General features: G+C 48.2%; 31 protein-coding genes (1 of these 31 only partly in view). 10 read left to right on the forward strand and 21 right to left on the reverse strand.

The window, feature by feature from the left end:
- Positions 1-1,427 precede the first annotated feature (1,427 nt).
- Positions 1,428-2,054, reverse strand: a complete 627-nt coding sequence (locus ACG1BZ_RS15155) for a tRNA-(ms[2]io[6]A)-hydroxylase (protein WP_413662545.1) — start codon at positions 2,052-2,054, stop codon at positions 1,428-1,430.
- 220 nt (positions 2,055-2,274) lie between these two features.
- Between ACG1BZ_RS15155 and ACG1BZ_RS15160 the strand changes: the two genes are divergently transcribed.
- Positions 2,275-3,210, forward strand: coding sequence for a hypothetical protein (locus ACG1BZ_RS15160; RefSeq protein ID WP_413662546.1), 936 nt, complete (start codon positions 2,275-2,277; stop codon positions 3,208-3,210).
- A 46-nt stretch (positions 3,211-3,256) separates the two neighbouring features.
- On the opposite strand, the gene ACG1BZ_RS15165 is transcribed toward ACG1BZ_RS15160, so the two are convergent.
- Positions 3,257-3,706, reverse strand: coding sequence for a DUF1289 domain-containing protein (locus ACG1BZ_RS15165; protein ID WP_413662547.1), 450 nt, complete (start codon positions 3,704-3,706; stop codon positions 3,257-3,259).
- Between the two features lie 304 nt (positions 3,707-4,010).
- Between ACG1BZ_RS15165 and acnB the strand changes: the two genes are divergently transcribed.
- From acnB to ACG1BZ_RS15180, 3 genes are all read left to right on the forward strand, one after another.
- On the forward strand, positions 4,011-6,626 hold the full coding sequence (gene acnB, locus ACG1BZ_RS15170; protein WP_413662548.1) for a bifunctional aconitate hydratase 2/2-methylisocitrate dehydratase: 2,616 nt from the start codon (positions 4,011-4,013) through the stop codon (positions 6,624-6,626).
- A gap of 123 nt (positions 6,627-6,749) precedes the next feature.
- Complete coding sequence (locus tag ACG1BZ_RS15175; RefSeq protein WP_413662549.1) at positions 6,750-7,556, forward strand: sulfotransferase family 2 domain-containing protein; 807 nt, start codon at positions 6,750-6,752, stop codon at positions 7,554-7,556.
- Positions 7,557-8,859: 1,303 nt separating this feature from the next.
- Complete coding sequence (locus ACG1BZ_RS15180) at positions 8,860-10,380, forward strand: alginate lyase family protein (RefSeq protein ID WP_413662550.1); 1,521 nt, start codon at positions 8,860-8,862, stop codon at positions 10,378-10,380.
- Between the two features lie 28 nt (positions 10,381-10,408).
- Here the strand turns inward: ACG1BZ_RS15180 and ACG1BZ_RS15185 are convergent, their stop codons facing one another.
- The 3 genes from ACG1BZ_RS15185 to ACG1BZ_RS15195 are packed head-to-tail and all read right to left on the reverse strand — an operon-like array spanning position 10,409 to position 14,640.
- Positions 10,409-11,782 carry an MFS transporter gene (locus ACG1BZ_RS15185; protein WP_413662551.1) on the reverse strand — a complete coding sequence of 458 codons (1,374 nt, stop codon included), beginning with the start codon at positions 11,780-11,782 and terminating at the stop codon, positions 10,409-10,411.
- A 52-nt stretch (positions 11,783-11,834) separates the two neighbouring features.
- Positions 11,835-13,214: an MFS transporter gene (locus ACG1BZ_RS15190; protein ID WP_413662552.1), complete on the reverse strand. Its 1,380-nt coding sequence runs from the start codon at positions 13,212-13,214 to the stop codon at positions 11,835-11,837.
- A 40-nt stretch (positions 13,215-13,254) separates the two neighbouring features.
- On the reverse strand, positions 13,255-14,640 hold the full coding sequence (locus ACG1BZ_RS15195) for an MFS transporter (RefSeq protein ID WP_413662553.1): 1,386 nt from the start codon (positions 14,638-14,640) through the stop codon (positions 13,255-13,257).
- Between the two features lie 199 nt (positions 14,641-14,839).
- On the opposite strand from ACG1BZ_RS15195, the gene ACG1BZ_RS15200 reads away from it, so the two are divergent.
- The 3 genes from ACG1BZ_RS15200 to ACG1BZ_RS15210 all read left to right on the forward strand — a co-directional run bounded on the left by ACG1BZ_RS15200 (position 14,840) and on the right by ACG1BZ_RS15210 (position 18,308).
- A complete protein-coding gene (locus ACG1BZ_RS15200) occupies positions 14,840-15,310 on the forward strand; it encodes a hypothetical protein (RefSeq protein ID WP_413662554.1) in 471 nt (156 codons plus the stop codon).
- Positions 15,311-15,507: 197 nt separating this feature from the next.
- Positions 15,508-16,731, forward strand: a complete 1,224-nt coding sequence (locus ACG1BZ_RS15205; RefSeq protein ID WP_413662555.1) for a hypothetical protein — start codon at positions 15,508-15,510, stop codon at positions 16,729-16,731.
- A 350-nt stretch (positions 16,732-17,081) separates the two neighbouring features.
- The gene (locus tag ACG1BZ_RS15210) at positions 17,082-18,308 is read left to right on the forward strand and encodes a hypothetical protein (RefSeq protein WP_413662556.1); all 1,227 of its coding nucleotides are present in this window, start codon (positions 17,082-17,084) and stop codon (positions 18,306-18,308) included.
- A gap of 180 nt (positions 18,309-18,488) precedes the next feature.
- Here ACG1BZ_RS15210 and ACG1BZ_RS15215 read toward each other — a convergent pair whose 3' ends face one another.
- The 3 genes from ACG1BZ_RS15215 to ACG1BZ_RS15225 all read right to left on the reverse strand — a co-directional run bounded on the left by ACG1BZ_RS15215 (position 18,489) and on the right by ACG1BZ_RS15225 (position 23,057).
- Positions 18,489-20,279, reverse strand: coding sequence for a sulfatase-like hydrolase/transferase (locus tag ACG1BZ_RS15215; RefSeq protein ID WP_413662557.1), 1,791 nt, complete (start codon positions 20,277-20,279; stop codon positions 18,489-18,491).
- 246 nt (positions 20,280-20,525) lie between these two features.
- Positions 20,526-21,899 carry an MFS transporter gene (locus ACG1BZ_RS15220; protein WP_413662558.1) on the reverse strand — a complete coding sequence of 458 codons (1,374 nt, stop codon included), beginning with the start codon at positions 21,897-21,899 and terminating at the stop codon, positions 20,526-20,528.
- Between the two features lie 666 nt (positions 21,900-22,565).
- The gene (locus ACG1BZ_RS15225; protein ID WP_413662559.1) at positions 22,566-23,057 is read right to left on the reverse strand and encodes an SMI1/KNR4 family protein; all 492 of its coding nucleotides are present in this window, start codon (positions 23,055-23,057) and stop codon (positions 22,566-22,568) included.
- An 887-nt stretch (positions 23,058-23,944) separates the two neighbouring features.
- Between ACG1BZ_RS15225 and ACG1BZ_RS15230 the strand changes: the two genes are divergently transcribed.
- Positions 23,945-25,306 carry a hypothetical protein gene (locus ACG1BZ_RS15230; protein WP_413662560.1) on the forward strand — a complete coding sequence of 454 codons (1,362 nt, stop codon included), beginning with the start codon at positions 23,945-23,947 and terminating at the stop codon, positions 25,304-25,306.
- 485 nt (positions 25,307-25,791) lie between these two features.
- Here ACG1BZ_RS15230 and ACG1BZ_RS15235 read toward each other — a convergent pair whose 3' ends face one another.
- The 13 genes from ACG1BZ_RS15235 to ACG1BZ_RS15295 all read right to left on the reverse strand — a co-directional run bounded on the left by ACG1BZ_RS15235 (position 25,792) and on the right by ACG1BZ_RS15295 (position 56,715).
- Positions 25,792-26,061, reverse strand: coding sequence for a hypothetical protein (locus ACG1BZ_RS15235; protein ID WP_413662561.1), 270 nt, complete (start codon positions 26,059-26,061; stop codon positions 25,792-25,794).
- A gap of 545 nt (positions 26,062-26,606) precedes the next feature.
- Positions 26,607-31,799, reverse strand: coding sequence for a flagellar motor protein MotB (locus ACG1BZ_RS15240; RefSeq protein WP_413662562.1), 5,193 nt, complete (start codon positions 31,797-31,799; stop codon positions 26,607-26,609).
- Complete coding sequence (locus ACG1BZ_RS15245) at positions 31,799-44,848, reverse strand: isopeptide-forming domain-containing fimbrial protein (protein WP_413662563.1); 13,050 nt, start codon at positions 44,846-44,848, stop codon at positions 31,799-31,801. Before ACG1BZ_RS15245 ends, ACG1BZ_RS15240 begins: the two co-directional genes overlap by 1 nt.
- A gap of 304 nt (positions 44,849-45,152) precedes the next feature.
- Positions 45,153-46,532 (reverse strand): AgmX/PglI C-terminal domain-containing protein, encoded by a 1,380-nt coding sequence (locus ACG1BZ_RS15250; RefSeq protein WP_413662564.1) that lies wholly within the window; start codon positions 46,530-46,532, stop codon positions 45,153-45,155.
- Between the two features lie 9 nt (positions 46,533-46,541).
- The gene (locus tag ACG1BZ_RS15255) at positions 46,542-47,081 is read right to left on the reverse strand and encodes an ExbD/TolR family protein (RefSeq protein WP_413662565.1); all 540 of its coding nucleotides are present in this window, start codon (positions 47,079-47,081) and stop codon (positions 46,542-46,544) included.
- Positions 47,078-47,668: an ExbD/TolR family protein gene (locus ACG1BZ_RS15260; protein ID WP_282932156.1), complete on the reverse strand. Its 591-nt coding sequence runs from the start codon at positions 47,666-47,668 to the stop codon at positions 47,078-47,080. The genes ACG1BZ_RS15255 and ACG1BZ_RS15260 overlap by 4 nt, the downstream gene beginning before the upstream one ends.
- Positions 47,668-48,399: a MotA/TolQ/ExbB proton channel family protein gene (locus tag ACG1BZ_RS15265; protein WP_413662566.1), complete on the reverse strand. Its 732-nt coding sequence runs from the start codon at positions 48,397-48,399 to the stop codon at positions 47,668-47,670. The genes ACG1BZ_RS15260 and ACG1BZ_RS15265 overlap by 1 nt, the downstream gene beginning before the upstream one ends.
- 69 nt (positions 48,400-48,468) lie before the next feature.
- Positions 48,469-48,789 carry a hypothetical protein gene (locus ACG1BZ_RS15270; RefSeq protein ID WP_238152012.1) on the reverse strand — a complete coding sequence of 107 codons (321 nt, stop codon included), beginning with the start codon at positions 48,787-48,789 and terminating at the stop codon, positions 48,469-48,471.
- Positions 48,786-49,370 (reverse strand): tetratricopeptide repeat protein, encoded by a 585-nt coding sequence (locus tag ACG1BZ_RS15275; protein WP_413662567.1) that lies wholly within the window; start codon positions 49,368-49,370, stop codon positions 48,786-48,788. The genes ACG1BZ_RS15270 and ACG1BZ_RS15275 overlap by 4 nt, the downstream gene beginning before the upstream one ends.
- 32 nt (positions 49,371-49,402) lie before the next feature.
- Complete coding sequence (locus ACG1BZ_RS15280) at positions 49,403-52,537, reverse strand: tetratricopeptide repeat protein (protein ID WP_413662568.1); 3,135 nt, start codon at positions 52,535-52,537, stop codon at positions 49,403-49,405.
- Positions 52,534-54,564 (reverse strand): tetratricopeptide repeat protein, encoded by a 2,031-nt coding sequence (locus ACG1BZ_RS15285; RefSeq protein WP_413662569.1) that lies wholly within the window; start codon positions 54,562-54,564, stop codon positions 52,534-52,536. Before ACG1BZ_RS15285 ends, ACG1BZ_RS15280 begins: the two co-directional genes overlap by 4 nt.
- Positions 54,565-54,566: 2 nt before the next feature.
- Positions 54,567-55,076, reverse strand: coding sequence for a hypothetical protein (locus tag ACG1BZ_RS15290; protein WP_282932151.1), 510 nt, complete (start codon positions 55,074-55,076; stop codon positions 54,567-54,569).
- Between the two features lie 244 nt (positions 55,077-55,320).
- Positions 55,321-56,715, reverse strand: coding sequence for an MFS transporter (locus ACG1BZ_RS15295; RefSeq protein ID WP_413662570.1), 1,395 nt, complete (start codon positions 56,713-56,715; stop codon positions 55,321-55,323).
- A gap of 279 nt (positions 56,716-56,994) precedes the next feature.
- Here ACG1BZ_RS15295 and ACG1BZ_RS15300 point away from each other — a divergent pair, with 279 nt between their 5' ends.
- Positions 56,995-57,423: a DUF4174 domain-containing protein gene (locus ACG1BZ_RS15300; RefSeq protein WP_413662571.1), complete on the forward strand. Its 429-nt coding sequence runs from the start codon at positions 56,995-56,997 to the stop codon at positions 57,421-57,423.
- Positions 57,424-57,640: 217 nt separating this feature from the next.
- On the forward strand, positions 57,641-57,671 hold the 5' end (the start) of the coding sequence (locus ACG1BZ_RS15305; protein WP_413662572.1) for an NAD(P)H-binding protein. The gene runs 617 nt beyond the window's last position; 31 of the gene's 648 nt are visible here — the first part of the coding sequence; its start codon is at positions 57,641-57,643; the stop codon falls past the right edge of the window.

The raw sequence follows: 57,671 nt of genomic DNA on the forward strand, positions 1-57,671 counted from the left end.
TTAACCTCCACAGGGGCCAATAAACAATTACAGCTTTGAAATAGCTTGCTCCTAGCAACATCATTGGTCACACAAAAGATCATCTTGAGCATCAATACTGATTCAGAGTTAGCTATGTTGATGTTCAAACGGCAAAATATAACCTTTTTCGCCAGAGTAAAGTTGGAAGCTTGCCATTTCTTTTTTCAGTCCTTCTCGAGGAAGGCCAAATAGCCTCACACCCTAACAGGACTCTTTAATGGCTTTATTGATACAACCTTCTCGCCAAGGATAAATGTAAATCATGGTCATATCTACTGGAGAGCGTCCCAAGATCTTTATATTTTCTGCAAACTAAAATACTACGGCGTCTAAGTGATCAACCCCACCGTGAATACCGTTTTGCTTTATAAGATTTTGTGCAAAATTATTGAGTAAAGCATGGGACAACCTTGCCTTTGTGCTTCTCTCAGCATCTGTATATTTCTTGGAAATGAAAGATAGTTTTTCCATTACTTACTTTTTTTGGGGGAGGAGGGGAGAAATACCAGGCTACCTGGTACAAACTCACCATAACAATCATCCTGACTGATCATTACGCTCCTCAATCTTCAGTGCTCCAAGATCGTCGAATGCGGTCCCTGCAGTAACACCAATAGGTTTACCGTCCTAGGCTTTCCCGTTTTGGTGCATTTCTCAGGTAGCCTAAAAACTTCCTGAAATTAGCCCGTTGCCTAGTATCCCTCTCTTAATATGTCGTTAAGCAGTTTCATTAGCCCTTAATGCACTACAAAAAAGCATCCAACGAGCCAGTTTCGTCTTCCTTTAATCACTCAGACAAAGATGCCCATAAACCGCTTATGCTTTCTGATTACAGAATAACTGATTGAAAATAAAAGCTAATTAAGAAACGGCACTTAAACCTTCAAAAGGCGGTACTCAAAAACTGCACTTCCACACATTGGCTCTAAATTATAATTTTTACGGAAGGATGGTCAGTAGAAATCACTGTGCAGTACATATCTTTTTCAAGATTGTGGCCAACAGGGTATTGATGAACAGCCCCTAGTGTACGAGTTTGATCTTCTAGCGAGCTTACGATAGTACAGTTTACAAATACCCTTTAGTATTAGTTTACTACCGCTCACCCAGCTTACTTATAGCGTTTGATCAGTCAATATCGACTTGTACCGGCGAGATCCCAAAGAGACCTGTGCTGATTTTTAGAGCACAAACGTAGAATCGGGTAAAGACAGCAGAACTACCAAGCAGTCCTACGATAATGCCACAACCAACGATTAGAGCTACTGCCGGTATGACCCAATTCAGTGGGCTTAGGCAGCGAGTATTCTGGTGTTTTCACTAAAGAATCAGGAAGCTTGTAGCCAATAAACATCAATTCGAAAGCTTCCTGAAAATCTGAGCCAACTTAGCAGGCCGGGCTAGAATTACTGCCCGGCATTCTCCGGCACACCACTGTGAAAACGGAACTGTCCATCACTGCCTTCCACTAATTCCTTTTCTTTCTGCAGCAGCACCTGAACCCTAGGTTGAATATCTTCACAGGAAGCCTTCTGGGCAAGGTGCAGGTAATCGCGGAAGTGACGCGCCTCAGATTTAAGCAGGGAGAGATAAAACTTCTGCAACTCATCATCTAACTGAGGCGCAATCCGTGCAAAGCGCTCGCAGGAGCGCGCTTCGATAATAGCGCCACAAATCAGCGTGTCGATCAGTCGCCCCGGCTCTGCGCTGCGGACTTCGGCACGAAGGCCCGCCGCGTAGCGGGAGGCACTAACGTGGGGGTAGGCGATACCGCGTTTCTCCATAATCGCCAGCACCTGCTCAAAGTGGCGTAGCTCTTCGCGAGCCAGACGCGACATTTTGTTCAGCAGCTCAAAGTCATTCAGATAGCGAAACATCAGGTTCAGGGCAGTACCCGCCGCTTTTTTCTCGCAGTTGGCATGATCGATCAGCATCATTTCCGGCTCCTTCAATGCCGCCTCCACCCAGGCATCGGGCGTGGGACACAGTAGGAATTCATTGATAGCGGACAGATCTGGGACTTGAGCATTCATAGGGCGAACAAACTTAATCGGAGCAAAATAACTTGGCGCGGGATTATAGCGGCCCCAAGCCACAAACGCCCGCTTTTAAACCACCAGCGGGCACTACTCCCCCGACTGACAAACCAGGTCTGCAATTATCTAGGAAGGTCCCTAGTGATAAATACACTCAACTTGATAACGATTTATTAAGTGCATTAATATAAAAGTCACTTTTTATCCGGCATATCTGATGAATGACTACAGAACCCAGGCAAAAGCTATCCCGCCGCTATTGGAAAATATCCATGGCGCCGCCCAAGCCCTGAGAGAATCCCTGGAATTGCTGCAAAATGCCGAGAAACCCTGGCAGCACTATCTACTTCAGCCCCCTTTCGCACAGGATGCCGCACTCAGTCTCAATCAGAGCTTTGAACGCCCCTATTCACTGTCAGGCGCTCTCTACTCGCAACTCGACTATCTGGAGCCCATTAGCGCCGGAGGAGATGCCCGCGCCACTTTACAAGTGCCGGGTTTATTGGCGGTACCGACCAAAACCCTTGAGTTTGCCCAACAACTCAATAACCACAAAGAGATCTTTGCCAAGGCTATCGCCGAACTTCGCAGCGCCCTAGCGGAGCGGCCAGTAGCTGAGCAGGATCGCACTGTGCGGGAAATCCTTGCGGATGCTGGGTTCCCCCGCGCACATCTACGCCAATGTTACCGCCTGGTCTTGATGTGCCCGAAGCGGCCCGATGCCATCACCCTTTCATGGATCAAGGCGCGTAAATCTATTCGCAAGGTCACGGTGAAATGGTGTGAAAAGAAGTTGGTGCAGCTGGACCCTCAGGGGTCCGATCCCGGTATCCAATATCAGCGCCAGCTACTCGCCGGGCTACACAAAAGCCAGCAGGAGGATTTACGCCAGGTGCAAGTGCAGAGTCGCCCCAATCTCCAGGTAGCGGAAATCTTCTATGGGCACGAGCTAGGTGAGGAAGAGGAATATCATCAGGTCGGCTATTCCTCCATGCCGATTCTGGTAGAAGCCAGTGAGGCTGGGCAACTGCCTGAATTCACCCGAGTTGACCACCAACCGAGCTTGAGTCGGCGGCGCCAGCGGCGGGATCTGGCAATCGCCAGTGAACCCTTTCTACCGGCGCTCAGAGTATTTTTGCGCCAGCAGCGCTAAATCCAAGCCCCCCCCAAATGGGGCTGCCATCAACTTTTGAACCGTCCTAGGTAATACCAGGTGCCACATAGCGCTGGTAATAGGCGACAGACAGTGCGTAAAAATCCTCATCAATAAGGCGGCGAATTTCCACCAGTGGGACGCCGCGCGCCTGTGCAGTGAGTTGCAACCCAAAAGCCTTGAGGTCTGATATCTGGCTGGCCCCTGCCCTCAACAGTTCGAACACCCAACAGTAGGGATTTTGACTTTCATCAAAACGGACCCGCTGGTGATGAAGCTGCTCCAATAGCAGCTCGCGATCCACGATCTCCAACTGGCTGCGCACTGCGTTCACCAAATACCCTTCTCGGCGTTCGGCAATTACCCGGCGCTGCTCTTCACTGTAGGCATTCCAATCAATAACCTCATGTGCAAAGCGCTTGCAGCCACGGCAAACATCATCGCCAATTCCCGTGGAGCAAACACCGATACAGGGCGTGCGAACCTTCTTATACATTAACTATCCGACCAACCTATTTATGCCGCCCGCGCGGCCTTCAAATTGCGCGTAGCCTATTTTGTTTCCGCCGCCAAGAAAAGGGGGGAAGTACCAGCTGCCAAACTACTAAAATTCACCTGGCAAATAGTCATAATTCACTTAAATTATTGATTTTTCGATAAACTTAACAGCAGTAGGGCTTTCCTGTAGTATTCGCCCCCCGCCATCAGCGGCCTCGAAAAAAAAATCCCGGCTGACAGTTAATAGACCGGGAATTCCACCCGCTGTAGGTGCCACCCCACACACCAAGAGGGACTTATCAGTGCTTGAAGCCTATCGCAAACACGTCGCCGAGCGCGCCGAACAAGGCATTCCGCCAAAGCCATTGGACGCCGAGCAAGTCGCCGGCCTGGTTGAATTGCTGAAAAATCCGCCAAAAGGCGAAGAACAGGAACTGGTTGACCTGCTCACCCAACGCGTTCCGCCGGGCGTTGACGAAGCCGCTTATGTTAAAGCAGGTTTCCTGTCCGCCATTATCAAAGGTGAAGCAGAATCCCCGCTGATCGATCGCAAACACGCTGTAGAACTGCTGGGCCAAATGCTGGGCGGTTACAACATCTCCACCCTGGTCGAGCTGCTGGACGACAAAGATCTGGCCGAACTGGCTGCCGAGCAGCTGAAAGGCACTCTGCTGATGTTTGACGCCTTCCACGATGTGGAAGAGAAAGCCAAAGCCGGCAACGAATTCGCCAAAGCGGTAATGCAATCCTGGGCAGACGCCGAGTGGTTCACCAAGCGCAACAAAGTACCCGAGAGCATCAAAGTTGCCGTATTCAAGGTAACTGGCGAAACCAACACTGACGACCTGTCTCCGGCACCGGATGCCTGGTCCCGTCCGGACATTCCCCTGCACGCGCTGGCCATGTACAAAATGAAGCGCGACGGCCTGGAGCCAGAAGAAGCAGGCGTTACCGGTCCGCTAAAGCAGATCGAAGAAGTTAAAGCCAAAGGCCTGCCCGTTGCTTTCGTTGGCGACGTAGTAGGTACCGGTTCCTCCCGTAAGTCCGCCACCAACTCCGTGCTGTGGTACTTCGGTGAAGAAATGCCTGGCGTGCCCAACAAGAAAGGTGGCGGTATTTGTATCGGCGGTAAAGTTGCCCCGATCTTCTACAACACCATGGAAGATGCCGGCGCACTGGTATTCGAAGCCCCCGTTGACGAACTGGGCATGGGCGACGTTATCGAGATCCGCCCTTACGACGGCAAGATCCTGGCCGAAGACGGCAAAGTCCTGTCTGAATTCCAACTGAAGTCCGACGTACTGCTGGACGAAGTTCAGGCTGGCGGTCGTATCAACCTGATCATCGGTCGCGGCCTGACCGGCAAAGCCCGTGAAGCCCTGGGCCTGGCGCCTTCCGAGCTGTTCCGCAAACCTGAGCAACCTGCCGACACAGGCAAAGGTTACACTCTGGCGCAGAAGATGGTTGGTAAAGCTTGTGGCGTTGAAGGTATCCGTCCGGGCACCTACTGCGAGCCGAAAATGACCACTGTGGGCTCCCAGGACACCACTGGCCCCATGACCCGTGACGAACTGAAAGACCTGGCCTGCCTCGGCTTCTCCGCCGACCTGGTAATGCAGTCTTTCTGTCACACTGCGGCCTACCCCAAGCCCGTTGATATCAGCACCCAGCACACCCTGCCGGACTTCATCATGAACCGTGGCGGTGTTTCCCTGCGCCCGGCAGACGGCATCATCCACAGCTGGCTGAACCGCATGCTGCTGCCGGACACCGTAGGTACCGGTGGTGACTCCCACACCCGCTTCCCCATGGGTATCTCCTTCCCGGCAGGTTCTGGTCTGGTAGCTTTCGCCGCCGCTACCGGTGTTATGCCGCTGGATATGCCTGAGTCCGTACTGGTGCGCTTCAAGGGCAAAATGCAGCCCGGCATCACCCTGCGCGACCTGGTGCACTCCATTCCTCTCTACGCCATCAAGCAGGGCCTGCTGACCGTTGAGAAGAAAGGCAAGAAGAACATCTTCTCCGGCCGCATCCTCGAGATCGAAGGCCTGGAAGACCTGACTGTAGAGCAGGCATTCGAGCTGTCCGACGCCTCCGCCGAGCGCTCCGCTGCTGGCTGTACCATCAAGCTGTCCGAAGACACCATGTCTGAGTACCTGCGCTCCAACGTAACCCTGTTGCGCTGGATGATCGCTGAAGGTTACGGCTCCAAGCGTACCCTGGAGCGCCGCGCGCGCGCCATGGAAGAGTGGCTGGCCAACCCGAAACTGATGGAAGCGGACGCCGACGCTGAGTACCTGGAAGTAATCGAGATCGACCTGGCCGAGATCAAAGAGCCGATCGTATGTGCTCCTAACGATCCTGACGACGCTCGCCTGCTGTCCGACGTTGCTGGCGACAAGGTAGATGAAGTGTTTATCGGCTCCTGTATGACCAACATCGGTCACTTCCGCGCTGCCGGTAAACTGCTGCAAGAACACAAAGGTGGTATCTCCACTCGCATGTGGATCTCCCCGCCCACCAAGATGGACGAGCACCAGTTGATGGAAGAGGGTTACTACAACATCTACGGCTCTGCCGGTGCCCGCACCGAGATGCCCGGATGTTCCCTGTGTATGGGTAACCAGGCACGTGTGGCACCGAACGCCACCGTACTGTCCACCTCTACCCGTAACTTCCCCAATCGTCTTGGCGATGGTGCCAACGTGTACCTGACCTCCGCTGAGCTGGCTTCTGTAGGCGCCATCCTGGGTAAACTGCCGACTCCGGCTGAGTACCAGGAATACGCACAGAACCTGGACTCCATGTCCAGCGAGATCTACCGCTACCTGAACTTCGATCAGATTGAAGACTTCCAGAAGTCTGCCGAAGAAGGCAAGCGCATCGCAGCGACGGAGATCCAGGAAGTTACTGTTTAAGTACGGACGAGCCTTTAAAAAACCCGCCTAAAGGCGGGTTTTTTAATTTCCGTACAATATATTAAACTTACCCTTCCATTACTTCAGACCAAGCCTTTCAAAAACTTAGCAGTACTTCATCAAATGAAAAGAATGTTAAAAAAGTTGGTTCGCCCATCACTTGCTAGACTCCCGATAAAATTAACCTCCCCACCTAAAATTTTCTTTTGTCACGTACCAAAATGTGCCGGTTCCTCCCTCAACTCTGCCATTAGCTCTCAATACTATGAGCCCAACAAACTAGACACTTTTGGTATCAAGCGAGCAGTAAGCAAACGTACAGCAGACATATTAGATATCCCAATGATGTCGGTACGAGAAATCGTAATGGTCCACAACTTATCAATAAAATCGAACTATTACGGCCGAGGTCATTCATATTGCCGCCCAAATGTCGTCAAAAGCTTCTCCGGCGAGTGGAACTTTTTGACGGTACTGAGGAATCCTGTTGATAGATGGATATCTCTCTATACCTACAATACTTACAAGAAAAGTCAGTGGGATAAAAATACACTCTCTCTAAATGAATACTTAGACTCCAAAACTGGGATTAACGCTGGACAAGAGTATCTTCAATATTTTTCTAACTTTAATAATCGAAATCCATCAGAACATATTGCAGAGGCCCTGGATAACCTCCAACAGTTTTCCATTGTAGGCACAACTGGCCACCTTGACCTACTAACACAGCAGATCGAAGAGGATTTTGATATACAGTTGAACATCCCTGAAATTAACAAGAACCCCAACAATAAACTGGCCCAAGAAATAAAATCCGACCTCAAAACCATTAAAAAGATCGAAGATATCTGCAAATACGACATAGAAATATTCGAACGATTTACAGAAAAGCATGGGTCAATATTTTCAGCAAAAGAAAATCGTCAGTAGAAAACAAAAGAGCAAGAGCGGGAGTAAAATCGACTTAGTCAAAAAAATACAAATCCCGCCCACCTTGGCCTAACCCCAGCAAACCCAATCAGCTTCTCGCCTCAATTAATAAACATAAACTAACCATCCTATCCACTGCAAAGAGAATTGTACTTCACTAAAGAAGAGAAGGTTTAAGTGGAAGCCTGACTCAGGTTAGAGTTCAATACGTTAACGTCCACACCTTAGTCAATTGGAGATATCTTAATTTACGGTTTAGCCGTTAATTGGCGTATTTTATAGCGCCGAAATCCCAATCAAAAATCAAACCTGCTATATTAAGCCCATAATCACACGGCTAAATTGATATCAAAGGCATTTATCATACCTGCCAATAACCATTAAGAGCCCTCGAACTGAACTAAGGAGCCTCTGAATAACTCCGTGATACCTCTGGCATGCAGAGCGGTTCACAATCAAGGCGCGGCTTCGCAGGAATGTCTAGACCTTTCAAGAAGTCGCAACGCGGAGTGTGAATCGCTCTGCAAGCCCCGAAGGGCGGGCCTTGAAGGCCACAGCTGCTGCGTTGCAGCTCTTGCAAAGGGCTACGGCCATTCGCGGCGAGCTGCGCCTAACATCTGCAGCCTTCAAGACCCGCAGAGGCATTACGGAGTTATTCAGAGGCTCCCTAAAGACATATCTATATATGCAGAAGCCCACCAAGCCTAAACAAAGGATAATAGTCGCCCACAAGGAGGCCTTTTGGTTACAGTGGCAGAATCGCTGGATATTTTTCACTCGCAAACTCAAAAGAAAAACACTAAAATTCTTCAGAACTCTAATCCGTATCATCATTCACAGAAATCGTTTCTTCCCAACCTTTTACTTTCCTTACAGCCGCCCACCCTACCCTAAAACCACACCAATCAATACCTACCTAAACACATCAAATAATATCCAGACCTTTATCCTCTACAGAATCATCGGCAACGACTTAGCTCCCCGGCATAGTGTGGGACAGTCCCGCAAGAATCTGGAATTTATTTTGAAGCATGAGTCGGTACTCGACAACTGCAAAAAAGTATTTGTCCTCAATCGAATAGTCGACCCTAATGAAGAAGCTGCCATCATTAAACTACTCAATGACTATCAACAAACCTTTCTCAGAATCCCCTTTAGCTGGGACGACTACCGAAAAATAGAGTGGAATATTCTCGACCACCCCATCAGCTATGCCCCCTATAAATTAAAAGGGCTACGATTACGCCAGGACTTAGCGGTTCAGGCAGAGCTGAGCCTTTACCGCCATAAAAACAATTATGTAATGAACAATAATGGGGCCAGAAATCTCGCCCTCCAGGACGGTAAATCAAAAGCCGACTGGATTTTACCTTGGGACGGCAATTGCTTCGTAACACCAAAAGCCTGGCAAGCTATAAAACAACAAGTACTCAACAACAACGCTTACCCCTACCATGTTATTCCAATGACAAGACTGCTGGATAACCAATCCATTCTATGTGAGAACTTCAAACCAACTCCCACTGAAGAGCCACAAATAGTATTTCGATCTGATAGTACAGAGGTATTTGATAGCCGCTACTGCTATGGCAGGCGACCCAAGGTAGAACTTTTATGGCGGCTAGGCGTATCGGGGAAATGGGATGAGTGGGCGATTTTCCCATGGGATCTCCCCTGCCCGGATTACTCGGAAGCCGCAGGTCACTATACTCAGGGAGGCTGGGTAGCCAGACTATTTTCCGGAAAGCCGCATCTGGAGCGAACAGATCAGCAGTCCAGCCGGGATCGAGGAACAACTCGCTCTGAAGCTATCCTTGCCATGCTGGATCAACTCGATGATTCCAGCTTTTCCGCCGACACATGCGCCCCTGGCAGCAAGTTGGCCGTAGCAAACAGGTGCGACCTTCCCTATCTAATACTATTAAGAGAGGCCACGCAAAGATCGGTAAAAGCAAAACAGAGGGCGCGGCCCAGTTCGATTAACAGCCTGCTTCAGGATTTGACCATTGTCGCCCTTGCCCAATCCCACTGCTCGAAGCCGGAATTCATTCAATTTATCGACAATAGCCTCATCAAGCTATTCCCCAACAAATATGAAACGAAATACAGCAAACAATTACAATCTGTAAATCCCAACCTACTGGTCCACACCCTCTGCACTTTAAAAGAACTTAAACAAGAACAGCAGATTCGTCTGATAGGAGTTGAGCGATTAGACTACCATCTGGAGCAATACCTTAGCTGGCTGATAGATAGTCATCGCGGGCAATCAATGCGTCCAAAACTTGGGCATATTGGCACACAGTATGATTTACAAGTTGTAGCTTTAGCGCTCTATCTCAATCAAATACAAGCTGCCAGAAAAACTCTCAGGGACTCCCGCTTCCGAATATTAGAGCAGTTTGATCACTCGGATAACCAAGTATCGAAAATCAAGAGTAAAAATAGTGTTCATTATGAATGCCTAAATCTTCAATTATGGATTTATCTTGCCAGTCTCGCAGAAACAATTGATGAAAATTTCTGGAACTTCACAGCAAGAAATGGGGCTGGCATCCAGCAGGGAATAGATAATTTTCTACAAGCATTCGAAAACCACAAGGGCCCCAAGTATTTCGACCGGCAGAGACTGATCCCAATAGCCTATGCCTACAGACAACATTATGGAGAGCTAAAAATAGAACTTAATGCCGTACCAATCAGCCAATGCAAACCTGTTTTCCCAATCGAAACGGGAATTTTCCCATTTTGGAACTTTGGCAAAGAAGCACAAACTTTGCCTTTAAAGGCTGCCGATCAATTAACAACTGAAGCGGAAAGATAGACAACGGATAGGTTATTAAAATCAAACCTCAGGCTTTTTTATCCCCAACAAATAAAATGCAAATAATAAAAGCAAACATGGCGAGATAAGCGTTTACAGTAAATGCATATTCAATACCCGATGGCATGTCAGTGGCCATCGCCACTATCGTTGTATTCAACCCTAATCCTACGGCACCACCCGCTATTTGAAACATAAAAATGATTGCACCCGCCAAACTCGCTCTACTGTTATCAACAACCGTTATAGCCACAGTGGTAATGGTGGAATTGAACAAACCAATACCAGCACCCAATATCACCAGGCCAGGAACCAAAGACATATATTGAGTATCCTTGTGGATATGAGATAGAAGATACATTCCCAGCGTCATCAATAAAGTAGCTGCCGATACTATCTTCTTTGCTCCAATCACATCATATAGCTTCCCTGCCAGAAAGCCGAAAACGCTAAAGGAGAGCATCATAGGGATCAACCCCATCCCCGCCTTCATCGCCGAGGTACCTCGAACATGGGTTAAGAATTGGGGAATAAAAAACAATCCCGCAAAGAAAAGTGCTGAGATCAATAACGTAGCAATAGAGGCGAAAACAAACCGTTTATTCCCAGCCACATCCGGTGGAATCAACGCCTGAGCACCAACTCGCTTCTCAACGAGACTAAACAAGCATATAAGTAAGAAAAAGGCAGCGATAAGGCCGAGGACCAATGGGCTTTTGAAACCGACATCAACCACAAGATCAAACGCCAACAGCAAGGCAAATAGAGCCATCGATAGGGAAGCGATCCCGGCATAGTCAATACGCTCATCACAGGCTTCTGGAGAGTCATCAGGAATCACTCTCCAGCAAACATATAAGGCAACTGCTGATACCGGCAGGTTAATAAAGAAAATCCATCTCCAACTGGCATAATCTGCCAGCGCACCACCCAACAGTGGTCCAACTGAATTGGCAATACCGCAAACAGTAATCACCAGCCCTCCAGCCAAACCCGCTCGCTTTTCAGTCATCAGGCCATAGGTCATACCCAGGATCGACGGCCACATCATAGCCCCTCCAATCCCCATCAGTGCCCGGGATATCAATAACATTCCCATATTAACTGCAATCCCACCGATAAGTGAGAACGCCATAAATAGCAGGGTTCCAATAAAGAATACCCTCCTCCTGCCATACATATCGGCAAGGCGACCACCTGAAATAATCAGTACTCCAAAGACTAAGGCGTAACCATTAATGACCCACTGGGTCGTTGTAAGGTCAGAGTGGAACTCGTGCTCCATTGCCGGCAGCGCGGGAGAAAAGGCCGTAAAATCATTGGCGACAAGGAAAATGGCAAGAGACAGAGCCAACATTCCAAGGTATAAATTCTTATCTAAGAGACCCTCTTGTCTTTCCATTGCGTAAACCTGTACTTACATATACATAAACCAATTGACATACAAAATGACGTTAAGCTTTTTCTTCCTTAGACCCTATAAATAAAACGCAAATAATAAAAGATAACATCGCCAAGTATGCGTTTAATGTAAATGCCTGACTAATCCCATAAGATATATCACCAGCCATTGCGACTATTGTGGTATTCAGGCCCAACCCCACTGCACCACCCGCTATTTGAATCATAAAGATTATTGCTCCGGCCAAACTTGCTCGGCGCGGATCAACAACCGATATTGCAAACGTGATTATAGTAGAATTGAATAAGCCAATACCCGCCCCCAAAATTAACAACCCGGGAACCAAGCGAATATATTGACCGTCCTGATAGATATGAGACAGCATATATAAACCTAAAGCCATTAATAGTGTTGCTATGGAGACAATTAGCTTGGCTCCCAGCACCTTATAGACATTACCAGCAACAAAACCAAATACACTAAATGCCAACATAAGTGGAACCAATCCCAGACCTGCTATTGTTGCAGAAGCTCCATGGACTTTACTTAAATATTGCGGGATAAAAAAGAACCCCGCATAGAAGAACTGGGCAATTAACAAAGCGACACAGGCTGCAGTGACAAAAGACTTGTTTCCTGCTACATCTGGAGGGATTAATGCCCCCTCAGCTGCTCTCCCCTCAACCAATATAAAGAGGCAAAACAAGAGAAAAAAAGCCATAAACAGTCCAAACACCAGATAGTTTTTAAACCCCACATCGACTACAAAGTCGAAAGCAAGCAGAAGAGAGAATAGTGCCGATGACAGTAGAGCAACTCCTCGATAATCTAACTTATCTTTAGGCACATTTAACGAATCTGGTGGAATCACTCTGAAGCAAAGATAAAGAACCACTAGAGAAAGTGGTAAATTAATAAATAGAATCCATCTCCAGCTGATATAGTCAGCCAGGAAACCTCCCACTAATGGCCCTACAGAATTTGCTATACCGCATATCGTAATAATCAGTCCACCGGCCAACCCTGCATTCTTCGGTGTCATCAGACTGTACATCATCCCCAAAACAGACGGCCAAATCAGCGCACTCCCCGCCCCCATAAATGCACGGGAAACCAATAGCATTCCCATACTTCCAGCAATTCCGCCCAAAAACGAGAAAAACATGAAAATTAATAACCCGACAATAAATGTTCGCCTCCTACCATACATATCAGCCAGACGACCTCCTGAAACTATCAACACACCGCAAACCAATGCGTAAGCACTAATTACCCATTGACTCGTAGTAAGATCTGACTGGAACTCTTGTTCAACCACAGGCAATGCCGGCGAAAATGCAGTGAAATCATTGGCCACAAGAAAGATGGCCAGGGACAGCGCGCCTAGACCAAGATATAGATTACTTTTCACCGAGGCCTTTTTATCAACCATACCTAAAAACTCGGCTAGTTCTCAGTGAAAATAGCTGCCATTAACGAATCGTTTTTGTAGAAAGACCAGAAAAGAAAATCATGGAAATCAAGAACCCAAGTAGTGCCAGATAAGCATCAACCACAAAGGCCCGCTCAATCCCAACAGCGATGTTGGGAGCCATAGCCAGTAAAGTCGCATTAACTCCCAACCCAAGGGCCCCGCCCACAAATTTAAACATATAGATAATCGACCCTGCCAAACTGGAATCACTGGGCCCAACTACGCTAATTGCCGCTGTAACAATCGTAGGACTATATATGCCAATACTGCTGCCAACTATCAAAAGCCCGGGAAGGAAGCGAATATAAGATGCCTGGGGCTCAACAGCCGACAGTAGAAACAGCCCTACACACATACCCAAAGCACCAGCACAAATCAAAATCTTGGCGCCCAACCGCTCGTATAAAGCGCCAGAAATATAGGCTACAACACCAGAGCTGACCATTAATGGTAACAACGCCAACCCAGCCCCAAAGGCAGAAAAGCCCTTCACCTTGATAAATAGCTGCGGGATATAAACCAGGGTCGCAAAAAATGCGATAGCAACAAAGAACATACTGAGTCCAGCGGCGATAAAGCCTCTGTTCTTTATCAATTCACCGGGAATTAGCGCGTTATTAGGATCAACAGTTTCAACAACAGCAAAAAATATCATGAGAAATATGGACAGTACCAATAGGCCCCACACATAGAAGTGGGACAAGCCATACTGAACCACCAGATCCATAGCAAGGAGGAAACTAAATAAAGACCCACAGAGGGTAATAACACCCCAATAGTCAATTTTCTTATTGCTTCTCTGCGTACTAGCTGGAGGATATTTGCTCCAACACAGAAGAATAACCAGCAAAGCAATGGGAATATTAATAAATAATATCCAGCGCCAGCTGGCAAAATCAGCCAACAGACCACCAATCACTGGGCCACTGGCATTGGCCAACCCCGTTGTAGTGAGAATCAATCCTCCGGCCAGCCCGGCCTTATCCCTGGGCAAGAGGGAGAAAACCATACCCAGGATGGCAACCCAGGCCAAGGCGCCTCCCAACCCCATCCATGCACGGGCGAATAATAGCGTTCCTATATTTCCCGCAAATCCACCTACAAGGGAAGATGCAGTAAAGATATAGATGCCGGTAATAAACATTCGCCGACGACCATAGATATCAGCCATCCTGCCCGTAGACACAATCAAAACACCATACACCAGGGTATAGGCGTTAACGACCCAATGAATGGTGGTGATATCGACATTGAATGTCTTTTGAATTGCCGGGAGTGCCGGCGAAAATGCCGTATAATCATTGGCAAGAAGAAATGCCGCCAGTAGCAGGGCAAAGAGCCCCCAGTAGTGAGTGGGAGTTAAAGAGCTTCCATTGGATGCCATCGATTAAATCTACAGGTACTTTATATCCAGTATGGTGTATTTGTTCCAACACCCACCCCAGCAAAGCCTCAATTCGCAATCAAAAATCAATATAATTCGAGCCACTATCACATTTACATGACAACAGCTAATGATTACCATTAATTAAGCTACATTCCACTTGAAAAAACAGATTTAAACGAGCTTCATCAATAAGTACATGCCTACAAATTATTACAAAGCGCCTAAGGCCAACCTGGAAAGTAAAACCACTCCTTCGCCCCAAACTATATCCTTCCTTATTGCCCTTAAAGCTACTGCGCTAACCTGTGTCGTATTGCCAACTATTATTGCGGTTTTTTCCTTGCCTGGTGCTTCCGGAATTCAGATTCTTAATGGCACAGTCCCCATGCTGACATTCTATCTGATGACTACTCTGGTATCCTTAATCGCCACCCTAACCTACGGGAAGCTTATTGAGTACTTCCTGTTAAAGATGCAGAGATACAACCGAGTTTCTATGATGTTGGGTGGTGCTCTTCCAAGCATTCTCCTTTGCTGTGCAGGAATAGCAACAACAGAATCAGGTTTCTTCGGTCTCGCATTTATTATCGCTTTATACTCAATTCCCATTGCCTTTTTATGCCATTATTTTGTTGAAAAATCTGGCAAAGATGTAAAGAGCGCTTAAAGGAACCTGCCTCTTCCCCCCTCCCTCAGACGAAGAATTAAGAGCCTCCGATCACCTTTGGGAATTTCTTCTCAGAATATTGATAGTTAATTCCCAAGGAAAACACTCTGCCCATAATCAAAAATCGGAGGGTCATCCTATAACGTCATCCAATATCATTTTAACGATAGTGCTTTGGATGTCAGTGGTAGCTTTGGGTGAAAATAATTCAAGTAATTACCCAGGGATTTGAGAGCCGTCTTTGCCTAACCAGCTATTCAGCAGAGTCCCAAATCGACAAACAGGCAGTAATCCGCTTGATAGAACTTAATATGTTGATTTGTAAGGAAATAGATATGAAAACTTACGCCTCCATTGCTGCGGCAGTCGCTATAGCCATCAGTGGGCACGCTGCCGCCAATACTACCATTGTCAATCAAAATGGCGTCGGGAATTCAGCCCTGTCCAACCAGGTTGACCCATCCACGTCAGGCAACTTTGCGATATTCACACAAATCGGTGACAACAACTCATCAACCACATCTCAGGTTGTCAACACTACGAATAGTGTTATTAACAGCACTCAACTTGGCGACAACAACACTGTTTCATCGATTGATCAAAGCGATGCCACTACGTCAGTAGTTACCGTAGTGCAAAATGGTCAAACCAATTTATTTAACGCACTTCAAAGTAACACCACCTCAAGTACTTCAACAACCACGCAAACAGGCACCTCCAACCAATATACAACGGTACAAACCAATTCATCTCTGGATACCACCGTAATCACCCAGAATGGTGACTCCAACATGGGCTCCATGGTTCAGTCATCCTCCTCTGGGAATGGGCTTTTTATTACCCAGCTTGGAACAACTAATACCGCAGGAGCAGCTCAATCAACTGAGACTTCCGGCACCATCACGGTACTTCAAGATGGCACATCAAATATGTCGGGAAGTACACAATCTCTCGGAACAGGGAATACTCAAAGTACAACCCAGGTGGGAACGAGTAACACCTCATTAGTTCTTCAATTTACCAGTGTCGGAGATTCTGCTGAATTAATACAGGAAGGTGATTCAAACGATGCAGATATTGAACAAGATTTAGGCGCGGGCAATAGTCTCTACGCTGAACAGCTAGGCACCACCAATACGGTCATGACCTTTCAAACTGGTGCGGGTAACGATGGTGAAATTCTCCAGGATGGATTAAGTAACTCAGCAGATCTATCACAGGATGGCGACTTGCTCGTAGCCTATATAGAACAAATCCAGACTTCGAATACTGCAACAATTACCCAAACATCAACCAACAATAATGCCAGTACTATGCAGATGGGTTTCGCCAACACCCATGACACCACCCAGGCAACAAGTGGAAACTCAGCAACTGCTACCCAGCTAGGTACCAGTAATACAGGTACCATCTTGCAGTAATTTATCGGCCGGCTCCTGTGAGACTCAAGCTGGAGCCGGCCATACCTGATGATATGGTGATATTTACTTTGCTATAGTAAATCTTTCAACAATTAAAGCCCCCAGGTTTTTCCCCGCCCCTATTTTAAATGCATAAAAGAAATGACTAACGTAATTAGTCACTTCTTTTTTACACAAGACAAGCTGCAATATAGGCCTGCAACTATCTCTTTAGGGATTTCTTCTCAGTAGATTGATAGTTAAATCCCAAGGAAAATACTGCTCACCTGACCGAAAATCGTTAGGTCATCCTACACCATCACCCAATATCATTTTAACGGTAGTATCTTGGGTGTCAGCAGTAACTTTGGATGGGAACAATTCAAGTAATTACCCAGGGATTTGAGAGCCGTCTTTGCCTAACCAGATATTCCGCAGAGTCCCAAATCGACAAGCAGGCGGTAATCCGCTTGATAAAGATTAATATGTTGATTTGTAAGGAAGTAGATATGAAAACTTACACCTATATTGCTTCGGCACTTGCTTTAGCAATCAGCGCGCATGCTGTCGCCAATACCACGATTGTCAATCAAAATGGCACCGGGAATACAGCAACAGCCAACCAAGCTGACCCCACCACGTCGGGCAACTTCGCGATATTCACTCAAACCGGCGACAACAATTCATCAACCACATCACAGATAACCAACTCTACAAATAGTGTTATCAACAGTACCCAAATTGGCGACAACAATACCGTTTCGACGATTGAGCAAGATAATGCGATCACATCGACAATTACTGTACTGCAAAACGGTCAAACTAATTTATTCGATGCCACTCAAACCAATACCACATCGGTAACTTCGACAACCACACAAATTGGCACTTCCAACCAATTCACCACAACACAACTCAATTCCTCCCTCGATACAGCCACAATCACCCAGAATGGTGATTCAAACACTGGATCTATTATTCAATCAAACTCTTCGGGGAATGGACTTGTTGTCATCCAACTGGGAACGACTAATGACGTAGGCGGTACCCAGTCAAGTGAAACTTCTAGCACCGCCACCATATTTCAGGATGGCACATCAAATATGGCTACCTTTTTTCAGGTCGCCAACGGATCGGGGAATATTCAGAGTACAATCCAGTTAGGGACAGGTAATACCTCTCTCATAACACAATTTACATCTACCGGTGGTACTGCCGAGCTAATACAGGATGGCGATTCAAACGATGCTGATCTTGGACAGCAGGACGGCCTCGGTAATAACCTTTTTGCCGAACAACTGGGTACAACCAATATGGTTTTTGCCATTCAATTTGGTGACAGTAACGATGCTGAGATCGAACAGGATGGCTTAAGTAATTCCTCTACGCTATTCCAGATTGGAGATTTACTGGTTGCCGATGTGGAACAGATTGGAGATTCTAATACGGTTACGATTAACCAATCAATGACGATGAATACCGCCAACATTATGCAAATGGGCACAACAAACACCCATGATACCACCCAGGCAACATCTGGGAACTCTGCAACCGCTACGCAAGTGGGCACTAGCAACACCGGCACAATCTTACAATAATCCACAGGCCGGCCTCCAGAATCACGAGCGAGGCCGGCCATTTTGTTTGATCTATCGAGGCCTGTATCTCAAGAGAATGGCTCCCGCCACCCTGTTTAATAGCCGTCAAAATATTACATACTTAAACGGCTCAAGCATAAATCCACTCGTAGAGTTAAAGCTACATTTCAGGGTTCAACTCTAAGGCCAGGGATACTTACCAGTACCCTCTTTCTCAAACTGCTCTAACTTCTCTTTGGCTTGAGGTAAAAGGTCATAGATTGGCGGATTGTTGGATATAAAACCGATCTTGAATTGTGGGGGATACTTAATGAGTTCTTTCATGTAGTCCCCTGCTGTTGTCATCACCGGTACAAGCATTGGCAAATGACGTACACCGATACTGACATCTTCCTGAGGATTGGAATAAAGGTTAAATAATATTGCCCCACCACTCTCAACAAAAATGGGACCACTGAACCCGCCCCAGTTTCCCCTCTGTACGACACCATTTTCGATTTCTGCCGTCCATACATATTTGAACTCATCAATACGCATGGCAGAAAAATACTGATTCATCGTATAGGGCCGACTACGGCGTGCAGACTGGCCATTATCCGCCAACAGCATTCCCGTTTGATCGATACCATCGATATATCGATCTTCACTAACAAAACTTGCCACCTCCCTACCGGGCTTGCCCGCTATTGAAATTGCTGTGTTAAAGAGATCAGCCAGATCAAACAACCCTTCAGTTCGGCGCGGCTCTATCATCCCCTTCCAATAGGCAAATGTCGGCACTCTTACTCCACCCTCCCAGCTCGTACCTTTACAACCCCGGAAAGGGGTTCGGCCATAAGGAGGAACCTCGCACTCGGGGCCATTATCCGAGGTGAAGAAAATCAGAGTGTTATCCAGCTGGTTTGTTTCCTGCAAAGCACTAAATAGCTGTGCAAGTACATAATCCATATGTACCATACAGTCGCTATATACTGTACGAGCTCGCGATTTCCCTGCCCACTTATCAGATGGATAATTATCAAAGTGGCAACCTCGGGGGGCGTGATACAAAAAGAATGGCTTTTCAGAGCTTTTCATTTGCCTAATGAAATTTACACTGTAATCCATCCACTGGTCATCGAGCACCTTGATAGTGTCCAGGTCAATCAGATGGAGATCTTCACACCGTTCCGTGTCCTGCGGCGTGCAATGAACCTCACTATGACTAAATGGCTCCTTCTGCATCATGGCAAAGCGCTCTGGAGACAGCGCCACTTCTGGATTGAAATAAACGTCCCGCCATTCCGTATACATATCTGATACACCGAGAAACCCTCGGTAATCGTCATAACCAATATTCTGCGGTAGTGAGCCCTTATTCTCTCCCATATGCCATTTACCGACCCCCTGGGTCACGTAGCCTAACTTTTTGAGTACCGCCGGCATAGTTACCGCTCCGTCCAAGCCACCAGCCTCACCGTACATAGGGGGGCGTAGGATTCCATGGTGTAGCGGATTTTGGCCGGTATGAATCGTAGCCCGTGTTGGCGAGCATGAAGGTGTTGAATAGGCAGAGGTTAAGATAAGCCCCTCATTCGCCAACTTATCCATGGTGGGTGTAGCATTGCCGACAGCAATTCCTCCTCCGTTAAAACCAACATCCATCCAGCCCACATCATCAAGTAAGAAAATCAATATGTTAGGCTTTTTTCCAAACTTCTCCTCCAAAAGAGCCAGCTTCTGTCTAGCTTGCTTTTCCTCTTGCGGATGCTGGATTACGGGATACATATTGTCAGCCAGCTTTACAGGCTTTAAATGCAAAAATTGATCCGGATGGCTGTATCCTGGTGCAGAAGTTGGCCCCGTAGTACTTCCCCGTAAATTCTCTGCCAGAGCAATGGGGCCTGACACCATCAAGATTACAACAAGAGATACAACAAGAGATACAACAAAAGAATTATCAGCCAAGAACCGCAACCAAGACAATTTCATATCCGAGATCCATTTCGTATAAATTTACTATTAGCAATCTCTAAGAACTCAGCCCTTCCTGAGCCGCCAATATTAAACGGCTAACAACCCATACGAGTTAACATCGCTAATACTTGTTGAAGGATAGCCCCGACCACTCGCCCTATCCCTTGCAGTCAACATTTAGAGAGAATGAAAATAGGAAACACGCTCCTAAAGACCGATAAGAAACCGTATTGCCTAAGAGGAATCTAAGCAGCGCGTTAATTACCTTCTCTGGGGCTCCTGAAAGAAGAAAATTGCAATCAAGAACCCTATAAGGACAATAAATCCATCTACCAGTAGTGTCCGGTTCACACCGGTGGCAATATCCGGCGCTGACGCCAATATGGCTGAATTGATCCCCAAACCCACAGCACCACCTAAAAAACGGAACATATAGACAACAGCACCAGATAAACTGGATTTACTGGCCTCCACAGAAGTTATTGCGGCAGTCACAGCGGCAGGGCTAAATATACCTAACCCAATGCCAATCAATAACATGCCCGGCACAAAGACTGGGTAGACAATATGATGACCGTGAACCGAAAGCATAAAAAGCCCCAGACTCATCACCAGGGCGCCTGAACAGAGCAGTAATTTGGGGCCAAACCGCTCATGAATTGCTCCAGATACAAATGCAAAAACGCCAGAAGAGACCATAGCTGGCAACAAAGCCAATCCGGCCTGAAATGCAGAATAATGATGCACGCTAATAAAAAGTAAAGGGATATAGACAAGGGTTGCAAAGAAGGCGATAGCGACAAAAAACACACTAACTCCTGATGCCATAAACACACGATTTCTCACCAAGCTCGCTGGAATAAGAGCATCATCTGCCATTCTAGCTTCAACAAAAGCAAAAGTTATCGCAGCCAATAAAGATATTGCCAGAAGACAGAAAACCAAGAGTCGAGAAATACCTGTCTGAGTCATTAAATCAAGAGCCAACAAAAACAGGAAAAGGGATACGGAGAGAGTTAACACGCCCAAGTAATCAATTCGTTCGTCTTTTTTCTCAAAGCGCTCTGACGGGTACTTCAATATGTAAATAACGACCACAAAGATAGCAATAGGGATATTCAAAAATAAAATCCAGCGCCAGCTCAAAAAATCTGACAGCACTCCTCCAATAACAGGCCCGCAAGCAGTAGCCACACCTAATGCAGCCAAAACAAAGCCCCCAACAAATCCTGCGCGATCAGATGGCAACAGTGTGTAAGCCATCCCCAGCATTGCCGACCAGGCTAATGCACCTCCCAACCCCATCAATACCCTGGCGATTAACAGCACCCCTACCTCACTCGCGAACCCTCCCAATAGCGATGAGCAAGAAAATATACCAACACCAATTAAGAAAACAGTTTCACGCCCATAGATATCCGCCAAACGCCCACTGGTCACAATAATGACTCCATAGGCCAAGGCATAGGCATTCACTACCCAGTGCACAAATGAGATGCGGACAGAAAAGTCTTTGGCGATAGCGGGGAGAGCTGGTGAAAAGGCGGTGAAATCGCTGGCGATAAGGAATACTGATAGGAAAAGGACAAATAGACCCCAGCATTGATTCGCAGAGATACTGCTCTTATTCGCCATTTTTTCTATATCAGCCCCCTAATTCCTATCAAATTAAACTCTAGCTTATAGGAAGAAGTAGTCTCAAACCCAGCTTAAGATCCGAATTATCAGTATAACTTTGAATGCTAAATTAAATGACAACTTAAGCACACCAATAAACAAAGCAAAGGCCGACAAATAAGATCGAATCCGATTTAAAGCATGATCTTCTCAATTGGATAACAGGACCTCTAAACATCAGATTAAAATACAAATAACAAAGGTATTAATGAATTCGCATAGTCACTCCAACTAAAATGGAGCACATACTTAAGGAACAGTAGCCATATATACTGTCACTCAAGCTATTATACTTTCATTATTGAGACAACTTTTATAGAGGCAGAAAGACCCACAATCAAATCATTATAAGAAAGGAAAACCTCCAATTTAAAATCAACATTTAAGTAAAATAACGAAGCAGCATTAGACCATCCATGCATACATTTTTTTGTCCAAGCCATCCTATAGGAATAGATGGTAGATAATTATATATGGTATCGAATACTGAGCGCTAATCAACCCTGCATTATTGCAAGCAATTACATTGTCAGCAGGGCCACCCAACCTATAAGCATTTATAACGGTTACCAATTACTCTTAACCCAAAGGCTGGAAAATAAAACTAGCGGGCAGCACCGTCTTTTATAATAAACCACTCATTGTATCAAACTCCCCACGAAATCTTCCGCCCTCCCACTTAGCAGCATCCAGAGCCACAATAAACTTCGAAATAAAGTCAGAGAAATTATCAGCGATAAGAAGCTTAGTATCTTCATCCCTGCCAAAAGCAATTATCTGGCCATACTTGCCTTTACTATCCGGATCAAAATCAACACCAATATGGTTGCCAGCCCAATCAAAAGTTAAAGGAATCCAGTATTTATTAGTATATAGGGGTTTTATATACCCTTCTGGACTGGATTTCATATAATCGGCACAATCTTCATTCATTTCCTCTTCATCCAACTCCCGCCAACCATCCCAACGAAGCTGGATATCAGACGTTGAAAGAAATTGTGATTCGAAGAAAAGTCCTAACCCCCGATAAAACTGGCCATTATGTATCGATAAAAATGCTTTCACATCTACTGGCAACTCGATACCAATATGCTGCTCCAAACTTTCCAATTCCATTTGAGTGCAGCCCGGATTTAGTTGCAATCCATCAGCACAACCCAAAGAAGACAATTTCTGTATGATAGTTTCCCAATAACTTACCATGGCCCACCCACTATTATTCGTGCAAGTTTTTCAAGCTTATCATGGCAACTGAAAAGCCGCCAACTTAAAATGAAAAACATGCTTCAATAGTCTTAACAGGATACAGCGATTCATGTAGATATATTGAGCGCGACACATTAATTACAATCATAGATTTTCCAGCCTCTCAACTCGAATTACTTGTGAATCTGGTTATTTTATTCAGCCTGACATAAAGCACCACCTTACTGATTAAAGAACTACAAGCCAGGGCGCCCCCTAACCGCATCAGAGCAGCCTCCAACACAGAAGCCCGTAAAATGGAACTTTATTACTAGCAATTCCAAACCTCCATCTCATATCTACCCCCAACAAAATCAGCAACAATTATCCTTGCAGTAAGGATACAAAAGGAACTCAGTTCCTGGGAATTTATTATCAACATTAAACGACCTGCCCCTCATGGAAAATATTATTTCTGCATGGCAGAAATATAACCTACCCCCAGACAGAGGAGGATAACCCTGCTGAAAAACTGAATGGCAAAAACACCTTACTCAGGTAAAATCATTTAAGGAGCTCGCATACAACCGGCATCCTGGTAAAGAAAAGCTGTAATACCAACAAAAATGGCTTGGAAAAATCTATTAAGCAGCCCATAGAATTATCCCCATTTAGCGCCACCCCAACAATATCGATATTTTAGCGTCAGATAGAGTACGCCCCGATATGTCATTTATTGGCATGGGAATTCTCTACCTCACAAAACCATCAGCAGCAAAACGAAATTCACTCAATTTTTTTAAATTTATGAGTTGCCCATGAAAATTTCAATATTTATCCCAACAATTCTCTCCCTAGCCATCAGTAATACAGCCCTCGCGGACAATACCTATATTGTTAGTCAAGTGGGCAATGGAAATACTGCTATGGCAGACCAGAGTGACCTTACCATTAGTAACAATTTGGTTGTGCAGACCCAGGTCGGGGATAACAATGACGCTGAAGCGGTACAAATAAATGGAAATACTAACGGCACTGTCATTCACCATCAGCAGGGAAATAATAACTCCACAGATAGCGAACAAGATGGAACTACAAACACTACAGCTATAATAACTATTCTTGGCGACAACAATAATGGACAAACAACTCAGATTTCAACAAGTAACTCGCTAATGCAATACTCCATAACAGGAACTGATAATTCTTCAAGCTCTGATCAAGAATTTACCTCAAACAGTACAATGATCTACACCATGACAGGCACCTCCAATTTCGGCGGTTCACTACAGAGGTCCACTTCTAATACCATAATGACATACACTTTGACCGGCACTAATAACGGTGGTGGTTCTGTACAAGAAGACACATCAAATAGCTCTATGCAATTTACCATGACAGGCAGCGATAATATTGGCTCCTCCGTTCAAAGCAATGTAGATTTTGCTGTTCTGACTGTAGAATCTTACGGCGTTGGCAACGTTGGCACATCGCCGCAGAGTGAGAGTATCAATACCAGTATCACCGTTTTTCAAATGGGTAACGATAATTCTGGAGGTGGTGGAGATCAAAATAGCAGCGCGAATACTAGTGGCGCGGTTGTACAATTCGGGAATGACAATAATGGCTTTGCCGTTCGCGACGCAAGCTCCAACCAGACTAGCACCATAACCCAGTACGGTGACAGTAATAGTTCAATAATAGATGTAACAAGCTCAAACAACAGTGTCGGCCATACATTGCAACAAGGTAGTAATAACGATATTTCAGTTACCACTCAAATAGTTACTGAAAACAACCACTTAATTACTCAAATTGGTGATAACAACTCCGTAGATATTATTCAGTCCGGGTCTACCCATAGTATTGAGGTAATTCAGCTGGGTAATATCAATACCTTGAACAGTGAACAGACCGGTGCCACTTCCAATCTCTTTGCCATTCAGAGTGGTGAAGATAACCTAATTAATTCTCTACAAGATGGCATTGGTGTTTCCTCCACTCTTAGCCAGGCCGGTAATCTCAACGAAATCGATTTAACGCAAAGCGGACAACTAAATACTAGTGGCCTCTCTCAAACTGGAAGCAACAATTTCCTAATGGTAACTCAAACTGGATTCAGCGGCACAGTTAATATTACCCAGCTCGGAGATAATAACAGCGCGACCCATATGCAGTAATTATTCAACACATCAGTACATCTTAATAACCTTGGAAGTGGTGAGCTGCCTCCCCCCTCCAAGGTGCGTTTCTTTTGGGTGAGAAGGAAACTAAACCCAGTGATACAGGAGTCATCCAAGTTTGTTTTCTGTACTTTCAATCATATGCTACTCCCTAATATCGGAAATGCTTTCGAGTAGTAAGTTATATCTATAGCGGACTAAGGCTGAGATGAACCATAGTACTATGAATACAGATATGACCATGGCTTTCCGCTATGAATTCAAGTACTGCTTCTCACCTTTAGTGTCTTACTAGAATGAAACTTCCAGGAGGTGCATCTACTTCAATAGATGAGGCTTCTACACGCAGAGGTAGAACTTCTTTCCTCCTATAAAACAGGAAATACAATTACAAATAAAATCGACTTACACCTTCAATTTGCGACAACTTAATTGCTGATTTTTCAGCATATTTCTTGCTTATCGGCCATCCCTGACAGGCTTTACTCCTGTGTATAATATTCAGTTATTCTTCTACACCAATAAGGAACTACAGGAGGCTTACTCTGCTCATACCTCTTTTGCAACACTTCCGATAATAGCAAAGCTTTGTCTGCTTCGACTGGATTAGCTCGCAGACAACCCAGCAACATCTCACAAGACAAAATCACTTCTTGCCTCCATAAACCATCTCCGCTCTCCTTATCCGGCCTCTCCCTGAACTTCTCAATAATTTTTTCTCCCATTATTATCAAGTCTCCATCCGCACTCATAACCTTCCCTTACTTCCAAGTATTTAGATGTTATTATGGCTCCATAGTGAACTCAAACCCCTCTAACAATAGCTAAATATCCGAGGTTGATAGGTATGAATAACCTCTTATGCTTATCAACAAACACTGAATACACCCATAAATGAGTTTACAACTTGAAAACCTAGTAAATTCACGACCCCATTTACAATGGTATAAATTAGTTTCAAAGAAATAGCATATATTTTTTAACACTTAAATAGTGTTTAGTTCGACTTAAACAATTGGTTAGTGCTAATAAAAACAATGAGCTAGGTCACTCCTTGTTTGATATGGATATCATCAATATACAGGAAGCCTTTATCTTGTCGCTACAGATTGCTCTATCAATTTAAGTAAGTAAAAAGCAATCTTAAGAGTTAAGACTAGTATGAAGCTTGCTATACCAAGAAGAAGTATAGAAACGAATAAAGATTTATCATGTATAGCGGCAAACTATCCGATTACTGAACGCTTCCGTTATTTAAAACTTCTGGAATTAAGCCCGACAATTGCCGGGCCCCAAATCACAGTTTACCAATAATATTAATAAACACCCCATGACTGTCATAGTCCAGCTGGGTGAGGTCATCAGAGAAGTCGGTAAAGTTGTAGCCCACCCCCAACTTAAGGTGGTCGCCAACATGTCGATACAAGCCGATTAAGGCGCCGCTCTTGCTATCCTGGGCATCGGGTAAATCGAGCAGACGTGCTTCCAAGAGGAGGTCCCAGCGCTTGATAAAATGCCAATCGGCACGCAGTACATAGAGACTCGCACGGCTATCGAAAAACTCTGGGTCTTCCGTATCCATGCTCAACTGGCCTAGACGATAGGCGTACTTGCCACCCAAAGTCCACTGTCGATTGAGATCGTAACTGGCATCTATCGAAAAGATATGACTCTTCTGGATAAATTCAGTGGAGGTATTTTCAACAGTAACCTGATCCTGAGTCGGCACATTATAGAAATAGGTGTACTTCATCAGGGTATTCAGCCGGTCATTGTTTACCGGGCGGTAGGCATAACCCATTACCGCTTCGGTGAATTTACCATCGTAGAATTCACCTTCCGAACTTTTGCTGTCTGAATAGTTGAGTTTGCCAACCAAGCGCCAGTCCGGAGTGAACTGGTAGTTGAAGGTATTTTTTAATAGCCAGGTATCGCGCTCGGTTTCCGATACAACATTTTCGCCCGATACCGTTTCCGATATATCCGTACGGTATTCCAGCGCGGATGCGATACGTATAGCATCCAAGCCATAGCCCACATTAAAGCCCATGGCATTGCGCTCGGTCTTGGCTCCTGTATCCGGGTCTTCGAGTGTACCCGCCTCCAGGGTAGTGCCATAGGTCCAACGGTCATTGGGGGCCAGATCCATACCCAGGGCGTGGGTCAGGCCAGTGGAAACATCACCGTGACTATAGCGCTCCTCACCGTAAATATTTAGCGTATCAGAATAGCGACTGCGGAAGCCGGTACTCATATTGCCCTTGCGTGCACGCACACCGGTATCGCTGCGCTCATTATCCAGCGCATAATTCATATATAGGCTGGTTCTGTCAGTCACCAGAAAGTCCGTACCGAGTCGGGCAGCTGTGCCAGTATCACCACCGGAAACTTCACTGTCCATTGTCAAACGGTCACTTACCCGATAAGCGCCACCAAGGCCGATGCGATTGTTCTCTCCGCGGGTACCGGTCACTTCCATCGTATTCTGAACAAAACCAAAGGCGCTCCAACTCTCACCGGAATCATAGCTCGCCTCGACAGCAACATCTGTGCGATCCCCTTCTGTCTGGGTAGCGGCGACAACTTCGGATTCATCTTCACGGCTATCATTGCGAACTGCGGAGGTGAGTCGCCAGTGATCATTGATACGGTAGCCGAACATCAAGTCCATGGCATTGGTTTGCAACCCCTGCTCTTCCTCTTTGGTGTCGGCTTTGATTCTTACATCAAAACTTTCGCCGATCGGCAGGTTAACGCCACCGCCATATTGGATGGTATCGCCATCCACAAATTGGCCTGGACCGGAAAAACCCGCTTCACGCTCTTGATGGTAAAAACTACCAGAGCCACGCAAACTCTCGAAGAAATCTCCCAGCTGTAAAACGCCTTCCACTTTGGTTGCACTCGCAGCAACCGTGGAATCCAGGCTTTCATCATCAAAGGTGTAGCCGCCATCGAGCGAACTGACGCTATCGAGATTGCTGCCCTCGCTATCGGCCATTTCAATTTTCACCCAACTACTGGCGCTTTTACGCAAAGTCAGGTCAATACCCTGCAAGGAACTTTCATTTTCATCTTCGTCTTGCTGAATACTGCTGAAGCCCAATTTGACGTGATCGCCCAACCAGTAGTGGGCACGCCCACCGACAGCCAGGGTGTCCATTTCTTCAAAACCTGGTGTGTATTCGTAGCGTGCTACCAGGTATTGGGGATTGCCGTTGTAAGCGCCATCTTCAATGAGCAGTTCATCATTTGCCAGGGAAGATAAGGGGCTGTTAAGCAGGATACGCCCTTGGATATAGTCGATGTCGTAATCAACTACTGCGGTGAGAGTCTTAACTGCGAGCACCAGCCCGGAATCTTTATCCCGAACTTCTACTCGTAAACTTTCCGAACCGCTGGAAATGTCCTGGTGACGGAGGTAATACAGGGAACCGCCGGTTCCACGATACTCATCGCGCCCGGCAATGGTTCCCGGCTCTGCTCCAAAGGCATCTATTTGAAAGCGCTTCTCACCAAAGCTGGTCATCGCATCGGTTTCAAAGTGACCACTACCGCCGTAGAGCGTTCGGTCAATTTGAGCGAGCTCATTATCGGCGTAGTTGGCTTTGAAATTACCCCAGAGACCGTAGTCATCGTACTTGGACAATTTCACATAAAACTTGCCTGACGTGGGGGCGTCTTCAACTACGGTGGAGTCATCGCCAAACGTCGGGTAATACAAATCACTATCCAGGCGGCGGAACAAGGCATCGGGAGACTTTTCCATAAAGTTGGAAAACAGATCCTCTACCGGGCCCTCTTCAGTATCGGCACTGGCCGACAGGCGCCAGCCTTCCCCGAAACCGCCGTTGGTGTAAAACGCCAGACGGCCATCGTAGCTTACTGAGTTGTCATAGTGAGTTTCATCACCGGTAACCAGGGCTGCTGGGCCATTGGTTTTATCGTAACCCACAGTAAGGTCGGCAATACCTACAGTAAACCAGTCGTTTTTGGCAAAATCCAAATCCCGCAGGAAAAGTTCGCCATTACCCTCATCATCGAGTATCGCCACTTCAACCGTATGCATACCCGGCTCAAAAATTTGCTCGGCGATAAACTGGCCTTGACTATCGACCGGTACCGGGTTGCCCGCTAACCATACGGTGTGCCCGGACGGCACCTGAGTGCCATTGACCAATACACTGTTACCATCCAGAGGGATGTTCCGCTGCGCTAAGCGGTTCTCGCCGTAGCCTACTAATAATTCCCTACCGATATCTTCATTTTCTGCAGACTCTTCAATTTGATCTACCAGCCACAGGGTCTGTTCCGTGGTCTCGTCATAGCGGCCCTTGTTGTCATAGGCCCGCAGTACATAGTGTAATTTTTTTAAAGGCGCCTGGAATTCAGAAAATTCTGCACTCCATTCCCCTTTGCCAAAGTGATCCAGCGGTACAATTGCCAGAGGTGTATCGCGCAGAGACTGTCCCTCTTCGAACAATCGCACTTCGGTACTTTTAATAAAAGAGGGATAGTTGGTATAGCTACTGAAAAATACCCGGTTCTCTGCCAGGTCGGTATCCAGGTTATCTGCGTAACGGATGGTATTGGGCCATGCTGTCACATTCAGGCGCGGTTGCATTTTTTTATTGTCGAAGCGAAATTGAATATTCGCTTCTCGCAAGGCCACATCAGTACAGCGCTGTAAGTCCGCCGAGTTTTTATAGGGGTCGTATTCCGGGCTGCCGTCGACAGTAATACGCATCAAGTTAAGTGCATAGGGATTATTGGCTATGGCTTCACGATTAATGCGCTCGATTTCCAAGCGATCACTTTCAGTGAGAATTGCCAGTTCATCGTACAGGATTTCGACCTCAACCCTGGCGCCATCCCGCTGCTCAAAGCCATTGCTCACTACATCTGCGGACTGGACGTAGCCGCGCCCTTCAAATTCCACCTGGGTATCTTCGAGGTTGAGCAACTCCTGTATCTGTGCCATAGCGCGCTGAGCGCGGGCACCGGACAGTCCCTGGTCATCGCCGTAAACCATCGCTTCGCGGCGATCCATACGCTGGTTATCGCTGTAGCCAATAAAGCTCAGACGAACATTCGCTTTATTGGAAATTTCGGCCATGGCCGCACGTATTTGTGTTAGCTGTGCCTGACTGATAATCGGATCGCCATTATCAAAACGAATCGGCGACAGTTTTCCACCGGCAGACTCATAGGCAATGGTAAGAGTTTCCGCAGCGGCAGCTTCCGGACAGGCCTGAACAGAATCTGTAGCGACTTCCAATGGGTCGTCATACCAAAATTCCACTTCTACCCGGCGGTTGAGGGCTCGGCCTTTCGGAGTATCGTTGGCCGCTATTGGTTGACTTGCCCCCTTGCCACTGCTGGTGACCATGGCCGCAGGCAAATTCAGTGCAGAACCCAGGGCCTGAGCGACACGGCGGGCTTCGCTATAGGATCGCTCCTGATAAGCACTCTGTTGGGCTTCCGGATTTTCACTCACGTCCAGGGGGCGGGCGTCGGTGTGACCAATAAAGTGAATAACCAGATTGTTTTTATCCGCAAGGTTGGATCGAACCTCGCGGATACGGCGAATAAAGGCTTCCGGCAATTCTGTTTGCCCGGGCTCCATTCTCAGTGGCGTCACCAGGTTTCTAAGGCGTGCCCGCTGCTCACTGCCTGCGGCATAAGTAAGTCTGCACACCGTTTCCTGGCGACATACTTTAACCCGGTTGAGCAACAATGCTTCCGCACGGGCACGGTCCGCCATGGCTTTTTCATCCAGGGCGTCATAGGTTACTTTTACCTGTACTCGGCGGTTTTCTTCACGACCTGCGGTAGTAATATTATCCGCTGTGGGTTCTATATCCCCTCGCCCTTCAACAACAATCATTTGCTCAGGCAGTTCAAGGGCCTCCTGAAGGAAGTCCGCCACGAACTGGGCCCGCGCCAAAGTAAATTCTTCTTTGCTGGCAAAGTCTGCTACCTGTTCCCCGGTAAGGGGATCGGAATCTGTATGGCCAATAAAGTGCAACTTAAAATTGGGCGTCTCACCCAAGTCATTCAAGCTCTGGCGCAGTAACTCCACTGCCTCCAGAGGAATTTCATCCTCAACGCCATAGAACAGGATTGGGTCGATAAAATCTTCCACCACAATCGGGTCCAGCGGTGCAACAAATTGAGTTGCATCCTGCAACCATTGATTTGTAGGTGCGCGCAGCAGCATACCTTCAGTATTACTGCCTATCGACTGCTCTTCGAGTTCGGATTGAGCTCCACTTTCTTCAGAACTCAGGCTTGGAATATTTTGCCAGACCTGCCACCAACTAGGCTCATCTACTTGCGCACCCGCTTCCTGGGCCTGCGCTGGAAGTGTTAATGCCAACGCGATCGCAGTGGCGAGACGGCAGTCCCGCCGGGGGAAAAAGCGGGTCGTCTTCGCGGCAGTATTTATCGAGCAAGCTCGCTGATCACGATTCCGTTTTGCAAAGGACATCACTCCAAACCTCCTTTACCAGGAGGCGCTCCACGGCGCCAGAAAACTTCAGTTTCTATGGTCAAATCGTAGTCACCTTCACGGCTCTCCCAGTCCTGGGCGACCTGATCTTTAATTGCCTGCAGACGCTCGTCCACCAGATCCGGATCTTCATTCTCCCCAAGATAGGCAAGGCGTAAAACAGAGGGAGCTTCACTGAGTTTTTCCAACAATAAATCCATTCGGGAATGCCATTGCGGGCGCAATTCTGTTGTGCCCGGTTCAAATACCGCTTCGGCAATATCCAGGCGCACTACCCGGTGCAAGCTGGCTCCAAAGTTGAACTTCAGCATCTTGCCTCGGGTGGCTCGCAGCACACGCGGGTTTTCAGTGGTGAGACGATACCCGCTTGGCAAGCTGCGATCGTCGAGCTTGAGCACAAAATTGGAACCTCGATCCCCATTCGGCACCACTGCGCAGGTAATATGGAATCGACCGTGGGAGTCCGCTGTAGCATTCAGGCCGGTAGCAGTCACCACTCGAGCACCCGGTAAACCACCCTCTCCTTCATCCTGGTAGCCATTCATATTTTTATCGTCAAACACTTTGCCGATAACATCGGTGCAGTCGAAGGTGGGATCGGGTACTACGCGCACTGTGGCAGAGGCCTCACCAGAGGCAGCCTGACCTGATAGTTGGTTGAACATACGGGCGCGGTTCACATATTTGCCCTCGCCCACACCGGAGCCCACAACCAAAAGCAGTTTCAATACACGGGTTTCTTCCGCTTCCACGCGCAGGTCTGACCACCTCAATTGCAGGCCTTCGCTTTCAGGCTCAACCGCTTCTCCATCAAGGCGCGCCGAGCCCGCGACATATTTGAAGCCTGCCGGGAAGTAATCGACTAGCTGTAGATCTGTCAGTGGAATTGGCAGCGTATTGCCAAAAGTAATGGTGTAAGGAACCAACTGACTGCGGGTTACGTTGAGCATGGCCGCGGTTTTGGTGATGGATAGCGCCCCTTCCAACTCCGGGTCCATGGCGACATGGTTGTTGAACAGCTGGCTTTCCCCTGGAATCTGACCATCATCCAAAGTCATTCGCAGGTAGTAGTCCGTTGCCGCATCCCGCGCCTCGACATCAAGAGAGGGGTGAGAGAATGATTCCTGAACCTCACAATGATTTGCGGTCGCAGGAACCACATCGGCGTTGCTGCCCAGGCAACCGGCCACATCAAAACCGGCAGTTTCGCTGTTTGTCTGAGAAGGAATTACCAGTGATTCACCACCCACATAATCCTCATCCGCGATATCCACCTGAATCAGGTAGTCCGCGCTGGATGGACAGGCTGCATCGCTGAAGTTGATATCAAACTTGTAGTAACCCCCAGACTGGGTTACCTGCCCTTGTTGTTTCTCATCATCAAAACAACGCGCAGGCAATTCCTGACCGGAACTCACCCTCAACATAGTGAGGGTGGCACCTTCAATGGCGGAGCGGGTTACTGAATCGTAAACCACGCCATTGGGTGTTAGAGGCAAATTCAAATCCTGTGGGTTCGCTCCCGAATCTACATAAATTTCACTAATGGACTGCGGGCCGTTGGTGAAATCAGAAACAGAGTTACCCAATGAAGCTGTACTTTCAGTAGCATCTGGTGCGGTGTAACGCATTTCATAGCTAAGGCCACCATAGCTATTCGGTACCAGCCCCTGGAACTGGAAGTAACCATTTTCATCAGACTGAGCTGTTTCCATCAATTCGTCATTGAAATACAGGTCTACCGCCCAATTAAGCAACAGGCTCTCATCCGTATCCAAGGCATCATTGAAATTCACATCGTGCCACAGATAACCAGCCAGGTTGGCAATGCCCGGGGTACCGCCAACGTCAATGGCAACACTGGCCTGAGCGCTGGAAGCAGGATCATTCCACTGTACTTCTGCGGTATTTAATACAGTAAAACCATAATCCAGGTTTTCTGACATCTGCGCCTGGAATCGCAGAGTAACCATCTCTCCCGGTTCCAAGTCACCGTAAGTTGTGGCGTAGTCTGCTGTGATTAGCGTGTCGACAACCGTTATTCCATCGGTCTGCCCGTTGAGCATGGCCGAATCGGCGATATAGGTGAGAACTCCATCTCCGGCTATAGCCAGGTCATCGGTGATCTCAATATAAGTTGCTGGGACACCGCTGATATTTTCGACGGTTACCAGGTATTCCAATACCGCACCCGCTTCTGCGGCACCGCCACCGACAACCGCAACTTCTTTCACAATGGAGAGCAACTGGGCATCACCCACGACAACGTCAGTTGGCTGTGCACCATTGGCTGGGTTGCCATCTGCGTCGGTCAGGGTAAGTGCCAACTCATCTGCATCAACACTACCCTGGTTGCTGATAACTGTACCTGTCGGAGTGCCAGCATTCACCATTACCTCAAATGTGACAGTGGCAGTTTGACCCGAGGTAATAATGCCTTCATTGGCTCCTGGTAGCGGCGGTGTCAGGTCATCGGATGAAACCGGTAAGGCAGAATCCAACTGTGAATTACCACCACCGTTATCCGCTACCACTTCACCATTCAAAGTGGTGGTGCCAGCAACATAAGTAGTGTCATTTGGTACCTGATCGGTAAGCGCTACTTCGAGAGCATCTACACCACCCATATTGGTGATTGCGATGGTATAGCGAAGTACATCACCCGGATCGACAATTCCTGCGGAAATATAGTCTTCGGCAATCTCCACAGTCTTGTGGGCAATTAACAGGGGTACATCGCCAACAATATCGATCGTGGGATCATTGGGGGCATCGGTATTCGGGTCATCGGAGGGCACTTCATCAAAAGTACCGCTACCCGCACCTTCACCATTTACGAACGCTTGGTTTGAAATAACGGTGCCATCATTAACGTCATTAATGGTGACATCAAAGGTGATGACCACTGCGGCTGCACCATTGGCCGTTGCGCCGATAAAACCATCGGCTTCGCCATCGGTATTAATGCTCATACCTGCAGCCAGAGGAGAGGTGCCGCTGACATCAGACAATGTGGAGCCGTTCAGGGTGGTAGAACCACTGACATAAGTTGTATTAGATGGGATCTGATCCAATATCAGAGCATTGATCGCATTCTCATTACCGGCATTTTCCACGGTAATGGTATATCGCAGGGTATCGCCAACCATCAGCAGTTCTGCGTCATCAGTCATATCTGCCGACGTTTTTTCTACCACCAGTAATGGCTCTGACTCAATCAGTACTTCTGTAGGATCTTCATCACCCGCCGTATCCGGATCATCAGTACCGTTGATATTGGGATCATCACTGTCTTGCAGTAATTGCCCGGGAAGCTGAACCTGGGCCTGGTTGAAGACTTGAGTCCCACTATCAATAACTGCTGCCAGGGTAACTTCATAAACAATCTGGATAGAATCTCCCGCGGTACCGCTCGCCGTAAGATCCAGATTACTGACTTCCAGATAGCCACTATTCCAGGTACCGGCAGAGGCATCGATAGCACTGCTGTCACTGCCAGTCGGAGCACTTACCAACTGTAAAGTGCCCGATTCAAACAGTGCTGAATTATTTAATCGGCCCAGGTCATCGGTTATTTCGACTCCGCTCACATCAACACTGCTCATATTGGTCAGTGTCAATGTGTAACGTAAAACTTCTGTGGGACTGGCTGCAGTGGCCGGGTTTTCTCCACGGCTGATATTTTCCACTACTTTGTAGAAAGTTACTTTCGGCACAGAGGCGCTAACCGAATAAGCATCCTCATGATCCAATACACCGGGAGTGCCATCAGTGGGCGCCGCACGGGTGTACTGGCGAACTTCAGTGAGGCTGCTATCCCAGCTGTGCCACTGAGTAACACCAGCAATATTCGTCAGCGTATCCCCATCGACGGTGTCGGCATCCAAATAGGCGTCGTAGCCAATCAGCAGATGGTAATCCGCATCCAGCATTGCCGCTGGGCCGATGGAGGTAATTGTGAGGGTGCAGCTATCGTTATCAAATACCGCGCTAAAGTCAGAACCCTCTGTCAGGGTGGCCGTCGTGGTGCCGGCGCTGTCAGTAATTTGCGCGGTGAAATTGGCCGGGGGCGTTTCACACATTCCACCGGGATTATTATCCGGCAAAATATCGGTAACACTAATATCCCAGGCCGGGCCCGTACCGGTATTGTGCAAATCTAAAGTAAAGGTACCGCCTACACCGGACTGAACACTGGTGGGGCCAGATTTAGTCAGCGTAATAGCCGTGGGCTCTACTACTGTCATGTCCGCCGTAGTATTGCCGCTACCCGCACCCTGCCCCGCAGAGGCATTATCATTATCGTAGTTGTAGCTGTAGCTGGCACTGGTGGCAAAATTCAAACCGTCCACATTCGGCGGGTCCATATCCAGCAGTCGCAGGGTTACATCAATAACGACTTGCTCGCCGGCGGGCACATCAATTCCGTTAGTGCTATCTGCAATACTGAGACTGGTGGAGCTGCCGTTATTTTCCGGAGTGAAAGATGCACTGCCAGATACTTTACTGGCACTGACAAATTCCAGATCCGCAGCAGACGCAGTCAGATCCATCAGCACAGTGACATCGTGAAGCGCTGTGGTCTGCACCGTTTCCGGGATGGTAATGCGATAGTTAAACGGCTCGCCAATGGAAGCTGCTAATTGGGTAACTTCAATCAACAGTGGCGCGGCATTGGGAGTATTAAATTGGATACTCACCGGAGAAGTCGGGCCATAATCCTCGCGTAAATCGTCAGTGACCGCCACGGAATTCAGAGACGGCAAATCGTTATCATCAAGCGAATAATAAACTTCAACATAGGCCGCATTTTGCAGGCTAAGTCCAGCCCCTAAATTAGAATCCGCTTCAACGCGATATACCATCTCCATGGATTCACCGGCGTTGATTCCGTAGCCCGAACCTGCGGTAAAATCCCAAACGGCTTCGCCATTACTACTATCGAAAGTAGGCGCAACCACTGTTGCTGCGGCACCATTTACTGTGAGGGATTGGACACTGACTCCCCCTTGGCGCAGACCTAAAGGAATCACATCGCGGAATACCGGATCATAGGCTGGTGAAGAACCGTTGTTGGTAATCGTAACGGTATATTCAATCGTATCGCCAGCGGAAAGCGTGCTGCCATCAGCGGGAGTTGAGCTTATGGCTACGGCGAGGTCCGGCTGTAACAGGTCCAGTGTTTCGCTATCACTACGGGTTTCGGCTCCTGTGGCAGCATCAAAACCAAACTCTGCGGTATTGATCAGAGCAGTATTCGTTGCCGGCCAGGGGTGGGAATCCTCATTGAGAACCCGGGCAAGGTAACGCACAACAAATTCATCGTTGCTGGTATCGTTATCACCCGTATTGACCAGGTCGGGAATGCTCCAGGTAACCGTAGTGGCACCAGTAGAAGGATCACCAGACTGCACTGGTTCTGCGATATCGGTGTGGGTAAAGGGCGCCGCAGCAGTAAATGGTGCAGAAGTTTGGCCATTAATTGAAAGTGTGCTTACAAACACCATTCCCTGGGGCAAAGTATCGACAATAAGCCCATTGGAAGCCGTGCCCTCTGGTAGAGAGAGGGTAATCTGGTATTCAACCAAATCACCCACTCGCAATTGCTCATCAGCGCTACCATAGCTGTCATCTGAACGAATTTTGCTAATTGTGCTGTCATTGGCAGCATCTAGCTGAGCAGCAATGTTTTCCAGCAAGTAATCATTCAGGCCGCCACTGCCATCAGCACCGTTACGTTCATAAATACTGCTGTTATCTTCATCGAGACTGGTCCATTCCACGCTGGCAGTTGCGGACAGCGCAGCTGCTGGCTGTACGCTGTCGAGTACAACCACATCGAAGACCAGTTCACTGTTATCACCAGCGGCGATATCCAGATCACTATTGGCCCGATCCCAAACCAGGTTTTGCGCAGTAGTAATTCCGTCACCAGTTACGGTGGGATCTGCCTGGGAGGCTCCGGCAAAAGTCACGGTGCCCGGTACAAACTCAAGCCCCAGGGATAACAACTCATTAACCGAAAGATCGTAAGCTGCAGAATTTTCCGCATTACCCGCAGCACTAAGGTCCAAGGTACAACGCAGTACATCGCCCGCATCCGGATCGTTACCGGGATTGGTTTGATTTGCGACAGAGGCAATTGCACTTATTTCTGGCTCGACGATGGTGAGTGTCGCTGCAGTGCCGGTACCTCCGGACTGCGAAGTGCCACCATCAGTCGCGGCATAAGAATAAGTCACCTCATTTTCAAAGCTGTGGCCAGCCTGGGCTGTGGCATTGTTGGCAACCCGGGCGTGAACTTCAAAAATTGCCACGGTACCGGCTGGGATAATATCGATTGCCATATCGATATTATTGCCACTGGTATTATCGGTGTAGGTAAGCCCATTAATTTCCTGCAATTGCACCAACTCCAGGCTGGGGTCTAATACATCGGAAATTTCAATATCGTAAATGGCCGAGGTGGTGCCGCTACCGGGGACCTGTATCTGGTATACGACCTCGTCACCGACAGCGGCAGTAGTCGCTGTTTGCAGTGTTTTTTGCGGAGCAGTCACACTGGTCGCAACAGTGCCCATCGGATAGGGAGTGCCCAAAGTAACTGCAGAGTACTGTTCGCCATTGCTAGCTTCCAGCGACCAAAATTCATCGACGGTAAAAGTATTAACCCAGCTTTCACCGCCACTAATATCTGTATAGAAACCGATCTGGTAACTGATTTCCAAACAGGTACCCGCTTCGACCGGTACCAGGAAATCGAAGCCCATATCAGCACCGCGTGTTGCCGGCGCACTATAGGTGTAATCTGCTCCCTGTGTCAGTACAGCACCGTCGAGACTCACCTGGAGATTGGCAATGGAACTCTCATCCATTTGCGTCGCTAAATCGTCAGTTAGCGATAGGTTGTAGGCGGGGGCAAGACCCGAGTTACAGGCCTGCAGGGTAAACTGCATAATATCGTTGGCCGGGTCCACATTCATATGGGAGCTAGGCCAGGTGGCATCGGTCTTGGTGAGATTGTCGATCACCGGTTGCAGTACAGTAATATCGGCGCTGTCCTGCAAGGTACTGGCGGCACCGGTGTAATTTAGCTGGGCCGTATTGGTCAGGGTTGCGGTAGGCGCGGTGATTCCCGAACCCGCCACTACTTTAGCGGTGTACTCAATAACAAAGTTATTGGTATTACCGAAATTACTGGTGATATCTCCCAGATCCCAGGTCACCGTGCCGGTATCACCGGCACTGGGAACCGAAATCGCTGAATAGGTAAAGTCATTCAGACTATCGCTGTAGGGAGCAGCTGTGTCCCCATTTACGCTGACAACAGTGTCAAACTCCAAGCCACTGGGCAGCGCATCATCAATAGTTACTGCAGGTGTTGTTCCCGCCTGTAAATTCAAGGTGAGCTGGTAAGTGACAATATCGCCAACACGCAGAGTGCCCACAGCAGTTGCGGTATCTGTGTCGGCAATTACTGCTTTTGTAATGCTGGTATTGTCTACCGTATTAATACTGGCTTCTGCAGGACCAACACAGTAATCATCAGGTGCGGAAATACTGGGGCATCCAGCACCGTCGCGCTCATAGGCCAGGTCATTGATACTGCCATCGTCCAGGGAGGTCCAGTCCAGCATCACACTGTTGCTGATAGGCGAACCAAAAACGCCTGTAACCTGGGTTCGGTAGGTGAGCACCAGAGTTTGACCCAGCGCTAAATCCAGACTGCTATCGCCGTTGTCACGACCCCATACGAGTGGACCTGCTGGAGCTGCCGCTGGTGTGGAGACAAAGCCGGATACCGCGGTACCGCCTATTTCTGCAGTGGGTGTAAAGCTGCTGTCAAAAGTCAACTCTGAAGGCAGCGTATCGACTAAATTCAGCTCATAAGCTGCGGCACTGGAGCCCGCATCATGTTCCACGGTAATAACATATTCCAGCACATCACCACCCACCGGCAGATTGCCGGGATTGGTGGCATTACTCACTGTCTTGCTAATCTCGAGTAACGGCTCTACTACCGTTACACTGGTTGTGCTGTCGTTGATATTTTCTGTGCTGCCACTTTCCCCATTGCTGTAAGTAAGCGCGGCATTATTTTGGCGATTATCACCATCATTAGTGGCGAGATCATTTTCGATGCGGGCAAAATAGGTAATTCGAATCAGCGGAGCAATTGTGCTTCCGGCCGTGTCATTTTCACTGCTGGTATCGACGGTGCCGACATCCCAGGTAGCATTTCCGGAAGTATTATCCCCCGGAAAACTGTTAAAGGCCGATTCAGATGGCGCGCCGCCATTAATAGTTTCAATACCGACAAAATCGTAAGTGATATCGTAGTCAGTATTGTGAGAGAGCACATAACCCTCAGGGCTACCCAGCTGATCAGTGATAACTACATTTTCACTGATACCTTCCGGCAAACTGATTTCCAGTTGGAATTGTTTATGGGCACCAATGGTGGGAACTACCGAGGTGTCCAAATCCGTTTTAGTCAACTCTAATGACGGTACTTCAGTCTGGGCACTGGCAGTGGTTTCATAATCGTTGATGGGATCGCCGACATTGGGCAAAACACCAATACGCATGCCGTCAGCGGTACCATCAATGCCAATAGAATTGCCACTGTTAAGTGCAACATCCGAGCCCGGCAGGGACTGCCAGCGGGCTTCAACCGTGTTGTCCAGAATTTCATGGGGCTCAACGCCCTGCTCTACCTGGACTTCAAAAGTGAATGTTTTTGTATTGCCAACCGCAATAGTGTAATCGCTATTACTGCGATTCCAGCTAAAGATGGGAGCATTGGTGCCCACCGTAGTGACATCGACATTATTGGGTGGGTCGTTACCGCCCACATTTCCCAGGTAAATAAGATTACTGCCGGTGAGATCGTCGAGCACCTGCAAGTTGTAGGCATCGGCACTGCCAATATTTTCTGCTGTAACCGTGACTGTCAAAATATCTTCAGCATCACTATTGGTAACAGCAAAGGATTTGGTCAGCTGTATTTGTGGCTCGAGTACTGTTATTTCATGGGCATCAAATGGCACCGCCACCGCAGCACCGGACTCATCCACATAGGTAACTTGCGCAGTGGTATAGCTGCCGCCATTACCCAAAACATCGCCGTCATTGGTGTTACTGCTGTTTTCAATACGGGCAATAAACTCTACCGGAAAATCAAACAGGCTACCGGATACGGTGGTGAGTTCCTGATCACCAAAATCCCACTCAACGTAATCTGCAGTACCTGTGCTGGTACAGGTAGCATTAAAAGTACCTCCCGGTACAAAGCCAGCGGCATCGTAAGGGGAGGCACTTAAATCGATGGTCTCCCCTTCGATACAGCGCATACCTGCCGGCAATTCATCACGAATCACAAAGTCTCGCAGTTTCGCTGCCGGAATCTGTGCTGTCAGTTCGTAACGTACCTCTTCACCGACAACCGCTGTGTCACTGCTGGTTCCACTGGCCGTGCCGTTGGAGAACTCAAGGGCTTTCTTTGGCTCTGCCTGTACTTCAATAATCCTCATCTGTGCTTCGGCATCGTCGGACTGGTAGTGGCGCGCCCGACCGGCTGCAGGAGTGCCATCACCGACACCATCATTGTCCGTGTCACTGTCAATTTGCGGAGAAGTCTGATTACCAAAATCGCCTTCCAAACTGTCATAGCGAGCGAAGAAAGTATTGGTAAACAGCTGCAGTGGTGCCACTGACTGATGTGGTTTCACACGGTAATACAGGGTTACGGAGTCACCCGGGTTAATTCGCTCAAGGGCAGTGGAATGCTCATAGGAAAAAGTGATAATAGCCGGGGTACCACCATCACTACAGTGGGTAGCTTCTGAATAGTTATTTGCACCGGAGGTAATTCCCACCAAGCCATCGTCGCCACTGACAGTTTCCGAACTGCCATCAGCATCGTTATCCAGGCTATCGGTATCCATTGCCTGCACACACATCTGGCCGGAAGAATCCAGGGTATCAGTTACGACAACATCGTATGCGGGAGCGCGATCAACACCGCTATCCGCAGCCCGGTTAGTCACCGTGAGACGGAAGATATAAGTCTGGTCCCGGTGCCCTTCATCGGTAAAATCCACAAAATTGCTACAGCTTGTTCCAGTGCCGTAGAGATTCTCATTACAGACTTTTTTATCGACTTCTATCGAGGGTTCAGTAACAGTGACAGATTCCGACCATTCAGTAATATCTGGGAAACCGGGGACCGTGGTTGGAACACCATCAATATTGGTCAGGGTTCCACTGGTATTGTAGTTATCTACGATAATCGTTTCAGTATCAAAAACCGCAGTAAACTGGGCGCGGGCGTAATCGATACTGTCATTTGCGTGTTGATTCGGATCAGTGTTTTCTGTATCCACTGGGTCATTCAACAAGCGGGTTGTCATATCCGCAAGGAACCAGCGATCTTTCGCTGTAATATTGGTAGTAATATCCCAGTGTAAATCTGTCTCACTCAGAGAGTTATTCAGACCACCGCCCTCAACAATATCACTGCTCGAAATCACCACACAATTTGCCTGAGAGGTGGGATCAGGAAGGCTGACGTCTGAACAATTTAGCGGTGAATCCGCAATATAGCCCTGGCCGTCGGGAAGGTCATCGATAACATCAATGTCCTTCACTTCTATCAAAGCAAATCCCGGTGTATCGAATCCAAACCAACCACCGGCTTGAATTTCAAAACTACACTCTTCACCAATCAATACACTGCTATTTGGGAAAGCAGTTTCACTGGTCAGCTCGGTACATTCATCGGAACGGTCCTTGACCAGGTTAAAACCCATTACCCGTGCGCGCATACCATCAAGGGTGTAATTATTAGCCAATTGCTGGTTTGGTGTCGTATCCGTTAGAGATGCAGGACTGGGGAAACTTAGCGCGGTACCATCATATAAGGTGATTTCACCTACGACATCTGCACGGAACGTCAGGTCGTCATCAGTGGCCGAGTGATTCTTTTCAACCACAAAAACCACTCGCTCTGTATCACCAGGTCCAATTTCACCCCCCAAATCACCACTGTCACACAGGTACACCCTGGAGGAATCTGGCAAATAATCAGGCTGGTTCCAAAGTGGGTGTCCTGGCACTGTGCCCAGATTGGGATTTCCCAGGGCCGTACAGCTGCGGTCATTGGACAGGACCGTCATCGCCTCACCGAAGGTGACATACACGGAATAATCATCCGCGTCGTGGCCACCGTTATTGGTGATATCCACCGTCAATTCTGAAGTGCCACTATCGCGAACAATATAAAGTGGATGAACCGTGCTGACGTCCAGATCTTCGGGGTCGGGAGTAACCGACTGGGCTTCTACCTGAGTAGCAGGAGTGGTTGAAGAACAGAAATCCTCGTAATCAATAGTGAGGACATTGTTTGCAAGGGCGATATTGCTATTTGGATCGGTACCGGTAGTGGAAGACTCTTCCTCTATATCCAGGTCAGCATCCAAGTCATAGAAGTCCGGCTCGATCGTAACGATGCGGAAACGAATTTGAATTTCATCTCCATGTCGCATCATGTGCTCTTGGTCTGAGTATACCGAGTGAACTGTACTACTCAACAAGCGGAATTCCGGTTGGTTGTTATTAAGTGGATCCGTATCCCATTGATTCCAAGTAGAACCCACACGCCATTCCAGCGTATCGACTTTGCCATCGTAGGTTGAGCTATAGTTAGCGCCGTGGCTATCAATACCGCGACGCTCGCGGGTAATTTCCGGTGTAAAGGTGGTATCAACCACATATTCGTCGGGCAGATCGCTGACAAACTGGATATCTCTTACCGAGCCACCTGTCCGGTTATTTACGGTTATAGTAACGTAACCGGAAGCACCGAGCGGTTGATTCAAGTTGGTACCAGTAATCTCCTGGGTAATAGTGAGGTCTGATAAAACCTCAACACGCATTGCCGAAGTATCAGAGCCCGGAGCTGAGGCTTCTGCGGGACTGGAAATACCGCCAACACCCGTATCACCATCAATCTCACAACCCCACTGTAAATCTGACACTGTATTAGTGCCATTGCTACAGGAAGTATTTACTTTACCTACTAAATAAATATCCAGATTGCCACCAGACGGAACGTCAGTGCGCCCTGAGCCATTGGAAAAGTTACCATCCAGCTCAAAGTTATTAATAGAATTACTTGCGGAAACGCAGCTACTGCCACCGGGCGCAACACCATTATTATTGGCAACAGCTTCAGCGGCACTTTCACTCGGACAAGCGTAATTGATATCCATATTGGGGTTGGACATCAAATCATCAAAACGCGCATCCTGCATATCCGCGTCACCATCATTGGAGATACGAATACGCCAGATCACATCATCTTCAATATTGCCATAGACATTATTGGTGTAGTTCGTTTGCGCCGCATCAATATTACGGCCGCGCTTGTCCATGGAGGGTTCCGGCTCACGGATAGACAGCTCCATACTGTGAGTATCTGTAGTGGTCGGGTAACTGCAGTAATCGAAAGTTGCGGTCGCATTTAAGGTGCGATTATTAACAACCAATTCTTCCTCTTCGTCATCCTGGCTGCGCACATTAAAGGTGATAGTCAGGGTTGTATTTTCGTCACGCTCTGCGAGTGCAGACAGATCATTTTGATCCCAGGTAATAGTGGTACCGCTAATCGTGGGCTCAGCCAGAACAACCCCGGAACTCACTGAAGTAGAGCCAGTCACATACTCGAGACCGGAAGACCCCAGGTTCTCCGTAATAACGATATCCTGAATAGACTGGGTACCCGATAGGCCACTGAAAATACTGGGTACATCAACTTCGATGGTTACCTGACCATCACCACATAAAACACACCAACTGTCGCTGGAGCGGTGACTGAGAATATTGAACCCTGCAGGATCATCGGTAATAGAAGGACAGTTAGATTGAGCAAGTGCCTGCGGTGCAGTTAGAAGGACCACCGCACAGACCAATAAAAATCCAATAATCACAGACTTGCAGGATTTTTGCTCAACAAATTCCGACTTCATTATCACTTAACGGCCGCCACTTTCTAATACAGATGTTTGGAGATAAATCGGGCATTTACACCAGACACTCCACGGTGGGCGAACTTTAATTACAACCCACTTAGGTAGCCGTGAAACAAGTCATAATTAGCCAGCTGACAAGTGGAACTTTTGTAGGGATTGCCAAGTGGTTCTCAGGCGGGCCCTCAGTGAGGGAAAATTTTGTTCAGAACGGACAAATAATAACTGAACAGGTATGACGAAAATTTCATCAGTTTGAAACGACCGGAACCCACCATTCAGTGGGCTCCGGTCAATTATCAGCCTAGGTTGGCGGGAAGAAGTCAATCGGATAAAGAATGGTAATGGTCGGCACTCCGGCCTTTTCACCAAAGTTAAATCGTTTGACCCTAGCCACAATTTTTGCATTGAGTGACGGCGAATCCACATCACTGGAATCTACACTCACGGCAGAAACCGATCCGCTGGGCTCAATAGTAATCTTCAACACCATCTTACCTTGCAGCGCGGGATTATTACGCAGCTCACGATTGTAGATACGGTACAAGGTGGCTTTGTAGCGATCGAAAACAATCTGGATTTCCTCATCTGTCCGCGAAGGACCAGCACCATCACTGAGAGGACGGTCCTCACCGGCAAAGTCACCTTCAGTACCGATAGAACTTTCCACTCGCGCAAAGGCAACGCCACCCAAGTCCGAACCAGACCCACCCACATTGCGACTCAGCTCCGCCGTATTGATACCACCACTACCCGCCGTAGATGCTGCAGTGATCAGTGAGCGCTGACTGCGGTTCTCTTTTTTACCGGCCGTGCTCAGCTGGGTTTGCTGGCCGAGGCGGTTATCCAGATCATCCTGTATCAGGTCCTGGAAGTTATCCTTAAAGGCGAGAACACCGGATCGCTCAGCTTTTTTACGCGCCTGCTTTTTCTCCGTCTTGGAGGGTTTCGGGTCCTGCTTGGCTACCTTCTGTTCAGGCTTCTTCTCCAGTTTTTTCTCCTCTTTCTTAGGCTTGGCTTTTTCTGGCTCCGGCGGTGGCTTGGGCTTGGTTTTCTTCTCAATAACCAGCTTGGCCAGGCGCTCGGGAATTTCCACTATTTGAGACTCGGGCTGGGGCACCGTATACAGAGGAATCAGGTAGCCCAGCAAGGCGGCGATAAACAGTGAGGCAAAGACACAGCGGCGAAAACGCTTTTCGTCCTCACCCTGCTTGTGCCATGGCATCACCATAGGACGGAACTTGGGCTGTTCGAATTCCCGTGTTATCTCGAACTCGAACTTTGACTCTTCCTCCTCGCGGCGCAGCTCATCCGCTCGTTCATCCAGCGCAAAGACCTCTTCCTGGCACTCGCCTATGCTGCTCTGTAAAGCACTGCGCTCATCGCGCAGCTGCTCCAGACTCTGGTTGAAACTGCGCGTCGACTGACCGATCCGCTCGATAACCTGAGCAGAAGCATTCTCCCGATAATCCTCCGCCCAGAACATTTCTCCCGCACCCGCTTCTTCAAGCTTGCGCAGGCGTTCGGAAATCTCGTCGAGCAACTGGTACTTGGACCCCTGGTCCTGCAATTCAGCCAGCTTCTCTTCGATCTGGTGCCGCTCATCCTCGAGCAGCTGCATGCGATGGTGAACCGCCTCAAGCGCCTCACCTACCGCCCGCTGTTGTTGAAGAAAATTACTCACAAACTTCCATTAACCCTGAGATGCTTTCTGAATAACCGCCAGTGAAACTTTGGTATAGCCAGCATCTGTACAGCTGGACATCACCTTTTTCAGCAAACTGAACGGAATGCCTCTGTCCGCGAGAATATTAACCTCCGGTGGTTCTGGATCCTGGCCTCCCTCGACGCCGCCCTCACCTGAGTCTGCCGAGGCCTGGGCAACACCAATTGCCTTGGCCAGCTCCGCAACCATCGCTTCCTTAATGGCCGCAATAATGGTTTCCTCACTTTCCAACACTTCGGAAGTGGCAATTACCGAGTTGGATTCCACCAGGATTTCATCATTGGTCACCATCAAGGTCACCGTTTCCCGGGGCTTGGTCTCCACCACTGAGTCCGGCAAGGTAATCACCTTGGGGGGCTCCAGGGCTTCATTGCTGGAGGTATTAGTCAGCAGGAAAAACACCAGGATCGTAAAAACATCCATCAGGGAAGTCAGGTTCATACCTGAGGTTTTCTTGCGCTTATGGCTTCGCGCCATACGCTTCATGCGTCGGCTTTCATTTCTCATGGCGCATCTCCTATGGAAATATCAGGAAATAAAACCACCTTTTCCACCGCATCCAGATCACTGGGATCACTCCCCTCAACCCGCACTTCAGCTCCGCGCACAGTATCCATAATGCCCACCAAATGCTCATAGGCGATTGTGGGCTCCATCAGGATGATGGAATCAGTTTTTTCCGGATAACTGGCCTTAACTTCCAACAAAAACTGCGTGAGCTTCTTTAGGTCATACACCTCTGCTGTGGGCAGCACAGCGAGAATCTCAGTCTGTTCAGTATCTGCTCCAACGGGAGCCTCAATAGGAGCATTTTCACCCTCGCCATCGATATTCAGGTTGGGGAAACGTGCGATAACCTTTTCACCATCACTGATTTCCACGGCCTGTTCTCGCACAACTACCTCCACCGTAACTGTGGGATCATCCGGTGCTCCACCACCGGCACCACTCGGCATATTCAGTTCGAGAATTGTCACCCGCGAAAATACCGCCGATACCAATAGAAAAGGCACCAATACCACCATCAAATTCAAGAAAGCAGTGATATCCAGCTCAGGAGCTTCTTTATCCCGCCCGTGGCGCCGCCTTCTCATTACGCAGTTTCCGCTTGCTGTGCTACTGGATTGGTTTTTGCTGGGGCAGTTTTTTCACTAGACGGCTTGGATTTTGCGGGCTCCACTTCAAAGCGGCGACGGGTGGCACCATCAATCAGGTTGGATGCTTTTACAGAGACCATCTCCAGGCTATCGATAATTTCACCGGTGAGTGAGTTCAGCAGTGCGTGGACGATCAACAACGGGATACCAGTCATCAGACCGAAGGCGGTGGTGTTCATCGCCACGGAAATACTGGCGGAGAGCAGGTCTGCCTTTTCTGCCGGGTTAGCATTGGCTACCGCTGTAAAGGCTTCGATCAGACCCATAATAGTTCCCAGAAGCCCGAGCAAAGTTGCGATATTGGAAAACAAAGCGACGTAAGGGGTGCGCTTTTCCAGCTGTGGAGTGATCTCCATCATGCTCTCTTCCATCGCGATTTCGATATCTTCACGACGGCGAACAGCCCCCTGCCGGGCCAGCCCCATAGACAGTAATTTACTCACACTGGACTCGTCCTGTTTTACCAGGTTGCGAGCGCGATCGAAGTCTCCCGAAGCTAATACCGGCTGCAGCTTATCCCACATATTGCGGTTGCTGCGGCGCTCCAAATGCAGGCGGATAAAGCGCTCGATAGCCACAGCACCACCCAGTGCGGCAACCACGAGAATCGGGTACATGAAAGTACCGCCCGTCTGGAAAAACTCGATGACGTTATTGAAAAAGTCCATTACAAACCCTCTTGAGAAATACAGCTAAAACTTGGTGCTACTCCGGCGACAGCCAGAATCAATATGGCGTTAATCGCCGGACAGGCTGAGTTGATAGAACTCCAACTCACGCATGAAAACTTCCTTGTCAAGCGGTTTGAGTTTGTCGTCCATCAAGCTGGAGACAAGGTCGCTTTCGACACCCACTTCGGAACTTTTCCAGGGGACAATATAGAGAGACTTAGGGGCTTCCTTGTTACCGATAATAGAAATACCCGACAACTCCTTAATTTTTGAATCCACCTTTTTATCGGTGGATTCTTTTTTCTCCTCTCCCTCAGACTGAGCCAAGGCATAAGGAAAAACCATAAAGCTGGCCACGAATGGCAAAGCCCAACGAAGTTTGATCATTTACCAGCCCTCCGTTGAATATCAGCTAACCAGATAGTGACATCCCGGTCCTCTGGTTCCAATTGAACATATTGTTCGAATTGTGCCAGAGCACACTGGAGATCTTGCAGATACAGATCACACAATATGCCCAGATTTTTTATCAAAGGTAGATATTCTGGATTTTCTGCCAAAGCATTCACATATATTTTTCGCGCCTCGGCAAAGCGCCCTTGCTTTCGGTAGAGAACGGCCAGTTCATTAGTTGCCACCGGATGCTTTTCGTCCAGCGCCAATGCCTTTAAAAAAGCCTCTTCCGCTTTTGCCTCATTGCCACTTTTGTAGTGGGCAATACCCAGATTGATATAGGGTGCCGGAAGGCGCTGCTCGCGCTCCACCACTGACTGCAGAAGTTCAATAGCACTCGCATAATCCTGCTCGGCAAGATATTCCAGGGATCGCTCAAAGTCCCGACTCACACTGCCCGATACCCGCACTGAAGAATAATCAGAGATTTTTCCAGACTTGGTTTGGGTGCTGGCGCAAGCTGCTAACAACAAGGCTAAGCCCACCAGAAAAAACAGACGCATTTGTTTTTGCATAACTTTCCACTCCAAAAGGCAAATGCCTGTTATTACTGACCCGAAACTGCTGATCCCGCTGAAGGCAATTCCGGCTCTGGCGGCAGGGGTACAATAGTCTGGAGATACTCACCAGCCTCTTCCGCCCGTGCATAGCGAGCGGGCATTAAATTGGCAAGCTTGCCAATACTTTTATCAATCCAGGGGTTATAAATACCGACGCCTAGCAACTCGACATTCTTCTGGTGAACAGAAATGGCTTTTTCCTCGAAGGGATAAATCTGCTCCTCCAATGCCAACTCATACTCTTCCAGCTCCAGGGCATTCAGGTTGGTTGGACGTTCAGAGTCCTTCAGGGCCACGCTAAAGTGGAGATAAATTTCAGCCAGGTAAAAGGTTGCCGCCGCGGTCACATCGGCCACCTGATAATCAATCAGGTCAGTAAATGCACGGGTGGCTGCTTTCATACGCTTGCGCTTGAGGTTGAGGCTTTTCTCGATAGGCGCAACCAAATCCACCTGGGTGAAAGCCTCAAAGCTGGGTTCAGCCAATAGCAGGGCCGCATTACCTGCGAGATAACGGGTGCGGTCGCTGCGCTGGGAACCACCGCGGGACTCAACTTTCACCAGTTCACGAAGCTCTGCCATGTAAAGCTTTTGATTCCCGGACATTTTGTAGATATCGGCAATTTTCTGGCGGGTCTCCAGCGCCGGCTCCATGGGTTCGGGGAAATAATCAACGTAGCGGCGCAAAACAGACAGCGCTTTAGCGCTATCTTCTGCCGCTGCATAAAGATCTGCCGCCTGGGTTAAGGCCTCACGGCGTATTTCATCGTCCTCGGATTCCCGCTCAATACGCTCAAATTCTGCAGCTGCCAGCAACAGCTCACCGCTCTCCTGGTAAACCACTGCCAACTTCTTGGTGACATCTTTTGCCAGCTCATGCTCCGGGAAGTGACTGCGGAAGTTATTCAATACCGTTGCCGCTTGTACCCAATCCTTAAGCACGATCAATGATGCGGCAGCATCGTACTCCGCCGTAGCCAGAATGGTCGCGCCAGGTGCAGCACCTCGAATACGCAGGAAGTGACTCGCTGCGGTTGCATGATCCTCCTGCTTACGGGCCATATCACCCTGCTGGTAGATAGAAGCCGCCAGGTTATCTACCAGACCCGCCCTATCCTTTGCATCCTGGGCAGTCAGTATCAAAGTTTCACCGTAAGCAATTTCTGCATCCGCAAAGGCCGCAGTATCGAAAGAAGCGTGAGCCACCAGCAGCCAGGCAGAACGTCTAATCTCCTGCTCCGCAGTGGGGAACTGCTCCAACAGTGAACGGCCATTGGCGATCGTCGGGGCATAGTCTTTTAACCCGTAAAGATCCTCCACCGCTCCAAGCATGATCTGAGGGGCTTTGGCATGCTCAGGGAATGTGGCTGCAAATGTCAGCGATGAACGGATAATTTCCCGCAATAGTGGTGCACGCTGCTCATCCGTTGCATCTTTTAAGTTATTGGCCAGATGTTCGCGATAAGCGTAAACCGCTGCGTAGCCTGCTTCGCTGGAATCCTTATGCGCAGGATATTCATAGGCCGTGCGCTCATACTCCAGAGCTGCACCATGGAAATCCCGGTTTTCTAACATCAATCCGGCAAGCTGATAATTGATTTCCGGTGCGCGCTCAGTTTCCCGGAAGGAATCGAGATAGCTGCGATACCAGTGAATCGCCTCGCGATAATTCTCGGCCTTCTTATCTTTTAACTTCTTATTCTGGTAAGCCGCATGGTAGTGCCCGGCGAGGTCGATCAGGTTGGTCTGCAGGAAGGCAACCACCTCTCCGTATTCATTAATATCGAAGACAGTCCAGTAATCGGCATTAAGTGCATAAGTAGTGGCAAAATCCTTCTTCGCTTCCAGCACCAGCTTGGGGAAGCCGCCTTTACTGTAGATTTCAATAACACGAATTGAGAAATCCGCAGATACTCTGTGCAACTGGTTTCGATCAACAAACGCAATATAGGATTTTGCCGCATCCTGGTAGCGACGCTTCTCCAAATAATATTCACCCAGCTGGCTGTATACCCGGAACTCGTAATCTCTATTGCCCTTGCGGGTGAAGTAATCGACAACCGAATCAGGGCCTTCCAGGTAAGAAAAGCTCAAGCTGACCACGCGGAAAGTATCGTCAATATGCTTGCGCTCGCCCTTATTGTTTTGCTGGTCGAAGTCATATCCCTGGGAGACTTTGTAATCCAGCATGGCGATATAGTCATCCAGGGCCATTTCATACATATCCTGCTTAAACAGCGCCCAACCGCGTTTATACAGGGCAAGCTCGTAAAAACTGGATATCACACCAATATCGATAACTTTTCCGTAGGACTCTTCCGCATCGAGAAACTTCTTGCGGGTAAAATAGTATTCGCCCAGCCGGAACCAGGATTCATCGATATGTCGCGAATCCGGATAGTTAGCCACCAGCTGGCGCAATACATCCACCGCTGCATCAATCTCTCCCGCCTCTTCATAAGCCCGGGATAACTGATACATCACCTGGTCGTTGCGGTGATACAGGGGGTACTTTTGCAGCAATTTAATATAGAGATCGATGGCCTCGCGGGCATTGGCTGACATCATCTCTTCAGAATCAACGCCCGGCGCTTCAAGCGGGGTTTCATCTGCAGCTATTTCTATGCTGCCACTAGCCCGGGTTTCAAACTCCTCATCAGACTCGACAACCCCTGGGGCCTGCGCCTCAGTCACTACCGGCTCTACCTTCGCCACCGGCGCTGTCGTCTCTGGAGCATCCAGGGTATTTTCAGCCATAGCTTCTGACGCATCGACAGAGATCACCGCCCCGCTTCCAGCAGCAACTCCAGCAAGGTTATCGAATTCTGCATCTTCAGCGCGGTGTGCCTGCTTGATTTTCAGGTCGGCAATCCTGCGCATCGCCTCGGGGGTCAGCTTGGATTCAGGGGTTTCCTGCAAGTACTTCTGGTAGCTGGCCAGTGCCTTCTCCAGGCTGCCATCAATATGCTCTTCCTTAATTTCTACTTCGACATTTTGGAGGCTGCCGATGGTCTTACCGCTGTTTCCCGCACAACCCCCTAGCACTATAAGTGCAGAGAGAAGACCGACGGCACGATTGAGAGATTTACCAGCTTGAGATTTAGATTTGAGCAACTTACTCACGAATCACCTCCCTCTGCTGATTCTTCTTCCTCCACCGGCTCCATCTCCGCTGGATTCTCCTCAGGGATTTGCTCTTCCAACAGCGCCTTGTGCTGCTCTACCTTAAATTCATCTTCACGCTGCTCCTGCAGCTCATTAGCGCGGTCGTAGCTGTCTGCCAGAGCAAAGCGGGCTTTGATTTGATAACTCTCCAACTGCGCGCGACGGCGTTCCAACTCGGCAATTGCCAATGCCTCAAGCATGGTGCCCTGGCGGGCCATCAGGGTTTTCAGTCGCCGTTGGGTTTGCTGGATACGCGCGCGCAAACGAGTAATATCGCGGTCGTAACCGGTATAGCTGTGAGTTGCCGCCTGGCGACTGCGCACAAAGGAGTCGTAAACAGACTGGAGACTTTCGATCTCTTGGTTTAATTCCGCCAGGTGTTTGTAGGCCTCGGTCAAACGCTGGTCGTACTCAAAGGAAAGACGCAGGTCCAATACACCTTTGAGCCGCTGAACCCGCTCCAAAGTAGTTTCAGTAAAGCCCTGGGGATGCTCAGCAATTTTTCCGCTAAGTTCCAGGAGCTTCAATCGCGCCTCCTGCTCTTCGGCGGTTGCCAGGTATTCTGGGCGGCGGGAGATCAGCATCTGCTCTATACGACTGGCAAACTGATCGCGCTGCTCCATCCGCAGCTTGATACGGGCGTCGAGCTCCCGGAATTGCCTGTCCAGCTCCGGCAACAGGGGCTCGTAATAGTTGCGGCGAATACGAATAATATCTTCGTAGGCTGTCAGGCTTTTTAGCCACTCTTCATTGCGCTCATATAAATCGTTGAGGTCGCGATAGTTACGCAGAAATTCCTGATAGTCATTGGACGCCATCAGGTCGAGTAAGTAATGGGTCTCGGGGGCTTCCGGTAAATTGCGCAAGGCCACTACCCAGTTCTGTACCTGGGTAGCCTCTTTACGACGCAACGCCTCAAGGAACTTACCTTTGCGAATACTATGAATAGACTGAGTGAGGGTATCAATCTCGCGCCCGAACGCGTCTAATGCGCGGCCGTAGTTAATTGCAGCGGTACTGTGGACATCCAATTTGCCATAGGCATAGGGCACCGCCAACATGACCTCTTGCACTGGCTCACTGGTGCCTTTGCGGTCTTGCAACAGTTTCCAGGGCACCAGTGCCCGGTCATAGCGACCCGCGCGGGCCTCTACCCAGCCAGCACCCAGCAGCGCCCTATTTGAAAAAGGGCCATCGAGGTTTACACGATCAAAATAGGGGCGCGCCATATCCAGCTTGCCCAGCTCCATTAAATGGGAGCCCAATAAGAGGTTGGTTTTATCGTAAAGGGCCTGCAGGGCCGCCTCTGAACTGCGCTTTCTTCCCAGTGCAGTCAACTCCAGAACACCGCGCTCCTCTTCTCCCGCTTTCAGTTGGGCAATACCCAAATTGAAGGAAACAAAGCCCTCTAGCGACTCTTCACCCTTCAGGTCTTGCAGCAGTTCTACGGCCTCCTCGAATCGACCGAGCTGCATATAGACTCGAGCACGCAAAAACTGCTCATCTGCACGGACCCTCTCGGGAACCCGCCCATCAATCATTTCCAGGGCGTGTAAGGCGTTGCGCGGCTGTTGTTTGTGATAGTGAATTTTTGCCAGTCGATACGCGGCTTCATTGCGCACCGGCTGGGAAACATTTCCCTGCAGTACAGCCTCAATAGCCCGCCCGGCCTCCCTGTGCATTCGGTAGGACAATTCCAAGTCACCCACCGAAAACTCAGCTTGCCCCAAGTGCGCACTGAAAGGATCGAGTTCGGGCTGATCTAAGCGGTGATACTGAGCAAGTTCTGTGTCCAGTGCCACAATCGCATCAAAATAACTTTCCTGATGGGCATGAAACATTGCCGCACCGAAAAACAGGTCTTTAAGTTCTTCCTGCGATTCAGTCGCCGCTGCAGCAGGGAGAGCAGCCAAAGAACAAAGGGATAGAGCACCAAGCATCATCCTGGTTTGACAGGACAACACATTTACCAGGGACCTGAGCATGATTACCAGTCCTTGAAGTTTATCGTGGACTCGGTTCCCAGAACCTTAATCTCGACAAATTTAGGACCCACTGCTTTCTCCACGGTGTAGGAAGCTGTAGCCCGATACTCTTTTCCTGATGGGGTTTTACCGAGAAAACTAACCTCTAATGGATGCCCACCCACTTGCACATTGCCAGTGTATATTTTTTGTACCCCACCTTTTTGCAGGGACTCAATTTCCCGGTAGGTATAGAGATGATGAGCAACTAATTTGCCATTCAGTGTGACCTCAACCGACTCCAGCTCGAAGGGCTTTTCATCAGCCACCGAGACAAAAAGAGCTACCTGCGTATTAGAGGGGAATAAGAGCTTTTCCTCCAGCTGTGACAACTCAGCAGTGAGATCAATTACATCTTTCTTAACATCCTGGATCTGCTCATCCAGGCCACGGATATCATCTCTATCAATAGTCTGAGCATGCCCAGTACTGGCCAACAGAAAGAAAAGTACAATCTGAAGAATTCTGAACATGTGGCCTACCTCCGACCCAACCCTAAACTATCAATTCCTGCCAGAGAACCTGGAACAGGACCACAATAAACCCAAGCACAACAGAGCCTTGAGCTGCGGCATTGTATTGAATAGAGGGTTAATCAGATGTGAGGAAATTCAAATCTCACAAAAACTCAAAGAATGGATAAATTTTGAAAAAAGCACTTCCAGCAAACAAAAGAGACTTACAACACAAAAGAAGTGAGACGCACTTCACTTACGATCAAGAAAGCTCTCCGCTTTGGCTCTCTGGCCTACCGATCACAAAGAACATGCAAACAATCAAACCAACCAAGGCTAGGTAGGCATTTACTGTAAAAGCTCTATCTATACCCGAAGGTATATCTGGAGCGAAGGCGATGATTGTAGCATTCATACCCAAACCAACCGCACCCCCACCAATTTTGAACATATAGAGAATAGCGCCTGCCAAGCTGGCACGGTGAGGTTCCACCACCGTAATACCCGCAGTCGTACTGGATGGATTGAACAGCCCAATACCCACCCCCAACACGACCAAGCCCGGACACATATCCAGAAAACCCGTGTCCGAAGTCAGGTTCGAGAGCATGAACATTCCAACACTCATCCCCAAAATACCTAAAGAGACGAGTAATTTTGGTCCAGCTACTTCATAAAAGCGGCCGGAAATAATAGCAACCAGCCCCGATACAACCATTAAAGGGACCAAAGATAAACCGGCCTGAAATGCTGAGTAGCCACGAAAATTCGCCAAAAACTGGGGGACATAGAGAATCGCCGATAGGAATACTACGGAGATTAGGAGTGTCGTAACGCCTACCGCTAGGAACTTCCGGTTCTGTGCAATATCAGGGGGAATCAGGGCATCTTTACCAACTCGATACTCCACGATGGTAAACAGGCAGAGCAACACCAGGAACACAACGATCAGGCTGACAACCACAGGATGCTTGAAACCAATTTCCGCGGAGACATCCAGTGCAAAAAGCAAACAAAATAGCGAGGTACATAGTAGTAGTACACCGAAGAAGTCTATTTTTTCCTCGGTGTCACGAGGTTTATCGGGGGGCACTGCCCACCAGCAAGCCAGCATGGTTGCCAGAGTGAGGAGAATATTAACGAAGAAAATCCATCGCCAACTGAAAAAATCTGCGAGCACCCCACCCAAAACTGGTCCAGCTGCATTCGCTAACCCACAGGTGGCCATCAGGATACCACCTGCCAACCCTGACCTTTCATAGGTCAACAAGTTAAAAGTCATTGCCAAAGTGGACGGCCACATCAATGCCGCACCCACTCCCATCAATGCGCGGGATATCAATAACATCCACATATCCATTGCCAAGCCACCCAGCACGGCAAAGAAAACGAATATTCCCGCTCCGATCATAAATACTCTGCGGCGGCCATAGATATCCGCCAAGCGACCACCGGTTATGATGAAAACACCAAAAACCAATGCGTAGCCATTAATGATCCACTGGGAGCTAGTTATGTCTGCATTAAATTCTCTTTCGATGGCAGGTAGTGCGGGGGCAAAAGCGGTATAGTCATTACTAATAAGGAAGGCGGCGAGAACTAATGCTGCCAACCCCAAGTACTGATCATGTGTAATTTTGCCACTCTGTTTCGCCATACTGCGTAATTCACTCGACACCCGAGCCGCTCAGGTAATCCTTCAGAACCTAATTAGCTTGCGATATATTTTTGTTACTCCCGCCTAGAGCCTAGACCACTCGCTCATTTACACGCCTTTTGACTAGTCAGTTTTCACTGTCGATACTGATCATCATCTGCCTTGTAACTGGCAGCTCATATCTTATGCTTAAAGGACATCCAAGCGCCGGAAAATTGAATTAGTGATTGGATAGCCTAATGAGCTCCCTAAGATCACGCTAATAGATGAGATTAGTAAATGCATAAGTTCATTGTGCTTGTCTTGGTTCTGTTGACTTCTTCTACATTCGCCCAGGGATCTACGGTGAACGACCTAAAAGATTTCCAGTGGAAAAACCGCATTCTATTACTGAATATCCCGGAAGATCCCAATAGCACAATCAATGAATTACTCAAGTTAGCGCCGCAGTTTGCAGAGAGAAACTTGATATGGTTCCTACTCTCTAACGGCACCCTTGAGACTAACTTCCCCGGTAAAGTCACAGACAATTTTGCTAAAAATGTACGGGAAAAATATCTGCAAGGACCAGCAATGCAAGTACTTCTTATAGGGAAGGATGGGGAAGTAAAGTATAAAGCCGATAAATTCTCAGCCGTCGAAATTTTCCAACGTATCGACAGCATGCCCATGCGACGCAATGAGATGCAGCAAGGATCTGCACAGTGAACAATTATTGAACATCCACAATCTGATAGAGAATTTTTGTATCCTCCAGTATTACTGAGGAATCCCAGAGTTAGATTTCCCTCAATTAATTACGCTTCGGCCTTCTTTGCTCACCAGACACCCTTTCCATCTGGCAACTTTTAACAAACATAGACATCTTTGCGCTAAAGTACGCTATTAGCCTTGCGAACATATACCCAATGGAAATTGACCTCCAATGAGCAAAAGAGCCATTATCCTCGGAGCTA

The sequence above is a fragment of the Microbulbifer sp. CNSA002 genome, from assembly GCF_047324085.1.
Lineage (GTDB): Bacteria > Pseudomonadota > Gammaproteobacteria > Pseudomonadales > Cellvibrionaceae > Microbulbifer.

What these genes read in the sequence shown, in the direction of transcription:
- ACG1BZ_RS15155 (WP_413662545.1), bottom strand. Translation starts at nt 2,054, where the DNA reads ATGAATGCTCAAGTCCCAGATCTGTCCGCTATCAATGAATTCCTACTG.
- ACG1BZ_RS15160 (WP_413662546.1), top strand. Translation starts at nt 2,275, where the DNA reads ATGAATGACTACAGAACCCAGGCAAAAGCTATCCCGCCGCTATTGGAA.
- ACG1BZ_RS15165 (WP_413662547.1), bottom strand. Translation starts at nt 3,706, where the DNA reads ATGTATAAGAAGGTTCGCACGCCCTGTATCGGTGTTTGCTCCACGGGA.
- ACG1BZ_RS15175 (WP_413662549.1), top strand. Translation starts at nt 6,750, where the DNA reads ATGAAAAGAATGTTAAAAAAGTTGGTTCGCCCATCACTTGCTAGACTC.
- ACG1BZ_RS15180 (WP_413662550.1), top strand. Translation starts at nt 8,860, where the DNA reads ATGAACAATAATGGGGCCAGAAATCTCGCCCTCCAGGACGGTAAATCA.
- ACG1BZ_RS15185 (WP_413662551.1), bottom strand. Translation starts at nt 11,782, where the DNA reads ATGGAAAGACAAGAGGGTCTCTTAGATAAGAATTTATACCTTGGAATG.
- ACG1BZ_RS15190 (WP_413662552.1), bottom strand. Translation starts at nt 13,214, where the DNA reads ATGGTTGATAAAAAGGCCTCGGTGAAAAGTAATCTATATCTTGGTCTA.
- ACG1BZ_RS15195 (WP_413662553.1), bottom strand. Translation starts at nt 14,640, where the DNA reads ATGGCATCCAATGGAAGCTCTTTAACTCCCACTCACTACTGGGGGCTC.
- ACG1BZ_RS15200 (WP_413662554.1), top strand. Translation starts at nt 14,840, where the DNA reads ATGCCTACAAATTATTACAAAGCGCCTAAGGCCAACCTGGAAAGTAAA.
- ACG1BZ_RS15210 (WP_413662556.1), top strand. Translation starts at nt 17,082, where the DNA reads ATGGGAACAATTCAAGTAATTACCCAGGGATTTGAGAGCCGTCTTTGC.
- ACG1BZ_RS15215 (WP_413662557.1), bottom strand. Translation starts at nt 20,279, where the DNA reads ATGAAATTGTCTTGGTTGCGGTTCTTGGCTGATAATTCTTTTGTTGTA.
- ACG1BZ_RS15220 (WP_413662558.1), bottom strand. Translation starts at nt 21,899, where the DNA reads ATGGCGAATAAGAGCAGTATCTCTGCGAATCAATGCTGGGGTCTATTT.
- ACG1BZ_RS15225 (WP_413662559.1), bottom strand. Translation starts at nt 23,057, where the DNA reads ATGGAATTGGAAAGTTTGGAGCAGCATATTGGTATCGAGTTGCCAGTA.
- ACG1BZ_RS15230 (WP_413662560.1), top strand. Translation starts at nt 23,945, where the DNA reads ATGAAAATTTCAATATTTATCCCAACAATTCTCTCCCTAGCCATCAGT.
- ACG1BZ_RS15235 (WP_413662561.1), bottom strand. Translation starts at nt 26,061, where the DNA reads ATGAGTGCGGATGGAGACTTGATAATAATGGGAGAAAAAATTATTGAG.
- ACG1BZ_RS15240 (WP_413662562.1), bottom strand. Translation starts at nt 31,799, where the DNA reads ATGTCCTTTGCAAAACGGAATCGTGATCAGCGAGCTTGCTCGATAAAT.
- ACG1BZ_RS15245 (WP_413662563.1), bottom strand. Translation starts at nt 44,848, where the DNA reads ATGAAGTCGGAATTTGTTGAGCAAAAATCCTGCAAGTCTGTGATTATT.
- ACG1BZ_RS15255 (WP_413662565.1), bottom strand. Translation starts at nt 47,081, where the DNA reads ATGAGAAATGAAAGCCGACGCATGAAGCGTATGGCGCGAAGCCATAAG.
- ACG1BZ_RS15260 (WP_282932156.1), bottom strand. Translation starts at nt 47,668, where the DNA reads ATGAGAAGGCGGCGCCACGGGCGGGATAAAGAAGCTCCTGAGCTGGAT.
- ACG1BZ_RS15265 (WP_413662566.1), bottom strand. Translation starts at nt 48,399, where the DNA reads ATGGACTTTTTCAATAACGTCATCGAGTTTTTCCAGACGGGCGGTACT.
- ACG1BZ_RS15270 (WP_238152012.1), bottom strand. Translation starts at nt 48,789, where the DNA reads ATGATCAAACTTCGTTGGGCTTTGCCATTCGTGGCCAGCTTTATGGTT.
- ACG1BZ_RS15275 (WP_413662567.1), bottom strand. Translation starts at nt 49,370, where the DNA reads ATGCAAAAACAAATGCGTCTGTTTTTTCTGGTGGGCTTAGCCTTGTTG.
- ACG1BZ_RS15285 (WP_413662569.1), bottom strand. Translation starts at nt 54,564, where the DNA reads ATGCTCAGGTCCCTGGTAAATGTGTTGTCCTGTCAAACCAGGATGATG.
- ACG1BZ_RS15290 (WP_282932151.1), bottom strand. Translation starts at nt 55,076, where the DNA reads ATGTTCAGAATTCTTCAGATTGTACTTTTCTTTCTGTTGGCCAGTACT.
- ACG1BZ_RS15295 (WP_413662570.1), bottom strand. Translation starts at nt 56,715, where the DNA reads ATGGCGAAACAGAGTGGCAAAATTACACATGATCAGTACTTGGGGTTG.
- ACG1BZ_RS15300 (WP_413662571.1), top strand. Translation starts at nt 56,995, where the DNA reads ATGCATAAGTTCATTGTGCTTGTCTTGGTTCTGTTGACTTCTTCTACA.